Origin of the sequence: Microcoleus sp. C2D2, from assembly GCF_036702495.1 — a bacterium.
Taxonomy (GTDB): domain Bacteria; phylum Cyanobacteriota; class Cyanobacteriia; order Cyanobacteriales; family Microcoleaceae; genus Microcoleus.
Genome location: NZ_JAUBTO010000036.1, coordinates 5,664 through 59,360 on the forward strand (window position 1 = coordinate 5,664; position 53,697 = coordinate 59,360).

Below are 53,697 nucleotides of genomic sequence, written 5' to 3' on the forward strand. Positions count from 1 at the left end.
ATTTTAGATTTTAGATTTTAGATTTTAGATTTTAGATTAAAGAATTGAAGAATTGGCTCCACCGATGAATCGGGAAGCTTGAACTAGGGTCTCAAATTTTTAGTCGTGATTCTGGTGAGTTAGAAGAGTGTTATTTTATATAAAAAAAACAATCTGCTGACGCACCCTACAAGTTAGTTATTAATTTTCAATGGTTCTGACAGTGCTTCAGCCACAGCTTTTAAACTGCTGGAATGCCTCGCCATCATGGCATGGGCGAATACGGACAATTTTACTTCTTTGGCAGCCGATATTTGGGAACTAGAAGCCGGTACGATGATGAAATCCCAATCTGTCCAAATCGAAGTAAAATTGAGCTTTTCCAACAATGCAGCATCTCGATTTAAATCTTCCAGAAAAGCACTGCCCGGACGCATTTGGATGCAGCCTTTTCCCCAGAGAGTGTAAGCCATCCAAGTACCGCTGTGAGGAGAAGATATGGCAATAAAGCGCTGCACTCGGTTAATGCCGCCTAACCTTTGCACGTAGTAGCGAGTTACTAAACCGCCCATGCTCAATCCTACTATATCTAGATGCTGTTCGGGCGCAAAGGTTTTGTCTATATAATCTGCTATTTGTTGGGCTAATTCGTCTATGCTGGCGTTGCCCCAATGGGGCGAGAGATTGAGGGTGTAGACTGACCATCCCAGTTGGGTGAGGTAGGCAGACATTTTGTAAAAAATTCCCGATTTTCTGAATATTCCGTGAATGAGCAAAACTGGGTTGCGGCTGAAATGGCTATTCATTTTTAAGTGGGAATTTTATTTTGAATAGGTGCTTTTAGTTCTTCAACTAATGCGTTAATACTTTGGGACTCGGTCACCATTTGGCGGTGCAGCAAAACGTTGACTTTAACTTCTTTGCCTACTGGTAGTTGGGAGCTGTTCGACGGTACAATCATTATGTCAAATGGCGTCCACATTGATGTGAAGTTTATGCGTTTGAGCATTGTCACATCTTGATTCAAATCGCGCAGCAAGCCACTATCGGGGCGCATATCCAGGTATCCTGGTAGGCGTAGGGAATAGGCGGTGAGGGTGCCGTTGTGAGGGGAAGAGATGGTGATGAAACGCTGTACGCGGTTCATTCCTCCGAGCCGCTGGACGTAGTAGCGGCTGACGATGCCGCCCATGCTGTAGCCTACTATGTCTAAAGATTGTTCTGGATCGAAGGTTTCACTGATGTAGTCTGCGAGTTGCTTGGCCAGTAAGTCGAGCCCGAGGCTGCCGTCGTTGGGGGTGAGGTTGAGGCTGTGGACTGACCATCCGAGTTGGGTGAGGCGGGCGGACATTTTGCTGAAAATAATCTTTGTGTCCCAGATGCCGTGTATCAGGATGACGGGATTTCGATCGAGCGAACTGTTCATTTTGCTGGAAAATTGCTTGCTGATTACAGCATAAATCACTCCCCTAGGGAGTTTTACCGCTACTAGGACAGCTAGCGAATCGGATCGGCAATTAGTAGGAATCGCTAACAAATTCTGAGATTATTGTAAATAAGTACAAAGCAGTGCTGGTATTTATACCTAAAATTTGCTTTGATGAGGTAGCTTAAATACAGCACAATGTAAATTTTGATTAAGAAATATAGACAAAAGTTGCCTTACCTCGTAGTCTAACTTTGTTGACAAGCTTGTACAAATTTCTCTAAAAGAACAAAAGGAGTAAGTGTAATGTTTGGTTTTATCAAAAATTTCTTCGGCGGTATTTTCGGCTTTCTCGGCAGACTGTTGGGCTTTAAAAAGTCTGAATATTTCCTAGATTTGGGCGAATCTGGAGCGAAGGAACCAGCAAAAGTTGAGCCTGCCAAGGCTGAGCCTGTTGTTGCCAAGAAGGCTGAGCCTGTTGCGAGCGCACCGGCAAAAGTTGAGCCTGTTAAGTCTCAGAAGTCAGAACCGACTAAGAAGGCTAAGGTAGAGAAAAAGTCTAAGAAAGAAAAGGAACCAGTCGCTAGCGTTCCTGCTAATAATGCGGAACCCGCTAAGATACCTGCTGCTGCTGCAACTAACGGGAAAGCGCCGAGTCAAGCTGAACCTATTCGGACTTTTGCTCCTAATAATTTAATGCCGACACCAACTGGAAGTCGTCGGAGCCCGGGCCCCAGCATGAACAATTTCCGGGAAATGGCTCGTCAGGTGAAAACGAAGTAGGAAAGTGGGAATTGATAATAGGGAATTGGGCATTGGATAATTCCAAATGCTGGCGTTAAAATTAAAAAAAAGGCATTACTCATTTTTAATTTTAACTCTTTGTTCTATTCCCTATTTTCTTGGTTTCTGAGGAAGGCTAATCCGCTGTATAGCTGAAAAGCTGGGTCCCAAGGAGTTTCGGATTTGCGATCGACCTCTACATGAGATTCGATCTTGCTCAACATCTGGGTGTAATCGATCGCTGTCTCGGCAAATGAAGTAAATTCTGACCAAACTGTAACGTCAAGCTGTTGGTCAAGTATTTCAAGTAAGCGATTCCAGTTAATTCTGGTGGTACTTTGAGGGATTTGTTGAGATTTTTGGGAACGGGATTTTTGGTTTTTGGGATGGGCTAAACCAGGGATATCTGCTGAAATTTGGGTGAAGTCAACGCCTTGTTGAAATTCGTAACTTTGGTCGGAAATTCGCAGAATGCAGTTTCTGCTGGGAATGTGCAAGTCGCAGATTTGAGCGTAATCTTGCCTGATTTCTCTGTGGCGAAATTGATCCTTTCGCCGGTGGGGCGAGTAGTCCATGATTTCGATGAACATCGGCAACAAGCCTTCTACTCTTTGGGTAACTTCTGACCAGTTAAACTCGATCGCACCGAGTCGTGAGAGTTTATCTTTGCAAACAACGGCTGGGGAAGTGAGAGACTGGAAGTGTTGCACTCGGAAGATTTGGATTTTTTGAATATCGCTTAGGGTTGCCCAAAATACGGGAATGCCGGCGTTGAGGAGTTCTTGACCGTAAATTCGGAGTTCGCCAATGGGACCTGTTTTGTAGAGTCTCCAGCCGCGGCTTTGGATTTGCATCCGGGTTGTGTAGGCGTCGATTTTAAAGATTCTGCTGATATTTTGTACGGCTGCGGGTTTCTTTTCGGGGCTAACTGGTTCGAGGATGAGGAGTCCGGGTTCGAGGTTGCTGGGGTCGTTTTTGGCGGTTTGTATGGCAAGTTGGCGGAGGTTTTGTTGTGCGGTTTCAATCCGTTGAATACCTTGGCGGGTCTGGGAGACTATTTTGGGGTTGGTGATGTCGCGGAGTATTTGTTTGTAGGTTGTTTGGGCTTTTTCGAGGTTGTTGGTGAGTTCGTAGTAGCGGCCGATGTAGTATTGTACCCACGGATTTTCGGGGGATTCTTTTTGCAGTTGTTTGATGAGTTGGGCAGCTTGTTTGTAGTCTTTACTCTCTAGGGCGGCTGCTATTTGGTTGATGTCTGTCATGGCGGTTGCGGGAATGGCGTTGTTTCTATCTTGGCTGATTTTTGGTTGGTTCCGCTACTGGTTAACAACTTTGGCTTTTTTTTTGTTTGGGATTTTGGGCTGTTGGGAAAATTTAAGATTTGGATTTTTTAACCGCAGATGTATGCGGATGAACGCGGATGAACGCGGATTTGTAGAGAGGGATGTTGAGTGGAGGTGAAAATAAATATAAGTTGAAGTTGAGTTGTGGTCGAATGCTCTGCTTTTGAGGTCGATCGTAATAGATTGACCTGTCGGTCCTTGAAATGTGTGTTGTCGGGATTGGCCGTCTTTGAGGGTTCCCCGCTGCTTGAGGATGGAAAGGGAGGTGAGTTTTGGGCGATCGACATTGCTCAATTTTAAGCCGTAATTTGTGACGGGGGCCGGGCGGGCCATTTCTTTCTCTGACTAGGATTATAAAGGCTGTTTTGTTGTTGGGGTCTCGGGCTATTTTTTCAATAAATTGGGTTTGTATTTGTTTTTCTGTTAGAGGTTTAGGTTGGTTGAAGTTTGGTTTTGAGATACAGAAAAGCACTGCTGCGTCTTGATAGCGGGCTGGGTAGAACCAGTAGTTTTGACCGTTAGCTGTAAAATCAGAGTTGTTAAATAGAGTAAATCTTTTTTTTTGGGAGACTTTTTGCAGCGACCGTATTTTATGATTTTTTTACCGCAGATGAACGCTGATTAACGCGGATGAAGCCAAAGGTAGAGGCGATTTGTGGATATTACTACTTCTCAAAGGCTGCTCCAACTAAAGACAAAGCCACAATGGGTGCTGTCACCGCTCTCAGAATTCTACTACCCAAAGAAACAGCTTCAAAACCTAATTCGATCGCCCTTTCCACCTCACCCTCAGTCCATCCACCCTCCGGCCCAACAGCAATCACAATCGATAATTCTCCCCCCTCTTGCTCCCCCCTTATTAAGGGGGGCTGGGGGGGATCGAATTCTTGCTCCCCCCTTATTAAGGGGGGCTGGGGGGGATCGAAACTAGCAATCAAACAATCCCACAAATGCCGATTTTCCCCGCGAGCCACACAAATAAATCGATGTTTTTGACCGCAATCTTTGACAGCAATATCAAAGGAAACAGGCTCTAAAATTGTCGGCACAATTTGACGTTCCGACTGTTCCGCCGCCTCCGCAGCAATTCTTTTCCACCGATCGACCTTCTGAGAACTCGGTTTGAGCAACGTTCGATCGCTCGTCACCGGCACTATACTTGCCACCCCCAATTCCGCCGCCTGTCTGACAACCTCATCAAAGCCGTTTCCTTTGGGCAAGGCTGCCATCAAAGCTACTTCAACGGGTAGCTCCCTGTTCTCCGCAATCTCCTCTGCTATTGAGGCAAATAACCCGGTTTCCCGCACTTCGAGGACGGCTGACCACCAATGTCCTCGGCCGTCCATCGCAATAAATCGATCGCCGGCTTGCAAACGTAGCACTCGATTTAAATAATGCTGCTGTTCTCTAGTTAAGTCGATTTTGCGATCGCAAATTTGAGTGGCAGTAACTGCTAATCTTTGTAATTGAGCCATTGGATTTTGGATTGCTTTTTATTTAATATATTTTTTTATTTAACCGCAGAGAACGCAGAGAACGCAGAGGAAGAGAGGAAGAGAGGAGATAGGTTTTTGGTTTGTAACTTCATACCTCTTTTATTCTTTCAGTCCTTCTCTGCTAGGATTTCGTTTATATAGGATCGGTTTCTACCGCAGATTTTTATCTCTGAATAAATAAAGCGGTTATGAATTAATAAAGGCAAAGCATCTACAACTGGAATTATCTTACAAATTCAAGTTTTTTTCTGCAAATGCTCTGCCTTTATATTACTTTTGCCAGAAGTCTATTGAATCCAATCGAAAATCACAAATCGATAATCGAAAATCGGCTTATTTTTCCTCCTTAATCTTCTTTAAATAAGTGGAAATCGCCTCTGTAGCTAGCTGTGTAATCGGCTTGCCCTGACGGGCTGCTTCTTCCTTGAGCTCGTTGTAGATTTCATCGCGGACGCTAATTCGACGGCGGACTTTGCCACCGCTAGCAGTGGCAGTCTCGTTGCCGTCATCGTTACTAGACGTAACTTCTAATTCATTAATCTCAGTTGTCATCGAGTCAGCAGATTGGTAGTTGGTTACAAATTGACGGATAGATTCTAACCCGACGCGATCGCAAAAATTGCCAAAACTCTCGCTCAGTTGCCGTTTTTGCTTGAAATAAACAAAAATCGGCTCCAGAAAAGCTTCAAAATCCTTGACGTGCAGCTTTTCCTCAATTGCTTTTGCCAGCCGCGTTTGCGAGGGTGAACCGCCCAGCCAAATCTGGTAGGATTCCGGCGAACTCCCGACAAACCCCAATTCTGCCATATAAGGGCGGGCGCATCCATTTGGGCAACCAGTCATCCGCACCACCAAATGCTCGTCTTCCAAGCCGACTTTGGTCAAAAGTGCGCGAATCCGCTCTAAAATACTCGGCATCACGCGCTCAGATTCGGTAATCGCCAGCCCGCAAGTCGGCATTGCCGGACACGCCATCCCATAGCGCTCTAAGGGGTCGAGGGCAGTTTCCGACTGAATGCCACATCGATCGAGTATTCCCTGAATTTCCTGTTTGATATCCGGCGAAATATCGTAAATCAGCACGTTTTGGTGTGGCGTCGCCCGTACCGGCAAGTTGTACTTCTGCACAATTTCCCGCAAAGCCGTTTTTAGCTGAAATGAACCTTCATCCTTGATCCGGCCATTATCCACAGAAATGCCGACAAACAACTTGCCGTCTCCTTGTTCGTGCCAGCCCAAGAAATCCACATACTTCCACTCAGGCAGCGGTTTAAAGGCTTCTAGCGGCTTGCCAAAATATTCGGCTACTTTTTCGCGGAACCACTCTACACCTTTGTCGTTAATCAGGTACTTTAGCCGCGCGTGCCGTCTGTCTGTGCGATCGCCAAAATCTCTTTGGGTTGCTACAATTGCCTTGACCAAATCGTAAACATCATCCTTGGCAACATAGCAAATCTCATCAGCAACCCGCGCAAAAGTTTCTTCTTTATTGTGAGTACGGCCCAAACCGCCGCCAGCAAACACGTCAAAACCTTGCAACTCGCCAGCTTCATTGGTAATTACCACCAAGCTCAAATCCTGAGAGTACAAGTCAATTGAATTGTCTCCGGGCACGGTAACGGAGCACTTGAACTTCCGCGGCATATAATGGCTGCCGTAAATCGGTTCTTCTTTGTCGCTAAAGATTGTGCCGTTGCCGTTTTTCTGTCTCGCGGCCTTGACTGCTGGGTCTTCCTCGGCCGAAACAGCTTTTTCGCCGTCCAACCAAATTTCATAATAAGCGCCGGTTTGCGGTGTCAGCAAATCGGCGACATTGTTAGCGTATTGCAGCGCATACTTGTATTCTGGGCGATTTTTGTACGGTGCTGGCGGTGCCATGACGTTGCGGTTCAAGTCGCCGCAAGCTCCCAAGGTTGACCCCATATTTTTAATAATTGAGGAAAACACTGCTTTAAGATTTTTTTTCAACACCCCGTGCAGTTGGAAACCTTGGCGCGTTGTGACGCGGATCGTGTGGTTGCCGTATTCTTCAGATAGCTTGTCTAAGGCTAAGTATAATTGCGGCGGAGTGAACCCGCCGGGATTGCGGGTGCGGAGCATGAACTGATAGTCTTTTTCTTGTCCTTTAACTCGATTGTCGCGGTTGTCTTGCTGGTACGAACCGTGAAATTTGAGAATCTGAATCCCGTCTTCGGTGAAGTGGGTAGTTTCTTGTAACACTTCAGTAGCAACGGGTTCTCGTAAGTAGTTGCTCCGTTCTTTCAGACCTTCTGATTTAGAGGGCTTGCGCGCAACTGGGGTTGAAATGGAAGATGTGATCATGGGAATGTGTAGTGCCAGTTATAATTAGTTGACACTCCCCGGCCTGCGAGGCGTGGGGATTCTTAATTCATCGACTGACCTTTAAGCGCTATGTCCTTTCGGCACTTCTTAAACCTTTCAACCGTACAAAATACCAATTGACGAGTTCAACTCACAGCCACCCCAGAGGGTCTATCTCCAAAAGCGTACTAGGATATGAACCTAGAGTTCGGGTATGCCCTACCCTACTTAACAAATGAACCAAATTATTTTTTTCTGGTAAAAAGAATGCGTTGATTCTCTAGCTGTTTTAAGAGTATTCGCTGCTCTGTGTCCAACAATTTATGCCTAAAAGTGTGTCTTAACTGTTTCACTTGAGGCAAAGGAGTTTAACCTTGACTGTTGTAGTATACTACAAATACCAGGAATTCCCTGATTTTTAGGAATGGATTTAAGAAATTAAAGCCGGCCACTGAAGAAGGGGTTTTAAACCCAATTTCCAGATAAAGCCGATCGAATATTTCTTGACAATTTGACACTTGACAAATTTGCACTTGACAAATGTCCTCAGAAATGCTGTGTCGGATCAGTTGAGAACTCGGTTAACAACTAAGTTAATAACGGTAATCCGCTCGGAATTCTGATGGTGCTTAATTGTAACACGATCGAACCCGGGCTGAAAAGTTGTAATCCAAAGTTTATACTTTCGATCGCTTAACTTCACGAAACTTTAGAAATAATTCACCTCAACCTTTGAAACTATGTCACTGTATGACGAAGACACCTTTGTGGTCTTAGAAACAAACCAGTCAGAGCAGTTTTTGACTGCGGCGGAACTGTTAGAAAAGCTGAAAGCCGTGTTAACCCAGGAACACGAAGATTTGCCGCAGGACGTGCAGAAAATATCTGGCGTGGAAGCTCAAGCCAAGTATTTAATTGATACTTATTGTGAATTAGATGTCGGACCGGGAAAATTTTTGCAGTGGTACGCTGTGCGTCTAGAAAAGTAATTTTGAGAATGCCAAACTGCGAATTGGGCACTTATACTGAGTGTAGTCGAAGTATCGGGCATCGGAAACTCGGAATTGGTAACAGTTAGTAGTTAACAGTCAACAATTCTTCAATTCTTCAATCGAAAATCCAAAATCTAAAATCTAAAATCGGTTAATCTTCTAACTGTTGAACCGATGATACTTCAACTGCGGTAACATCGATCGTACCGGGCGGTGTCAAGCGGCTAAAATGACCTTGCTCTATTTTCAGAGGTTCGCCGCAGTTGGCACACTGAAACTGAGTTTGATTTAAAGCTGTAAATTCGTATTGACAAACTGGACAATTGTCCTGAATTAAATTGCGTTTCAGCCACCACTGAAGCGCGAAAAATGCGACTACAGGTGTCAGCAGCAAAAAAGCTACTACAATCAACAATGATTTAACTACCCAACCCAAACCAATTGACACCAACAAACACGCGATGCCCAGCAGTATCAGCCAATTGCTAATACGGGGTAGTTTTAAAGAGATTTTGGGGGTGCCTTGGTTCACGGTGGTCTCCTTGGGTGTCTTTGCAGGTAGGCCTAACTCTATCCTACTCAGAAATTCAGGCGGTCGATCGAGTTAATTTTCCCATTGTACACCCAGAAACCGCTCTCTACGGCATAAGTTTATCTGAGTCAGAGGGTTGAAAAATTCCTTGTAAGGATTGACAAAGGGATTCAAAACTAAATCTTGCCAGAGTTTGTTCCCTCAACCAGCGCCGATCGCACCTTTTATCCTCCCCTCGCAGCATTTCCACACAAGCAACCGCTACTGCTGCTGAATCTCGGTGGGGAACTCGCCATCCCAGTTTACCATCTTGCAGCGGATCGGCTGACCCGTCCGCGTCCCCCGCCAGCACGGGTACTCCGCAAGCCAGCGCTTCCAAATAAACTATACCGAACCCTTCCTGGGAGGGCATTACATAAGCATCGGCCAACTGGTAATGTTCTGCTAAATTTTCTGTCGGTACAAAACCCGCAAATATTACTCTTTCGGTAACTCCCAAATCATCAGCCAGTTTGGCTAATCTAGAGCGATCGTCTCCTCTGCCAATAACTAAGTATTTCACATTCGGAAAAGTTTTGGCTATTTGCGGCAAAGCTTGAATGGTGACATCAACGCCTTTGTAAATATCGCTCGATCGCAATCTGGATACAGTCATCAATATTTTAGCACCAACCAAATTATACTGCTCTAATAAATCCTGTGGCTTGGGCACAGTCGTAAATATATTTACATCTACCGTACAAGGCACTATTTGGAACTTTTCGGGATTTAAGTTGTTAATTTCGCAAGTGCGATCGCGCGTGTACCTGCTAATAGTCCAAATACTTTCAGCTTTGCTCATTGCTGTTTGATATTTGGGCCCCAGCGGTTCCCACACTTCCTTGCCGTAAGTTAAAATTGTGTAGGGAATTCCCAAGGGTTGGCACAGAATTTGAATTAGCGGTGCGAGTTTGATGTGACCGCAAAAAACCCGCAGCGGTCGTTTTTGCAGCAAGCGACTTAGTAATACTGTAGCAAACTTAAGACGGCCAAACCCGGCATTCTCGGTTTTGAAGTAATAAAATTTAAGATTTTTTGACTCGTAAGGATTGTTGCAGTCTTCGGAATCTCGCAACAGCAAAACTTCAGCTTGTGGCGGCGAGTTTGTCCCTGCGGTTATGGACAGGTAAGCTTTGAGAATGTCTTTAACGTAGGATTGAATGCCGCCTTCGCTGGCAAATATTTCTAGGAAACAGAACACGTAATTTGCCGATCGCATCTCATATTTACCCATTCACAGCGCAGACAATTATTGCAGTATAGTAGACCTCTTGCAAAAGTCCTTTTCATAAATTTATTGGACGGGTTCTTCGGCCCATCCCACAAGAAAAAATAACTCTTGTGGGATGGGCATCTTGCCCGTCCTAGTTATTTTTGCAAGAGGTATAGTGATTTTGCGGGTCCGGGCGATCGCCATTATCCAGAGCTTTTAAACCATGTCACGATCGCTGTAATTGCAGGTTTTACAGGCAAATATTTGACTCCCCTACTCTCACCGTTGGTTTTGAGCGACTATCTGCTTTTTTACTAGGGCTTTTTAACGGGCTGCATCGGTGAGTGCGAGACTTTTTTTGCAGTTTACTATAATCTACCGTAATTGACTGTAAACTTAATGATATTTTACAATATCCTACCCCAAGCAAAATTTAAGATTTATTAAGTTGGCGCGGCGCGTCCGACCCGACTGCGGATTAGCATATCGGTGCCGATCGAGGATATCGCATTTTTAGTCTTTGGTAAAAGTATTGTCTATCCAAAGATAGATATAGAGCCTGTTTTTAACTGTTATCATCAGCGAATATAGAGAGTTAAATTCAATATGACTCTGCCAGCTTTTAAAAGCAAATTCTGAAAGATTTTGTCGAAAATATTCTCCTAAAAATTTGTCACGCATTGCAAAAAAATAATGCTCATAAAGCATTAAAAAAATCAATATCGTTGATTATTTGGGCATCGAGGAGATAGTTTGAATATTCATATCTTTTCGGTTAACAAAAGTAGTCTGGCGAGCCTAGTGAAAATTTTTACGAGCATAAAATAAACACGATCTCGTACAATCATGTACAAAGAAAAGCCGCTCACCTAAAACATTAGGTATTCGAGCTTAAACCTAACAAAGCTAATGTTAGGTTGGCAACGTCATATTTACGAGCGACTCTCTCCAAACCAGCCTTCATTGGAGTTTGAGGTGAAACGAGTAACGATCGCACTAAGTCTTTTTAGTCTACTCAGCAGCACTCTGGCAAGTTGCACCGCAGCTTCCCAGAACGCTCAAAACAGCACACAACCAAGCAACTCCGAACTTTCATCAGTTGCTGTAGCAGTCCGCGACCTCGGCAATCCATTTTTCGTACAAGTTGGCAAAGGCGCTGAGGCCGAAGCCAAGAAAATCGGCGGTGCAAACGTGAGGACAACTCTCGTTTCCAGCGGCGACGATTTAAATCAGCAATTCAATCAAATCGAAAACTTTATTGCCTCTAATGTCGGCATGATTGTACTCAATGCTGCGGACACCAAAGGCATTGCACCCGCTGTCGAAAAAGCCAAGCAAGCCGGAATTCCGATAATTGCAGTTGATACCGCCGCCGAGGGAGGCGTTGATGCCACAGTTACTTCAAATAACGTGCAAGCTGGCGAAGTAAGCTGTCAATATATAGCCGATCGCTTGAAAGGAAAAGGCAGCGTTGTGATTATCAACGGGCCTCCCGTCGCTTCAGTCGTCGAGCGAGTTCAGGGTTGCCAGAGTGTCTTCTCCAAATATCCCGATCTCAAAGTTCTTTCCAAAGATCAGAACGCAGAAGGCAGCCGCGATGGCGGGTTGAGAGTTATGAGCGATTTGCTTACTTCCTTCCCAAAAATTGATGCTGTTTTTGCAATTAATGACCCCTGTGCCATTGGTGCAGAATTAGCCGCCAAACAGGCACAAAGAAGCGAGTTCTTTATTGTGGGAGTCGATGGTGCACCTGAAGCTTTAGATGCCCTCAAGCAGAACAACAGTCTCTTTGTGGCTACAGCAGCTCAAGATCCATTTCGCATGGCAGCCAAGGCAGTTGAAGTCGGGAACGACATTCGGAAAGGAAACAAGCCAGCCAATCCAAACATTCTGATTCCAGTCGCGCTGATTACTCGCGAAAACGTCCATCAACATAAAGGCTGGACAAGTGAGTGACCTTCTTCGTATCAAGTTAAGACTAAAACCCTTGAGGAATCCCGTTTTTCCCCGAGTCTAGATCCCCCTAAATCCCCCTTAAGAAGGGGGACTTTGAGAAGAATCTTCTCCCCCCCTTAAGAAGCTAGGGGGGATCTAAGTTTAATAGTCAAGCAGATTTTCTTACGGTATTTGCGATGGTAAATAGCACTCAAGATTCAATTAAAACTAAGCCCGTCCTCGAAATGCAAGGTATTAAAAAAACCTTTAACAGTTTTGTAGCCTTGCACGATGTAAATATCACCGTTTACCCGGGCGAAGTCCACGCCCTCATGGGGGAAAACGGCGCGGGTAAAAGTACGCTGATGAAAATTCTGGCGGGAGCCTACATAGCCGATGCAGGCGAAATCAGAATTGACGGCAAAGCTGTTAAGATGACAGACCCCGGTCAAGCCAGAGATTTAGGGATAGCGATTATTTATCAAGAACTCAATCTCGCCCCCAATCTGACAGTTGCTGAAAACATTTTTATGGGCAGCGAGATCAAGAAAGGAGGTACATTTATAGACCAAGATGAAATGCGGCGTAGGGCCGCTGAGGTATTACAAAACCTCGATGCAAATTTTGAGGCTGGAGACCTAGTTTCGACACTTTCAATTGCCGAACAGCAGCAAGTGGAAATAGCTAGGGCGCTCAAAGACAACAGCCGAATTTTAGTGATGGACGAGCCGACCGCCGCGCTTTCAGACCGCGAAACAGATAAGCTTTTTGAAGTGGTTCGCCGCTTGCGGAGTGAGGGCATTGCTATTATTTATATCAGCCACAGAATGGCAGAAATTTATGCCCTGGCCGATCGCGTGAGCGTCATCCGAGATGGCGGGTATATTGGCTCTCTTGAAAAGCACGAAATTTCGGCCGAACGCCTGGTGGAAATGATGGTGGGTCGTTCTTTACAGGATTTGTACGAAAACAAGCATCAAATAACACCTGGTGCAGTTGTTCTTGAGGTAACAAATTTAAGCGACGGCCACAAAGTAAAGCCTGCCACTTTTCAACTTCATGCGGGCGAAATTCTAGGTTTAGCGGGTTTAGTTGGCGCTGGCAGAACAGAACTTGCCCGCCTGATTTTTGGTGCAGATCGAAAGATAAGCGGTGAAGTTAAACTCGAAAATCGTCCTCTCAATGTCTCGACACCCAATGAAGCAATGGCCGCCGGAATTGCTTACGTGCCAGAAGATCGCAAGGCTCTCGGACTATTTTTGGAGGCAAGTTCGGGTGAGAATATCACCATGAATGTCCTCGATCGAGAAGCAAAAGCTGGCATTATTAACTCAAATTTTTTGTTGAAAGTTGTCAATGATGCTATTGATAATTTGCAGATTCGCCTTGCAAGTCCGAGCATCAGGGCAATGGATCTTTCTGGGGGAAATCAGCAGAAGTTGCTGCTAGCGCGTTGGTTGGCTATCAACCCAAAGGTACTTTTGCTAGATGAACCGACGCGGGGTGTGGACATTGGCGCAAAAAGCGAAATTTATCGAATTATTAGCGATTTGGCAGCCAAAGGTGTAGCTATTTTGATGATTTCCAGCGAACTGCCGGAAATTGTGGGAATGAGCGATCGCGTCTTAGTGATGCGATCGGGAAGCCTCGTCGGTGAAGTAGGCGGCTCGACTGGGGAAAAGATTACGCAAGAAAACATTATGGCTTATGCCACTGGTGCAAAAGAGGTAGTAAAATCATGAGTCAAACGCAAACAAAAACCAGCAGAAGTTCAGGGAGCGATCGGCAGAAAACAAGTAAAGCTCAAGCTTGGAAAAATTTCATCCAAGTTGCCGGTATCCTGCCGATTTTGGTGGCTATCTGTGTAATTTTTTCTCTGGTAACGCCCAACTTTCTTTCCGTAGGAAATTTGATAAATGTCATTCGGCAAGCATCGATCAATATTGTCCTAGCTACTGGCATGACTTTTGTGATTTTGACTGGCGGAATTGACCTTTCAGTCGGGTCAATTTTGGGCGTGACGGCAGTTGTCGGGGTGCTGGTTTCCTTAGTTCCTGGTCTGGGTTGGTTTGCCGTACCGGCTGCGTTAATAGCCGGAGTCTTTTTGGGATTGCTTAACGGTTCGCTAGTTGCCTATTTAGGTTTGCCTCCGTTCATCGTCACCCTCGGTTCTTACACAGCTTTGCGGGGAGTTGCTTATTTAGTCGCTAACGGCACTACCGTTATCAATAGAGATCTGAATTTTGCTTGGATAGGTAACAATTATGTCGGCCCAATTCCCTGGTTGGTTATTATCGCTTTCCTCGCAGTTTTAGCCAGTTGGTTTGTTTTGCGGCGGACTGTTCTCGGGAGGCATATTTACGCCGTGGGAGGCAACATTCGGGCAGCACGATTGACGGGTATTAAGGTGAGTCGGGTGCTGTTATTTGTCTATGGCGTCAGTGGGTTGCTTTCTGGTTTAGGTGGAATTATGAGCGCGTCGCGCCTCTACAGTGCGACGGGGATGTTGGGGCAAGGCTACGAATTAGATGCGATCGCTGCTGTAATTTTGGGAGGAACGAGTTTCACAGGTGGAATTGGCACTATTTGGGGTACTTTGCTCGGAGCTTTAATTATTGCCCTGCTCAACAATGGACTAACTCTCATGAATGTGTCTTTCTTCTGGCAGTTAGTTGTCAAAGGTCTGGTGATAATTATCGCAGTGACGATTGACAAAGTTCGCACCGGTTCAAGCGCAGCGTAGGGGAAGCCAACCCCCTCCAGCCCCCCCAAGGGGGAAAAGGAAGAAGGAAGTTCGGCAAAGGATTCTGTAACGAATTTAACGGATGTAACAGAGATATTGCACCTTTCTCAATTACTTGTTTAGGAACGGGCAAGATGCCCGTTCCACAAAGAGTGAATTTTCTTGTGGAACGGGCATCTTGCCCGTTCTTGAAAATGATGCAAGATCGGTTTTTATGCGGAGCTTTGTCCTATGCAGATCCAGCATTTTCCTCACCTGATTACTGCTTTTATACTGGGAACGCCTGGTGTATTTCTACTAACATCATCCCCAAGTTTTGCGGTTCCAATTGATAGATTAGTTGCTCCTGAACCGTTAAATACCTTGGCAGAAAAACCCTTCGCGCAGGTGAATTCTGTCTCTCAACTCTCGGATGTAAAACCCACTGACTGGGCGTTTCAGGCGCTGCAATCTCTAGTAGAACGCTACGGCTGCATTGTCGGTTATCCCGACGGCACCTACAGAGGAAACCGGGCGATAACGCGGTACGAATTTGCAGCAGGATTGAATAGCTGTCTCGATCGAGTCAGCGAACTAATTGCCGCAGGAACAACCAACCTGATTACTGGGGAAGATTTAGCGATCGTCCAAAAACTGCAAGCAGAATTTGCAACTGAATTATCGGTGTTGCGGGGTCGAGTCGATACTCTAGATGCACGCACGGCACAACTAGAAGCGAATCAGTTCTCCACGACTACTAAGCTGAATGCGGAAATTATCGTGGTGGTAACAGATACCTCGGGCAACCGTGTTGGAGATTCGGACGATCGCACCAACACTATTGTTGCCAACCGGGGCCGATTAAATTTTGAAACCAGCTTCACCGGTCGCGATATGCTGAGAACCCGTTTGGAATTCGGCAACTTGGGCAGGAGGATTTCCGATCAGACGGGTACAAATATGACGGCATTGAACTTTGATGGCAATACCGACAACACAATCACCGTCCCTCACGTATTATATGTAACGCCGCTGACCTCTAATCTGGCGCTGACCGTCGGCCCCACAGGTGTTGGGTATCCCGATATTACGGATTTGCTGACTCCTCCAACCATCGCTACCGATAGTGAGGGAATTCCCTCGAAGTTCGGACAATACAATCCCCTCTACCGCCGGGGAGGTGGCGGTGCTGCTGTCAACTGGACGATCGTCAACAACCTCACCCTGACTGTAGGCTATATAGCAGGAAATCCCAATCTCCCGCAGTCAAGTAACGGTTTATTCAACGGTTCGTACAACGCTTTGGTTCAGCTTGCCTACCGGCGCGATCGCGGAGCCATTGGCGTAGCCTATTCTCGTACCTTTGCACCAAGCGGTAAAGCCGATATCACAGGCGGTACGGGCAGTTTTCTGGCTGCGCAACCGTTTGGGAACAATATTGCTACATCCAGCGATTCTGTAGGCGTACAAGGATTCTACCGCCTTGCTCCCCGCTTCCAAGTTCACGGTTGGGTCGTTTATACTCGCGCCAATGCAGAAAATTCCGGTGTTAGCAGCCTTTCTGATGGTAGAGGTGGCTTGGTTTTGCTAAATGTTGACGGCGGCGATCGCGCCGATATTGTGTATGGGGCGATCGGTATAAGTTTCCCAGATGTGGGAGGTCAAGGCAACCTACCCGGAATTTTGGTCGGTTTGCCGGGTCGGGTGACGAGCAGTAATGTGCGCCGCGAGCGAGATACTTCCTATCACATTGAAGCCTTCTATCGCTTTCAGGTAAACGACAACATTTCCATCACCCCTGCTGCTTGGGTCGTTGTTAATCCTGAGAATGACAGCCGCAACGACACTCAATGGGTTTGGTTGCTCCGCACAGGCTTTAACTTTTAACGGGAAAGATATTTTAGTAAGCTGTCGCGCATTTAAATTGTATATTCAGGGCGGGCGGGACGCCCACCCCACAAGACTTTGATTTTTTTTTGACATACAGTTTAAATGCCGCAACAGCTTAACCTAGTCCTGGACGCAAAAACCCAGTTTCTTAACGTAATTGCCTCATTTGAGACGACTATCGCGAGAAACCGGGTTTTTTAGACTGATAATGCGTCCAGGACTTCATATCGTTTCCGGTTGCATGGGAACGATCGAGTCCTGGTCCATAATTCCACATTCCCCGACTCCCGACTCCCCACTCCCGACTCCCCATCCCGAACGGTGTAACCGGAATTGATATCAATTCCATGCCACAACAAAAAACCCCTGCCATCGCTGGCTGGGGTAAAAAATTATCAGGGTGCATCTACTAATATTTGCCAGTATAGCATACCTTTGGGGGGTGTTACCCTTCATGGGTAACACCCAACGCCAAGTTTAAATCAGAATAAGTTATGATTGAATGCGCCAATGATTGACAAAGCTTTTATATCATCTGGTTTTGTCCCAGCCGATCTAAAATTTAAGATTTAGAATAAATCTGTGCTAGACCTCAAATTAATCCGAGAAAACCCGCAAGCCGTGCAAGAAAGCCTCAACCTGCGCGGAGGTAACTATGAAATCGAGCCGATTTTGCAACTAGACAGACAGCAGCGGGAGTTGGAAGGCAAGCGATCGCAACTGCAAGCCCGCAGCAACGAAATCGCCAAACTCATCGGCCAAAAAAGAAAATCGGGTTTACCCCTCGAATCTCCCGAAATTCAAACTTTGCAAGCAGAAGGCAACGAAGTCGGCACGGAGTCAAACGAACTGCAAGCAAAGGAAAAAGACCTAAAAGCTCAAATAGAAGCTTTATTGCTGCCTCTGCCAAACTTGCCGGGCCAGTCAACGCCGATCGGCAAAAATGAAGATGAAAACGTCGAAATCCGGCGCTGGGGAGACGAATACATACCCCAAAATACGGGGATTTTGCCACACTGGGAAATCGGCGAAAAGTTAGGAATTCTCAACTTTGAACGGGCGGTAAAAATCGCTGGACCCCGCTTTGTCACCTTAATGGGATCTGGTGCAGCCCTGGAAAGAGCGATAATTCAATTCATGCTCGACCGCCACACAAAAGCCGGTTATGTAGAAGTCATTCCCCCATTTTTAGTTAATACCGAATCCCTCACTGCTACTGGTCAATTGCCAAAATTTGCTGAAGAAAGTTTCAAGTGCGACCAAGACGATTTGTGGCTGATTCCTACTTCCGAAGTTCCGGTTGTCAATTTGTACAGAGGTGAAATTTTGACAGCAGAACAGTTGCCAATTTATCACTGTTCTTATACTCCTTGTTTTCGGCGCGAAGCTGGCAGTTACGGCAAAGATACGAGGGGATTAATTCGCCTGCACCAATTTAATAAAGTTGAATTGGTAAAACTGGTGCATCCGAGTACCTCCGAGGCAGAGCACGAAAAGTTAGTGCAGGATGCTGAGGGAGTTTTGCAGGCGCTGAAATTGCCTTATCGGGCGATCGCACTATGTACAGGCGACTTGGGTTTCGCGGCAGCCAAAACCTACGATTTAGAGGTGTGGCTGCCATCTGCTGGCAAATACCGCGAGATTTCCAGTTGTTCCAACGTCGCAGATTTTCAGGCGCGGCGGGCAAATATTCGCTTTAAAGAAACGGGGAAAAAAGGCACTCAATTCGTTCACGCCCTTAACGGTTCCGGTTTAGCTATAGGTCGGACAATGGCGGCAATTTTGGAGAATTACCAGCAGCCGGACGGGACTGTAAAAGTGCCGGAAGCCTTACAACCCTATTTAGGTCGCGAGGTTTTGTAAACAATTTCGTAGTGAAGACTTCAGTCCTAATCGCAGAAGAAATTAGGACTAAAGTTATTACTACGAACCATTTAATTAGGACTAAAGTCCTTACTACGAAATGAGATTTGATATTAGATAAAATCCGGTGGCATCGGAATTGATATTACCAACAGTCAGGACACGGCGCGGTGCCGTTTCCCGAAAATTAATCGAGCGATAGTTACATCTTTTATCCAGGAAGATTGATTATTTTGGGGTAGGGAAAATGCACGGTGCCGTGTCCAGAGTTGGTGGCAGTCAACACTCAACAGTCAACAGTCATCAGTCATCAGTCATCAGTCATCAGTCATCAGTCAACAGTCAACAGTCAACAGTCAACAGTCAACAATCACCGACGGTGCAACCGGAATTGATATTACTTACAGTTTACCTAATGTTTCCTTGATATCCAGCGCCAAATATCTATCCAATGCTAGATAGACCCAATAAAGAGATAACTGACTATCGCTGCTAGTCTTATGAAATCCCAAAGCCTGGGCCTGTTTTTCGTACAGGGGGTGCATTATCAGCGTGTGCAAGTCGCAAAGATTGGGAAAATCTGTTTGCATTTCAATTAAAACTTTCTGTGTGTCTTCGAGGAAAGCAATTCGGTATTCTAAGAAATACTGCGGATCTATCATCCAACTGCGGATAAATACTGACTGGCAATTTTTATCTCCTGGTAGCGCCATATTGAAAGGATCGATATCGGAAAGTGAACTTAAATGAAGGCTTTTGCTAGGAGCGTTAAAAAAATTTAATTCTGATTCGCTAGCGGTGGGATAAAGTAAGTAAAACCCGACTGGATTGAGATTATCGCAGCGGCGCAAAACTCGCATTCCTTTTGAGTATTGACTAGCCAAAAGCCGGAGGATTTTAGCAATTTTGTAGGGAACGGCGTTAGTGTTGCGGTTCATCCAGTTGTAATTGGTGGCTAATAAATTTGCAACGGGAATCGCGTCGCACCGAGGGTTGAAATCATCTAATTTGAGTTTTACCGGATTTTCCGGCTGCGCGGCATCTAAAATTTCAGAAACAGGTTTAATTTCAATTGCCGTAGCGTTACCATCAAAGTGTTTTGCGATCAATCCTAGTGCTGCTAATTTATCTAACATCATTCCGGCGGCGCGATAGCTCCCGCGATCTGAATCGCAGTAAAATAGTTGGGCGGCTTCCCGGTGAGTGCACTGCACTTCTGTTGCTGGCAATTCCAGTTTCGCCAGGGGTGGTTGGAGACGGGGCTGGCTTTCCTGAAGCTGTTTCACCAATAAGTAAATCCACAGCCTGATAAAGCATTCAGCCCTAGTGCGGGTTACGCCTACTCGTTTCATCAACAGCGAAACAGCCGTGCGGCGTTGAGATGGAGAATACCAAGCATCTAGTTTTGCAATATCCATTTCAGTCGAGAAGCAGCGAAGGAACTCTAGTTACATATTGGCTCAATTACAAAAAACTTCACCCCGTTTTAGGTTACTTGTTGCCGCTGTTGCTCAACTTTCGTGATTTGGGCCGACTCTACAAGATAGCTGGTTCCTCCTTGCAAGTTCACTGCTTCCCAAAGCACAATCCATTTTAGATATTTTCTGGCTTGATTTAACAAAACAACCAACCCGACTAAATTAGCAACTTTAGAGGTTTACGCTATGTAAAGTGCTTATATGAATCGGATTGGAAAATTTTTGCCGGGAGAAGCGATTAATAATTATGAGAGGGAAGAGTATCTCGGCAAAATGGCCTCGCGCCCTTTGAGAGTCAGTCAGGGAATTCTCAACAGCAACGGCATTCAAAAGGGCTACTACGCGATCGATAAACAGCAACCACTATATTCTAACAGCCCAATGGCAGCGTTTGCCGTCCGAGCCGCGATGTCTCAGTCAAATCTGGAACTAGGGGCGATCGACTTACTGGCCTGCGCCACTACTTTACCAGATTTATTAGTATGGGGATTTGTCAGCACAGTACAGGGGGAACTTTCCGAATAATCTCCCCTAGAAATAGTGTCAACTCCTTGAGTTGGCTGTGGCGGAGTTAGTGCTTTAAATTACGCCCCATCTCAACTCGAACTCTGCAAAAACAAACAGCTATTGCGGTAGCTTCAGAATTTCCCTCGCGGCTGTTCAAAAACACCTAATTTGAAGCATAAACTTCAGTTTAAGCGAGAATAGCCCTGCCTTTCGATACATAATTTTGGCGCTGGATGCTCTCCGACGGCGCCGGAGCATGGTTGCGACCAAACCCTCCCAACGCGACAGGGATCAGCTTAAAGATAGAGGGAATTGAGCTAATTTACCACGCCAATGCTTATCCTATTTGTATGTATTCAGGATTAGCCCACGAAACATCAACTAAAAGCTGGTTGAATTATTCCTCCTACCTCTATCCAGCCACAGCGGGAGCTTTTGACTTGCTGCGGAATATTCGCTTGCTGGACAATGTAATGAAATTAGGCGTTGAAGGTTGACTGCGGTTGATTAAAGCAGGGAGAGTTTGTCCGCAGGAAATCGACTGGCTGCTGTGCCGCTATTCGTCTCACTTTTTCCGGGAATAAATTGTATAACTTCTGGAACAAGCAGGCTGCATGATTCCTGAAAAAAAATGGTTTACCAACTTGTACATTCGGGTAAATACAGGCGGCGCATCGATTTATTTAATGTTAAAGGAATTATGCAATTCTGACAAGTTGCAGCCTGGACAGAAAATCTTTTGTTTCCTGCGGAAAAGCTGCCGCTTTACAACGGCATACATGAGGTTAACTTACGGCTATTTAATGACTGCCAACAATCTAAATAAACCCGCCCTCACCGAAGGAATAATCTAAATCAACCCTGTCTGCGCTCGAATAGAAAAAATGTACATTGGGATTGGGCGCCTTGTGGGGGCGGGTTTGTCAGATTATTCGTTTCCGACATTGATGGTTTGTAAAATCCGCTCCGGAGCAATCTAAAATTATAGTGGATTTTTCAGGCAAAATTAATAGTACAACTCAAGCTGCTGCTAGCTGTGGTTGTTCTGCTGCTTTGGACCAATTCGGATTTACCACAATCCACTTGCCTGTAATCGGATCGCGGTAAGTAATAAACGGATTAGATTTTAAAGGTTGACTGCAAGGTTTAGCTGCCATCTCTACACACTCCCAATAACTGGTATTGAATAACTGCTACAACACCATAACTTTAATTATCGGCTGTTTTGCCTAAAATCCGCGTGATTTATACCTCAACAATATGTAATATTTTAGCTATGTTTGGGTGACATATAGCACTGCCTAATGTGATTTAAAACTGCGTTTGCTGTGAGCAGTATCACCAAAAAGCCTCCGTAAAAACACTCTGCCTTCTACCTTTTACCTTCTACCTTCCAGAGGGCCACTATTTTCAGTGTACATCTGATATTATTAAGTAAGGTAAAGACGTTTCTCAGAGATCCCCCTCACAAACTTATGGTGCTATTTGGATTTGGCAAAAAGTCGAGCCTGCCCTCTCCCCAAGAGGCATTGCCGGGACGGGCAGAGTCTATGTCGGTACCGACAACTCACTTTGTTAACGGCAATCCGCTCAAACCTCCCTTTCCAAACGGCATGGAGACTGCCTTGTTTGGCTTGGGCTGTTTTTGGGGAGCAGAACGCAAATTTTGGCAGCAAAATGGAGTTTTTTCGACTGCTGTTGGCTACGCGGCCGGGATTACTCCGAATCCTACTTACAACGAAGTTTGCAGCGGGATGACGGGACACAATGAAGTAGTTCTGGTTGTGTTCGATCCGAAAGTAATTAGTTACGAAACGCTGCTAAAAGTTTTTTGGGAAAGTCACAATCCTACTCAAGGAATGCGTCAGGGCAATGATTCGGGTACTCAGTACCGATCGGGAATTTACACGTATTCAGCCAGCCAAATGCAGCTAGCTGAAGCTTCGCGCGATGCTTACCAGCAGGCTCTGACGGCGGCCGGTTACGGCAAGATTACTACTGAAATTATTGAGGCTCCTGAGTTTTATTACGCAGAAAGCTATCACCAGCAGTATCTTGCTAAAAACCCGAACGGTTATTGCGGTTTGGGCGGTACTAAGGTTTGTTTGCCTGCTATGTCTCAGGCTTAAAACTTGACGCGCTTTAGGGATAGGGACACATATAGCCTTTCGAGCGTAACATGAGGTACTCTCGTGGCCTCCGTGGCCTCCGTGGCCTCCGTGGCCTCCGTGGGCATCAGTTGCGAGCGGTATGTACCTCATTTTATTGAGAACCGCTATAGTTTAGGACACAAGAATGTTTTGTCCCTACACAAGAAATCGGGACAAAACATTCTTGTGTCCCTACAAAATATCGGGTAAATCGGGCTTATAGCCCGCAATAAAAAGCCGAATATGTTAGTAGTTTAAAAACAGGTAATAAATGCTGAAGGCTGTTGTAATTATCAATCTACTAATATCTGTGGCCTGCTTTTATATAGCTGCGAAGGTGGGGAAAATCCGGCGGGCGATCGCAGGTTTTGAAATGCGGATCGCAGCAATGGAACGCCGCAGCAGCAATGTCCTCAGCAACTCGCCGGATTTTCTTGCTAAAAGGCAGCAAGGTACCCGCCAACTGCGACGGCGCTATCAACAACTGGAATTGCAAGTGCAACAGGTTCAGCAACTTTTGGGATTGCTGGGTTTGGGCCGGACGCTTTGGCTCCGGCGCGATCGACCTTTGAGGTAAGCTATCCTAAAACTGCTGCCCCTGCTAACTCCGTAGGATTTTCAACAAGATTTCTACCTTTGCAAAGGGCTGCAATCGGGCAAACGTGCCTAAAATTGGTCTATGGAGAGAAGTTATAAAAATGTCAACTAAACGTTCAGGATTATTTATTGGCGGTTTGCTTGTGGGTTCTGCGATCGGGGCCGTGACTGGGTTGCTGATGGCACCGCGAACGGGCAAGGAGACGCGGCAGATATTGAAAAAATCGGCGGATGCAATGCCTGCGTTGGCGGAGGATTTATCGACTAGCGTGCAGTTGCAGGCCGATCGACTTTCTGAAAGTGCAATGCGAAATTGGGACGAAACTTTGATTAGACTCAAAGAGGCGATCGCGGCCGGTTTGGAAGCGACTCAGCGGGAACGCCAAACACTGGCGGAAACTGAAGCTGAAGTGAGTCCCCCCTCCCGCCCTCCCATCCGCTAAATGACATGAAATCCTCAACCCCAAATCTTAGATTCAAGTGAGCGATCCCATATTTTGGCTAGGACTTTCGATTTTGCTAGTAGCAGTTAGCCTGACTGCTGTTTTAGTGACTTTAATACCTGCGGTGCAAGCGCTGGCCCGGGCGGCCCGCAGCGTGGAAAAGCTCGCTGATACGCTTTCTCGCGAGTTTCCGCCGACTTTGGAGGCGATTCGGTTGACGGGGCTGGAAATTAGCGAGTTGACGGATGATGTTAGCGATGGGGTGCAAAGTGCGGGGGAGGTTGTGAAACAGGTCGATCGAAGTATTGGTAGCGCGAAAAAGCAGGCGCAAAACGTGCAGGCTACAACTCGCAGCGTGGTTACCGGGGTTAAGGCTGCTTGGAAAACTTTAACTCGGAAGCCGCCGATTTCTGGGACAAATCGCCGATCGACAGATAGATTGTCGCCCAGTCAAAGAAATGCGCTTTCGCTGAGGGATTCGGGTTTGGAGGACAGGTATTCTGGGGGTTACGGTGCCGATACGAATAATGGGGAATCGCCCAGGTTGAGGACTAGCGAGGGTTCTGGTTTGCCGGGGGATGCTGAAGATTTTGAGGAAGCGTCGAAGGATTCTTGATAGTCGATCGCTTTTTACCTGGCTTGTTTCAACTTTTGAATTTCCTCAATACTCAATCCTGTTGTTTGAGCGATCGTTGCTTCATCTAACACATCCAGAAGTCCTTTGGCAATTTCAAGCGCTTTTTCCTTCATTGCCTGTGAAACAGCCTGTGAAACAGCCTGCTTAACAGCTTTAGTAATAGCATTCCGCTGGTCTTGTATGTAAATTTCCTGATGTTCTAAATCTTCCAACTCTTCGCGGGTTAAATCGGCGCGATTCGCAACTTCAAAAGCTTTCTTAATTGCCTCGACTTCTCCCATTGGTTCCGGTACAACTTCTAAACTTTTGGCATTTTTCAGAAAATATATCCACTTATCGGTTAGAGTTTCTAATTCTTCTAATTTTTTTCCAAATTTCGGTAATTCAACAAACACTAACTCGATATCGTAAATTAGATAGTCAACCAGATAATCTCTTTCTTTGAGGACAAAGCGGGAAATTACTTTGTCGAGATTGGGAAACATTTCAAAGTCAGTAATAGTTAAGGCAATTACCGGATTTAGTAGCGTGTAATCTACTCCCGTGTCTAGTTGAATCGAATAAGCTTTAGCAGCATTGTACAAGATCCGCTTTTCAAAGCCTTCTACATTTAATACCTGCATTTCGATAATGACTGTTTGCTCGTTATTCAGCTTGGCTCGGATATCTAAGTAAGTATCTTTAATTCCTCTAATTTTGGGGGGTTGATAGGGATTGAGGATTTCTAAAGATTCGATCGCAGAATTGCCTTGGTAGAGGATGGCGTTGAGAAAACTGATGAGGATTTCTTTGTTTTGTTCGTCGCCGAATATTTTTTTAAAGGCAAAATCTGTTTTGGGGTTGATAAATCTCATTTTTGAAACCTCGACTGTGAAGGAATCGCTCTCGATTAAGATTATACCATTTATGCTGTTTGATTGAGGGTCTTCTCAGAGGGCAAAGCTTTTGAGTAAAATTGGTGGTTGGGAGGGCGATCGCCCTTCAGTTAGATTAGTTACTATAGGGGCGATCGCACATCTAATCTTTTTTATCCAAGTCTTCTGTTTTTGCAGTTTCTGAAGTTGAGGGGAATGTTAATTGGATGTTAATATCCATTGATATTGTACTTTGCTCCAGCCAACCTATATTAACTATCTTTATTAATGCTTCTGTAGGTACAGAATTATTTATTTTAAATTCAGGAGAGGACTGAGTTTTATATCCGGCTTCCTCTAGCCGATCGCAAATATTGCGCCAATTTCCTACAGGTTCGTTAGGTACATCTGCGATTTTTTTAACATATTGGTATAAAGTTTTACATAAATAAACCTCTGCACTTTTGGAACTCTGAAACAGTTGGCGGGCGATTTCGGCGGGACTGCAACCGGAAAGCAATCCTCGGAGGTAGAGTTTTTCTGTTTCTGTTAGTCCCCTGCGCGATCGAGGAGAGATTTGCCGTTTAGCTTCTGCAAAAGCTTGGTACAGCCTTTCTAAGTCCCAGTGTTTGGCGGCTTCGGCAAATAAGTCTTCCTTTGAGGCCATTTTCTGGTGTGGTGAGATGTGGCTAACGATAGCATAACTGAAATTGCTAGCGTTTGTTAGTTGTTTGCTAGCTTTGCTTAGTGTATTGTTATATACATCAGATATAGTTGAGTTTGTTAGGGCGTGTGACGCTGAGTAGGAATACTAGGAGTCAGTAATGGGCGCGATCGCTTCAACTCACCTCAAAGCTACTATCTGCGAACGTCTGACAACGTTAGGTAAAGTTTTGTAATAAAAACCCCATATTTTGCATAAAACTTGTGGACTCAGCCTGATAGATAAATAGAGCTTTAGAAGTACCGCTACTGTTGCGGTTCATCGGAGCTCAGGGTGGATTAGGGCGATCGGCCGATCGGCTTTTACAACAAACAGTTTATTTAATCCAAGCAAACACAGGGCAAGTCTATGTACTTGTCTCTAATCAACACGAGGAAATAACGTGTCTAATTTTTTCACGCCTGAATTTAATAACGAAAGTGCGATCGCTCCTTGGAATGCCAGCCTAGAACCGACTAAGGCTATTATCCCGCAGCTAGATGCTAACCGTGTGCTAACGGGGGGTGTTGGTCAGGAGGTTAATCTCCCGACTTTAACGCCAGAAGCCTATGACAATATCATCTTGCCTGACGATTTGCTAACCCGGATGGCTAGTGCGGCGAGCACGGACTCCAACAGCAGTTTACCCGATAGCTCTGTCGATTTGCTAACAGGTCAGGCGATGTCAGAGGTTTATGGGGATTTGAGTAAGTTTGCGGCCGGGCCAGATTTCGTGGCTAAGATGAATTTGGCTTTTGGGGAAAACTGGGATGCTGCAGGTGCCAAAGCCTTAGCTGAAGGATGGTTTCAGGGAGATTTTAGTGATATCCCGCCGGTGAAGGTTGTCTCGTCTGCTGAGATAGGTGGGGCGAATGGGGCTTTTGCGGCGGCGACGGATACGATTTATTTATCCAAGGAATTTTTGGCTCGGAATGGGGCTAATCCGGCGGCGGTTGCGGATGTGTTGCTGGAAGAAATCGGGCACTCTGTTGATGCGCGGTTGAATGTTACGGATTCACCGGGAGATGAGGGGGCGATTTTTTCGAGGGTTGTTCAGGGTAAGCAGTTGAGTCAGGGTGAGCTTCAGGGGTTGAAGGGTAAAGATGATATATTCACTATCACACTAAATAGTCAAAAGATTGATTTAGAACTCTCTGTAAATTATAGCAAAACTTACGATAGCACATCTTCTGATGCAGCTAAATCAGTTTTATCTATCTTTGGTATAGAAGCAGCTAAGTGGCAAACAAATGCTGAACTCTATATGTCTGATTCAGATCCAGTTGAGGGGGAAGTCATTAATTTTGAATTAATTATTAATTATAATAATATCCAGGGAGGTTATTTGGGAGCACCTAATCCTTATACAGTCTTTGGTTATACTAAAAATTTAAATATAGGAAATAAGACAACAGATGCTTTCCCCCCATTAACATCATGGCTAGCTGTAAGAAACGGAGATTTTATAAATCCCGATCAGTGGACATTAGAAGTCGTTGACAAAATTGGCTCTACCTCTATTGTAATTGAGGGTGGAAAAATCAATGTTAGTAATACTATCGGTAATACCCAGTTTGGAGGAGAAATAAATTTTAAAGCTAATAATCCAGAAAAAACTTTTTTTGTCATTAAAAACTATGGACTGTATCAGGATAATTGGAATTTCCTACAAGTTAGCAATCTTTTGAACAGCAAAAATGATAATGGCAAATTTTTTGAAAGTGGATATTTTAAAATAAAAGGTCAAGTTAAGGCAGACATTAAAAGTTTCAGTCCTAATAATTACAACTGGTTGCAAATTTATTTTACTACATCTGCAAATTATAGTTATACTCAGTTTGCATCATTCACAGAAAATCAACTGTACGACAAGAAAAGATTAGATGCACATACTTATGCTCTTTTCCCTACGATGACTATAGGCGGTGCAGATTTAAGTAATTAGTGTCGATTGATTGTGCAAATAAATGCAGTATTATTAGTAGGCTTTCAATATTAACTGCATCCAATAGAAAAACCCTCAATCTCTAGTGACTTCATATTTAGCATAGAATAAAAATGGCATTAAAATTTACCAATGATAATGGTCTTATTCGCTTACTGGGCGATAACACCGCAGAATTCATCACCCTCTCACCAGGACAACTAACAAATATACCTGCTGGTGCATGGGTTCTCGCCGGAAATGATACAGTTATAGGATCTGCCGACAGCGAAATAATTTTGGGAAACGAAGGTCAAGATAGCATTTCAGGTGGTGCTGGTAACGATACCCTGCTTGGTGGCAAAGATAGCGATTTTGTTGATGGAGGCATTGACAACGATTTAGTTCGAGGTGATCTAGATGCAGATATCGTCAGAGGCGGAGACGGCAACGACAGTTTATTTGGTGGGAGAGGTACTGATCAACTCTTTGGTGATGCTGGAGATGATTTTCTATCAGGTGATAGGGACAGGGATACACTTACTGGCGGAGAAGGAAGCGATATATTTGCCTTGGCAATAGGTGGCGGTTTAGATATCATCACCGACTTTGGAAATGGAAGCGATTTCATCCAATTACCAGCAGGTGTAAATATCAGTGACATTTTAATTGAATCGAGCAGTGCTTTTACCTTACTTAGTCTTAGAAGTACAGGTGAACCATTAGCGCAACTGAATAATGTTCCGGCTTCCAGTATCACAACTGGAAGGCTTTTGTTGCCTAATCAGCAACGTCTTGAGAGTCCGCCTCCGCGTATAAATATACCAGGTACACCTCCAGAACCTCCTGCTCCTCTGTTACCTGATGTGCCACCATCACCTATTGGATTTTGAAATGTAGTGGTATCGCCCCTTTTCTTCTTAGGGGGCGATGGTCTTTTTCCTAAAGTGCGCTGCTACTTTCAGTGTCGGCATCTATGAGGACTGGTCAAAGTGCGATCGCCCTTTTCCCCCAAATAACCAAAAGGGCGATCGCTCTCTGCATTTAATTCACCGGAGATGACTCAGCTAAACCTAATTCTGCCATCAGTTGTTCGTGAGAAATGTTGTCGCTTCGCTCTTGCTTTGACTCTGATTTCCGAAGCGGTTCGGGAATGTCAGCGAGTGTCAAAACGGGTAGCGTCAATGCTTCTTTAAACCACTCAATGTTTTTTGCTAATTCTTCTAAGCTTTTTCCCCAAGGTTCCACAGCATTTTCAGTACATCCCGCGATCGCTCCATCTGCTTCATAAAACACTTCCCGAATGATATAATCGCCGTTATCTTCCAGAAACACTCGATAATTCCATTTAATTGTCATACATCCTCCTGCTGTCCGCGAAATAAAAAAGTATTGCCCTCTTTCTCGCCAATACGCTTAATTTCTACAATCTGTACCTGTTCTTCAACATTGTAAAAGACTCGAAACTCCGCAATCGGCAATTCCCAACCTGCAATACTATTAGGTCGAGTGCGCTTGCGGTTGCGAGTCTCAACACTAGGTTCATATCGCAATTGCACTGGAATTTCGCTCAAGATTTGTTGTTGCTCGTGCTTCTTAAAGTATTTTAAGTCTTCTATTGCTTGCGGAGTGTATTCAATCTGGTACATTTAAGTTAATAAATTAACTATAGTCCTTTCTTAATTATCATAGCCAAATTTGTAAAATTTTCTGCTCAGAAACTCATGAAAATTCGAGAATCAGTTGGTCAAAGTGTCTGGAACCATTCTGAGGGTTGGTGCTGCGAGCCTCTTGACCCCATACCGCCGGGTCATATTGCCCTAGCCGTTGAAGCGATAGATATTAATCTTGTAGACTGGGATATCGAAGAAATTGGCGAAAAAGCAGGTTTTGATATTCAGTACAGATACACCGGAGTGAATGACCCGAAAGATTCATCTTTAGCTTGCGTAACTCAGGCAAGTCGGCATTTATGAGGACTTGTCAAAGCTCGATCGCGATTTGGAAGTTTTGATTGCAGCCGGCATCCCGCGTCATTTATTTAAAATACTGACTGACAACGATGACATCGATTTGAAGCCTGTAACGCAATACCTCAAAGCAGTCTAATAATGTCTTGGGCATGGCGCAATTGTCGGCCCCTTTTTTCCCTGCATTGCGATCGCCCTTTTCCCCCAAATAACCAAAAGAGCGATCGCATTCCCTCTCTATCATCCTTTGATACCTAAGCGATTGCTACAGTCCTAATGTGTGTCTGAGTGCAGCATCTACAGATACCATATCTGACCAAATACCGATCGCTCTATCAATTTCTGAATCGAGAACAGTGACAATATTATCAGTCACAATCACCGAATTTGTTATTAATCCCGTTTGCTGTCCTTCAGACGTTGTGATATCTACCAACACTCGACTGCGATGCCCAGCACGAGCCATATTACTCGTAATCATTGCCACAGTAGTCTGCGACAAATTAGTTGCTATACTATTAGCCTGAATGACCAAAGTCGGTCGCCGCTTAGCGGTTCGCAGGCTGGAATTGGGAAACAAAACTAACACCACTTCGCCACGATTATAACGCATCGTACACATCCATTTCTGGACAGTTCCAATCTTCAGCAAAACTTTGCAGCCTCGCACGCAGATTTGCTGCTTGTTCTCGATTTATACCGCGAGATTGTAAATCTATAGCTCCCTTTTTTTGTCCCTCGTCAATAAAGTCGCCAAGTTTTGATTCTTCCTGATTTGTTGTAATTTCTGCAAGTAGCCTTTGATTCATTTCCAGATACGTCGAGATTGCTTCATTCACTACGTCGCTTAAATCTCGATTCATCAAGGTAGCGAGCGCAGAAAGTGCTGCTTTTTTCTCGCTGTCCAGTGTCAGCATCATGTTTTCTTTGCTCATTGTTTGTGCGGTCGCCATCAATAGTATTATTATGCCATTATAGCAAAGAGTCAATTCAAGGGTCATAGCTACCTTGGTAAGTGCTGTAGATGCGGTAGCCAGGGAGTACAAAAGCCATGCCAATTGGACTATGAATTTTCCCCGGATAGCTTTCTTCTGTCAAGCTACCCCCAATCCGAATTTTTAGCGCACCCAGCCAAATGTAGAGCCCTGGAATTAAAGTATCTAAACTGTAAACGATCGATCGCATTTGAAGATCCGGCGGATTAATCGGTTTTAAATACTGTGGCTTTTCAGGTTTAGAAATAGATATAGCACTGATTCCTGTGCGGTATGGTGGAAAAGCCGTCTTGTTGAGAACATTTTAACATAACCTAACTTTCACTTTTTTAGTGTTAAGCTTGCTGTAGTATTTTGTCACCATAGCCCTAGATCTTGTAGACTGGGATCTCGAAGAGATTGGCGAAAAAGCAGGTTTTGATATTCAGTACAAATACACCGGAGTGAATGACCCGAAAGATTCATCTTTAGCTTGCGTAAGTCAGGCAAGTGGGTATCTATGAAGACTTCTCAAAGCTCGATCGCCCTCTCGAAGCTTTGATTGTACCCATGAGGCCCAGAAACCGGGTTTTTTATCAAAATACTTCGTTATAGCCGGCAGATTCGGTAAAAAACCCGGTTTCTTTAGTCGGAGTGCATCAGTCCTGTCTGATAATGTTTTGGGCGTAGCGCAATTGTTCTTTGTCCTAAAGTACGCGCGTGCGTAGCTATCCCGTAGGGAATCGCCCTTTTTTTCCGAAAGTGCGATCGCTCTTATTTAAATAATGTTAATATCGAAGCATGGATAGTGTGTACAGACTGCAAGGCGTTGAGTTTGAATGGGACACAAACAAATTCCAGATTAACCTAGAAAAGCATGGCGTTAGCTTTGAAGAAGCCGCAGAAGTTTTCTTCGATCCCTTCTATCAGGAGGGAGATGCAACGGCTAATGACGAACAGCGTAACTTTATCCTGGGTTACTCCCGCACTCAACGCCTATTACTGGTTGTTTATGTAGAACGCAGCTTGCGAATACGCATCATTTCTTCCCGTCCTGCAACCCGCACAGAAAGGAAACTATATGAACAATTCTGAAGAAGAAATAAAATTGCAATTGCGACCTCGTACAGCGGAAATAGTCTCGCTAAACATTCCAATAGATACTTTAGCATCACTTGAGAAAATAGCGGCAAATCGAGATATGTCTGTAGAAGCATTGCTTAAGTTTTATATAGGGCAAGGCTTACGGGAAGACTTAGCTAAAGTCTTTTCAGAACGCTTGCTGGACAAAACTGCTCAAGTTTTGGCTAGACACCTGGAGTCAGCCGAAGAAATATCAACTATTATTCGAGAAATTCAAGCTGAAACTGCACGTTAAATGATGGCGCGATTTAATTACCAAACTAAAAGGCGATCGCCCTTTCCTTCCCAAAGTGCGATCGCCCTTATCTAACTTCTCTTCCCCTCACATTTCTCAGCCACAGCGACTTGCTACTGCAGAACTAAAATTTCTTCTACTTTCAAAGGAACCATAGCATATTCAAACCCTTGACTATCAGCAAACTTCACTAAATACTGACATTCCTTTCCCCTATCAGACACTTTAAAAATAGTTCCCACAAGTCCGGCTAGTAAACTAGAAATAGAAGCGTGTTCCGATTCCAAGAGCGTTAATCGCGTATTTGAAACAGGCTTCAGAATAGCAACAAAATCCCCAAGTTTCAGATATTTATGAGAGCTTAAGAAAAGCTAAAATCAAAGCAGGGTTAGAATTAGTTGAAGTAATTTCCCAGAAGTACCTTCTAAAAGTGGGTAGGGGCAGGTTTAGTTAGGATATACGCGATCGCAGCGAGTTTACCCCTTTCACGCACCCGCCCTTCCCCACCCTAGGATTTACGCCTTACTTAGGCCTTAAGTTCGCGCTGCTAAACTCAGAAGCAACAATCATCGACCCAATCCCCGCATCCGTAAATATTTCTTGCAGCAAAGCGTGAGGAATTCGACCGTCAATAATGTGAGCACCCTTAACACCCTGAGCCAAACTCCGCACACAACAATTAACCTTCGGAATCATCCCCCCAGACACAACTCCCGACTCAACCAACTGTCTCGCTTCCTGAATATCCAACTTAGCAATCAGACTCTCGGGCTTGTGATAATCCTCCAAAATTCCCGCCGTATCCGTCATCAAAATCAACTTTTCTGCTCCCAAACCAGCCGCAATTTCCCCAGCCACCGTGTCAGCATTAATGTTGTAAGATTGACCTTTTTCATCCGCCGCCACGCTGGAAACCACCGGAATATAACCGCTGTTCACCAAAGACTCCAAAATCTGGATTTTCACGCCGCTGACTTCACCAACAAACCCAATTCCCTCCCGGCCGTCCGGACGAGCTTGAATAAGATTGGCATCCTTGCCGCACAATCCCACTGCTTTGCCGCCAGCTTGGTTGATTAACGAAACAATTTCCTTATTTACCTTCCCCACCAAAACCATTTCTACAACTTCCATCGTCGCCGCATCAGTCACTCTCAAACCATCCTTGAATTGCGGCTCAATTCCCAATTTTTCCAGCCAAAGATTAATTTCCGGGCCGCCGCCGTGAACCACAACCGGACGCATCCCCACGCAAGCTAGCAGCACAATATCCCGAACCACCTTGTCTTTGAGACTGCTATCTTTCATCGCCGCACCGCCATATTTGACCACAATGGTGCGACCAGTAAAGTGTTGAATGTAAGGCAGTGCTTCGGACAGCACCTCTACTCGATTAGTGTCCGAATTCCTAACAAAATCGCTTTGTTTGAGCATGGGTAAATTACAAAAGACTAAAAACTTAATTCTAAACTTTAATGGTTAAGGCACATATCAACAGCCACAAAAATCACTTTTTCCCTGGAAGTTATCGACGCGCAGGCTGGATCGATCGCCCTTATTGAGCCCAATCCTCAAAATTTTAATAGGTTTTTTTAATAATTTCATTTAAAATTTTGTATTATAACTTATACATTTCTTGCTAAAGTCAAGAAATGTATAACTCCCTTGATTTACTTAACGTTTTATGTTAACTGCTGTCGCCCAAGACTCCGAAAACCTTCAGTACAAGCTACCATTAGAGGCTGACTCCTCCCCCCGGATGACAGTATTTTGCGATTTAGACGGGCCCATAGTCGATGTGTCCGATCGCTACTACGCCACATATCAACAGGGATTAGCCGACACTCAAGCAGCTTATGTTGCTAGGGGAATCAACCTCAACCTCCAAATCCTCAGCAAACAGCAGTTTTGGCAAATGAAACAAAACCGAGTGCCCGATGCTGAAATAGCCAAAATTTCAGGCTTGTCGGGAGAAGAAATTCACGTTTTTCTCGGATGCGTGAGTCGGATTGTCAATCAGCCAGACTTGTTGCACTTAGATCGCATCCAGCCGGGAGTGCAATGGGCGATCGCACTTCTGCACTCCCGCGGCGTGCGCCTGATTTTAGTCACCCTGCGGCCGAGAAATCAAGCCGTTCAACTGTTGCAAAATTACGGTTTAGCCAGACTGTTTACCTGCATTAGCGGCACTCAGATGCCCGATGCAGCCTATCACAACTATACAGCCTTAAAAACAGAATTGTTGGCTGAAGTTGCAGAAGAATTTGAGTCATCGCTGGGTTCGGCTTGGATGATCGGAGATACAGAAGCAGACATCCTCGCAGGAAAAGCATTGGGAATACCTACAATTGCCGTTACCTGCGGAATTCGCAGCCGCTATCAACTGCAACAGCATCAGCCTAATTTAATTCTCAGCGACTTGATTATTGCCGTTCATCACTTATTAGGTTCGGGCCAACAAGTAATAGTAGAATGACTACAGTTAAGAGTAATTAGTCAACAGTTAACAGTCAACAGTTAACTGTTGACTGACTAAGGCTTTTCTAAATTCCTGGTCATTTCCCACAAGCGATTGAGGGGAAAATAAATTACCGGAGCCCAAAGACTGCTAAGAATAGCAGAACACAAAGCCACTCGCTGGTGATAGGTCCAAACTTCCAGTAATGCCCGATCGCCCATAGCAAAAAATTGCAGCCCCATCACCGTTTCCGCTACCACCGCCATCCCAAACACAATTAACGCGATCGGAATCGGATCTCTCTCAACAATATCTGCCGGAATCGACCAGGTTTTCTGCAAAACAACTGTTAAGAATCCTACAACAACTAGACTCACAGCGTGGGTAGGATGAGGAGCCGTCATCGCATCTTGAAGAAACCCCAAAACCAAGCCCATGCTAGCAGCTCCCCAAACTGTACGTTTCCGCTTAATACTCCAAGCTACCAACCAAATTAACAGCCAGTTGGGCCCAATTCCCAGCAATTCCATTCCCGGCATCCGAGTAGGCAATATCAGTATGCACAGCATTACAGAAACAAATGTAACGCCGAAGTTGAGAAATTGGCGCGATCGCGAAGACATCCGAGATAAAGCTTTCATTGCTGCTGTACTCCCCCAGATGGTGCAGAAGATTGACTCTGCGAATCCTTTGATTCGGGTTGCTTAGAGTGGGGGTAAACCACCGCCCACTCCAGAGAATTCATCGGTGCAGAGAACTCAACAACAGCTTCTGGAGCCGGAGCTTTATTCATATCCACCGAAACCACTTTTCCCACCGGCAAACCAGGAGGGAACAACTGACTGAAAGAAGAAGTTGAAACCACATCCCCAGGCTTGACATTGGGAACATTATCAAAAAACTCCATCACAGCCTGATTTCCGCCTTTCCCGCGCATAAAACCCATGTGGCGAGTGCGGGTAATTCCCACACCCAATTGACTCGTAGCGTCGCTGACTAACAGCACCAAGCTAGTATTAGGAGTAACGCTGACAACCCGACCTACCAAACCGCCGGGACCCATCACAGTAAAATCTGTTTTGATACCATCGTTACTGCCGCGCCCCAAAGTTACTTGCTGCCACCAGTGGCCGGCACTGCGGCCGACAATAGGAGCTACAATCCCTGGAGGTTTCTTAGCCGAAACGTAACCTAAAAGCTCTTTTAGCTTCTGATTTTGAGTTTCTAATTCTAATAGTTGCGCTTGCAATTCTTGAGTGCGCGCCGAGATGAGCTGCTCTTGCCCCGAGCCGTTGGATTGAAACGGACGAGTCACCAAATTGTAAACTTCAAACAGCGCAGCACCTTGTGTTTGTCGAACTCCCCAAGCGGCAGTTACAGCTAAACCTAAAAGAGCAATTTGCAGTCGCAGATCCCACCACTTGCGGAATGTATTTTTTAGCATAATTTCAGTATTCTAAAATTGTTATGTCAGGATTTTAGATTTGAGATGGCAGCCCTATTTCTAAATCCAAAATCCCAAATTAGTTAACTACATATTGCGCGACGACTGCCCGCTGAAAACCCGTTCCAACTGTTTGTTTTCCAATACCCTACCAGTTCCCAAAACCACACAGCACAGCGGATCGGCCGCCACGTGAGTGACAATTCCTGTTTCGTGACTGATCAGAGTATCTAAACCTTTCATCAGCGCGCCACCACCAGCCAGCATAATTCCCCTGTCAATAATATCTGCTGCTAATTCCGGGGGGGTGCGTTCCAAAGTACGCTTGACAGCTTCCACAATTACTGAAAGCGGTTCCGACATACTTTCGCGAATTTCAGGGCCTTTGATCGTAACAGTTCGCGGCAGACCAGACAGTAAGTGCAAGCCTCGCACTTCCATCATTACGTCGTCATCCTCTGGAGTTGGATATGCAGAACCAACCTGAATCTTAATTTCTTCAGCAGTGCGTTCGCCGATGACCAAATTGTGAACTTTTTTCATGTATTGGACGATCGCCTCATTGAGTTCGTCGCCGGCTACCCGCACAGACTCACTGATCACCGTACCTTGCAAACTCAAAACCGCAACTTCCGTCGTACCTCCGCCGATATCTATAATCATATTGCCAGTCGCCTCAGCCACAGGCAGTCCAGCTCCGATCGCCGCAGCGATGGGTTCATCAATTAACCGCACTTCTCTAGCACCGGCCTGAGTCGCCGCCTCAATGACAGCACGCCTCTCGACTCCGGTGACACCGCTGGGGATGCCAATAATTATCCGCGGCGAAACTAAGCTTCGGCCTTCGTGAACCCTGCGGATAAAAGTCTTGAGCATCAGTTCGGCCGTATCGAAGTCTGCGATTACCCCGTCGCGAAGCGGGCGCAGTGCTATGACGTTCCCTGGCGTGCGCCCGAGCATTTTTTTAGCTTCTTCTCCAACAGCCAGCGGTATTTTTAAATCTTGGTCGATCGCCACTACAGAAGGTTCCTGCAGAACAATACCTTTGCCGGATACATAAACGAGCGTGTTAGCAGTACCGAGGTCGATACCCATATCTCTAGATAACGAAAATCGATTGAGAAGACCCACTGATTCGTACCCCCCCCAAAACTAAAATACTATTGTGTGCAATAATGTTGTTACAAAAGTGTAACCGAGGTGGATTCTATTACGTTTTTCATCCTGAGTCTAGTCAGAAATGTACATTGTCGAGCGAGCTGTTGAGCGCAGACTCGCCAATCATCCACCATCAATATGTTCTGGTAACTGGGTGTAAAATCAGGATGAAGCCCTCACAAGCGCTGTTCCAATTTCAGTTTGGAGGCTAGTGCGCGTGTTGACTGTTTAACTACATCACCGATCGACCACATTCCCCAAAAAGTTTATGAGTCTTAATGTTGTGACTTTAGTAGGCCGCGTCGGCGGCGACCCGGACGTAAAGTATTTTGAGTCGGGTACAGTTAAGTGCAAGTTGACGCTGGCAGTGAGAAGACGATCCCGCAATAACGACGAACCAGACTGGTTTACTCTAGAAATCTGGGGCAAAACAGCGCAAATCGCTGCTGATTACGTTCGCAAAGGCGCTCAAATTGGGGTGACAGGCTCTTTGAAGTTCGATCGCTGGCAAGACCGCAGTACAGGAGCTAATCGCTCAATGCCAGTAATTAGAGTAGACCAGTTAGACTTGCTGGGTTCCAAACGCGACAACGAGTCGGGTATGTCGCAAAACCACAGCGAATTTTAATGTTTGGGGAATTGGGGAAGTAATATTTGTGAATTGGGTGGGTGCTCGTGACTTCAGAAAAGTTAGAAATTGTTCAAACTGAGTACCAAGCTGGGCAAGTAGCTTTTGAGAGTGGCCGGTATGCTCAAGCTGTGCAGAGTTTAGAAACAGCTACCGGTTTAGTCGATCGAAATTCCCGGTTGGGCGGTGAGGTGCAGATGTGGCTAGTGACAGCCTACGAAGCCTCTGGCAATACAGAAAGGGCGATCGAGCTTTGCCGCAAGCTCACCCGCCATCCCCGCCAAGAAACCCGCCAACAAGCAAAGCGCTTGCTGTTCATTCTCGAAGCTCCCAAACTCACTATCCCTCCTGAATGGATGGTGAAAATCCCTGATTTGGCAGCTTTAGATGAAAATCAATCAATCAGTTTTCAAGCCAATCCAAACGCTGATATCAAATACGCTAAACCCAAGCCAGCCGTACCAGAGCCTGTAGATTTGAGTCAGGTTAATACGAAAGACAATCGATTTATCTGGGTGGCGTTAATTGCGATCGGGCTAATTTTAGGCTGCTTATTTATTAGTTATTAATCATTTTTTCCTTCGCACAAACTCTATCTCTAGGGTGCGCCGGGCCGCGCACCTTACCGCTACTGAGAGAAGTTAAGCAATGCTTTTTAGCAATTATAAAAGTATCAGCGCGGTCGCCAAAGAATTCCAAATTAATTACCTGCGGGATAATTTCATTGTCGAAACAGAATTTGCAGTCAGCGAAGTTTTTCGGAATGAATTAGAATTGATTTTCAATGACGGAGTATTTGACAACTCGGAAATCGCCATTTGTGAAAATATCATTTATCCTGTATTAAAAGAAGTTTGGAAAAATTATCGAAGTAATTTTCTCCTCTGGAGTCACCAAACCTTAGTCTATAATGAGAATCTGTCCGGAATTCCAGATTATATATTGGCGAAGCGCTCACCCCTCGGCACAGTAGTTTTTGACAAGCCCTATTTCATATTAGTTGAAGCCAAGAAAGAAAGCGTCTTTGATGAAAGATGGGGGCAGTGTTTGGCAGAAATGCTCGCCGTGCAGCCACTTAACAATGAACCGGAACAAACTATCTTGGGTAGTGTTTCTAATGGGGCAATGTGGCAGTTTGGCAAGCTCAAATTAGAAATGTTTACTCAAAATAAATTTTTCTATACAATTCAGGACTTAGAGCGACTGTTTGCAGCCGTTAATTATGTTTTTCAACAGTGTGAATTACAATTATAGAACTTGCGCCTCTTTATACAGCACTTACGTAGAAACTATACTTGTAGGGTGCGCCGGGCCGCGCACCTTACTACTACAGATAGTGTCAAAATAGAAGGAATTCCGCGTAAGTCGTGTAGTTGCTAAAATAAAAAAAAGACCAAACCACAAAGGCGATTATTGTGAGCGATTCCACCATAGAACAGATATTGAAATTGGCATCTGGGCGCGCCGATGCCGCTGAAGTATACTACCTGTCGAGTCAAGACACCCCCATCGAATTTGAAAACAATCGCCTCAAATCCCTGCAAACCAAAGCACTGCAAGGCGTAGCACTCCGGCTGATTTACAATGGCAAAATCGGTTTTGCTAGTTCCACAGATTTAACGCGGATAGACGATTTAGTCGATGCAGCGATTCAAACAGCCGAAATCGGCGACCCAGCCGAATTTGAACTCGCCTCCAACTTCCACCTAAAAGGTCCGGAAACCACCTACACTCCACCCACAACTCAAGAATTAGTCGAAAACGGCAAAAACCTCATCGAACAAGTTCACGCCTACAATCCCGATATTATGGTAGATGTCGGCTTTCACGTCCGCAGCGGCAGAGTGAAAATTGCCACCACGCAAGACCTGTATGCCGAAAGAAGCAGCCAAATAGTCAGCGGCTCGATCGCGGGAAATTTGGTACAGGGAGAAGACTTTATGCAAGCATACAGTTACGACGTAGCGCGCGATCGCCCCCTAGACACCAACAGCATCCTCCAATCACTCCTCGAAAAATACCGCCTCGCCGAACAATCAGCCACCATCACCAGCGGTTCCTACCCAGTATTATTTACCCCCAGAGCCGCCGCTAGCACCCTAGGCAGCTTGTTTGATACCATCCTTTCAGGTCAAACAGTAGTTCAAAAAGCCTCTCCCCTAGCCGACAAAATCGGCGAAACCTTATTTGACAAACGCTTTACCTTTTTTGAAGACCCCACTTTAGGCCCTTCGGCTTGTCCCTTTGACGACGAAGGTACCCCCACCACCCGCAAAATCTTGATAGACAAAGGTACTGTCACCGGATTTTATTGGGATCGCAGGTGGGCCGCTCGCGCCGGTGTACAATCAACCGGCAACGGTTTTCGTGGCGGATTGTCTCGCCCAGGCCCTGATTTGACTAACTTTTGCATTTCCCCAGGAAATACCGCCACTCAAGACTTGATTGCTAGCATGGACGAAGGTCTAATAGTAGAGCAGGTTTTAGGAGCAGGTCAGTCCAATCAGTTAGCTGGCGAATTTTCTGTCAATTTGGACTTAGGCTATAAAGTAGAAAAAGGCAAAATTGTCGGCCGCGTCAAGAATACAATGGTGGCAGGCAGCATTTTTGAAGCCTTTAAAAATTTGGCAGATTTGAGCAGCGAAGCCGAATGGGTAGGCGGTGCCGCATATTTGCCGAGTATGCTGTTTCAACATTTGGGTGTAGCTTCCAGGCAATAAGTTCAGTGCGGTTTTACTCCTTACCAGGCTCTGCCTGGTAATACATATCGTGAGGCTCTGCCTCGAATTTGGATGAAAGCTTGCGAGGCAAAGCCTCTGGACATGGGTTCCCAGGCAGAGCCTAGGAACCAGTTAACGTGCAAAACAAACATAGAAACAGTGTCGGCAATTCAACGCTTTGCTAATTCATGCAAATAGGTAAAAATAGGGAAAAATGTATAATGAAAGAGCAAAATGTCAAGGATGGAACTGGGAAGAAGAAAAAGAATTTTTTCTTTCTTTTACCTTTGGTTTTTTGCCTTTTAACTCTAGTGACTGGATGCGTTCAGTACGATGTCGGGGTCAACTTTGAGAGTCAAACTCGCGGCGAAATCGTGCAGCACATTAAACTAGGGGAAAGGTTGACGAGCTTCAGCAGCGACACAGTTGCAGAATGGTTGAAAAGCGTAGAACGCAGGGTGAGGTTGCTGGACGGAAAAACTAAACGGCTTTCCCAGACAGAAGTTCTCGTGAGGATTCCTTTCAATAATGGAGCCGAGTTGCAAGACAAGTTCAACCAATTTTACAATCCGATCGCACAAACTGCACAATCTCGGGTTGCAAGTCCCCTAGAAACCGATTTGCCGAAGTTTGAATCTCACCTGAATGTCAAGCAGAATAATTTGTTATTGGTGCTGCGAAATCGGTTGAGTTTGGAATTGGATTTGCGCTCTCTTTCTCTGCTGTCTTCTAACGGCAGTTTGCTGCTGAGTCCGGGGGGACTTTTGGAGCTAGACTTTAGCTTGAACACGCCTTGGGGCGCAAAAAGTATTGAAACTGTCGCCGGTGCGCTGGTTCCCGAAAGCTATCAGCAGGGAAAACAGTTAGTTTGGAAGCTCAAACCCGGGGAAATTAACTATTTGGAGGCGATATTCTGGATTCCCAGTCCCGTAGGAATTGGGGCGCTGATTATTGCCTTATTTGTGGCGGCGGGCATTGCTTTGAAATATCAAATATTGCCAGCGCTGGGAATCGGGAAGAAACCCCAAAACATCGGTCAAACCTAAAGAGGATATGTCCGGCAGGGGCGGGTTAACCAATCTCTTCAATCAACTCTCAGAGTTCCAATAAACCCGCCCATCCCCGGATATTATGGTTAATTGACCAGATTTGATCTTATCAAAAAAAATGGCAGGATATGCCAAAAAACAGTTGACAAATGGCTAAGAATTTACTTAACCTGAATTGAGAATTAGGAACAGAGAAAATGCGAGCGCTAAATTTCTTCTTCATCTTTCTGATTTGCTTGGCTCTAGTATTTTTCAGCATCGAAAATACACAGCCAACCGCAATTCAAGTTATCAAAGGCGTCCAAGTTAAAGCTCCGCTGTGCGTAGAACTAATTGTAGCGACCGGATTGGGAGCAATTCTAGCGTGGCTGTTCAGTCTGTGGTCGAGAATGCAGCGAACCCTCGCGTCGCGCCAACAGATCCGCCAAGTTCGCGAAAAAGAGCAGCGGATTCAGGAATTAGAACAAGATATCGAACGCTATAAAGCAGAAGTAGAAGCCAAACAACCTTTGTTAGAAAGTGCAGAAACTACAAGTTTAGAAACAGCAGCGACTGAGGTCAAAGCGGCTTCAATGACCGCAAATTAACTTGATATACTCTCTCATTTTCGGAGAGGGAAAATCTAAAATCTAAGCTCTAAAATCAAAAATCAAAAATCGAATGGCCGTTTCCCGAGACCAAAATGGCTTAGAAACGATTTCCGAGGGGATCGCAATTTTAATTGACCTAGCAGAACGGGGAGAAATCGATCCTTGGGACGTTAAGGTAATTGAAGTGTTCGATCGATGTCTGAGCAAGCTTACTAACGCCTGCGATGCAGATCAGAGTAAGGATTTCTCCGATTTGTCCCACTCCGGCCAAGCGTTTTTGTACGCTTCAATGCTGGTGTTGCTCAAAGCAGAAAGTATCGTCCTCTCAGAACCCCCCGCCAATCCCGACTCGGCCGACGAGGCGACGCTAGAAGACGCAGAGCACTCAGGAGGGCGACACTTGCCTCAGCATTTGGAGCGGCAATTGCGCCGTCGCGGTGTAGCTCAACTACCGCAAAAACGCCCGGTGACTCTCCCAGAACTGATTGAGCAGTTGCAGCTCATGAAAGCAGCAATGGAGCAGACAGTTACCCCCCGGCGTCGCCCAACCTCAAAAATGCGATCGCAAGCGGCCCAGGCTATCTTTGAGCTAGCTCACCAAGAAAATCTCGTAGAAACTGCTAGCGAACTCGAACGGTTTCTGGCTCAGCGGGATCCGGAAATAGACGAGGGTTGGCTCGACTTGGACAAATTGCTAGAACTCTGGCATCATAACGATTTGCACTCTCCTATCAACCCAGAACTCCCGGTATCGACTGGGGAAGTTCACTTGTCAAATTATGACCGCGTAGGCATTTTTTGGGCGCTGTTGCTGCTGTCGGCTCAGTCTAAAGTAGAGTTGCTTCAAGAGGAGTTTTACCAAGACCTCAAAATCCGGGCGCTTTGAGCTTGGAGCGGCATCAAATCGGGTTTCGGGGCGGGTTTACCAGTCTCTCGAACTCTTGAGAGCTATCCGGGCGAACCCGCTCCTACGGCAATTGTACGTGCATTCACCCGGACTTGATATTATTTCTGATTTCTGGTTCGTTAAATCTAGGTAAATTAGGAATAAATGATTGATAGCCTGGTACGATGTCGCCTATAAACAGGTCAGGATTTTGCCGCGATGGATCGATTCGATCGCAACCGCTAGCATCTAATTGTTGAGTTGATATCAATTAACACAGGGTTGAGGAAGTTAATAATGAAAGCGATGATTCTGGCGGCCGGTAAAGGCACTCGCGTCCGTCCCATTACTCAGACAATACCCAAACCGATGATTCCCATCCTGCAAAAGCCAGTGATGGAGTTTTTGGTTGAATTGCTCCGCCAGCACGGATTTGACCAGATTATGGTTAATGTTTCCCACCTGGCCGACGTGATTGAAAACTACTTCCGCGACGGTCAAAAGTTTGGGGTACAAATTGCCTATTCTTTTGAAGGGCGAATTGAGGAGGGAGAAATGATTGGAGAGGCTCTCGGTTCTGCTGGTGGCATGAAACGGATTCAGGACTTCTCGCCGTTTTTTGACGATACTTTCGTTGTGCTGTGCGGCGACGCTTTGATTGACTTGGACTTGACTGCTGCTGTGAAGTGGCATCGGGAAAAAGGGGCGATTGCTACTATTGTTATGAAATCGGTTCCCCGCGAGGAGGTTCCCAGTTACGGAGTGGTGGTAACAGACGATTCTGGCAAAATTCAAGCTTTCCAAGAAAAACCTTCTGTAGAGGAAGCTTTGAGTACCGACATTAACACTGGTATTTATATTTTTGAACCCGAAATATTCAAGTACATCCCTTCGGGCCAGGAGTACGATATCGGTTCCCAGTTATTCCCCGCGCTAGTAGCAGAAGGCGCGCCTTTTTACGGGATTAGCATGGACTTTGAGTGGGTGGATATCGGCAAAGTTCCTGACTATTGGCGGGCAATTCAGAGCGTACTGCTCGGACAAGTTAAAAATGTTTCGATTCCGGGAATAGAAGTGCGCCCCGGCATTTACACTGGTTTGAATGTAGCTGTCAACTGGGATAAGGTTGATATTACTGGGCCTGTTTACATTGGCGGGATGACGATCATTGAGGATGGAGCAAAAATTGTCGGCCCGACAATGATCGGCCCAAATTGTTGGCTTTGCAGTGGCGCGACTGTGGAAAACAGCGTGATTTTTGAGTATTCCCGTTTGGGTTCCGATGTGCGGTTAGTTGACAAACTGGTGTTCGGGCGCTACTGCGTTGATAAAACCGGGGCTGCGATCGATTTGCAAGCGGCGGCTCTCGATTGGCTGATTACTGACGCTCGCCAAGTTTTACCGACTCAACACGGAGAAGAGCGGCGGGCGATATCTGAAATTCTCGCTAATGGTGCATAATTGCTAATTGCTAATTGCTAATTGCTAATTACTCAAGGTAAGGTGCGCAGTGCGCACCCTACTTTTACGGTTATTATCTCACCTTTCAATTCTGGTAAGGTGCTTAGGTTGCACCCTACATTTTAAGACTGAAGATAAGTATATTGGCTGAGACTCCGCTCATAATTTTGCAGCAAAAGTTGGGACTCCGAAAGAGTAATTTTATTTTGCTGCAAAGCTGCTTCTGTCTGACGGCGGATGCTTTCAACCAAACTTTCTGCATCGTACTGTACGTAGCTGAGGACTTCTTTCATAGTGTCTCCTTTCACAACGTGTTCGATATGATAGCCAGAAGGTGTTAGCTGAATGTGAACTGCATTTGCATCGCCGAATAAGTTGTGAAGGTTGCCCATAATTTCTTGATAAGCACCTCCCAAAAATAGCGCCAAATAGTAAGGTTCTCCTGGTTTGAGAGTATGCAGTTCCAAAACCGACTTCACATCTCGCAAATCAATAAATTGGTCGATTTTGCCGTCGCTGTCGCAGGTGAGATCGGCTAAAATACCGCGCTGAGTTGGTTCTTCGTCGAGTCTGTTAATTGGCATAATTGGGAACAATTGGTTAATTGCCCAACTATCCGGTACGGACTGGAAAACAGATAAGTTGATGTAATAAATGGACGCCATCACCTTTTCTAAATCTTCCAAATCCTCCGATACATATTCTTTTTGCCGCGCGATCCCCTGTATTTTATTGCAGCAAGCCCAGTACAACTGTTCGGTTTTCGCCCGTTCCGCAATTCCCAAATAGCCTAAGTTAAATAAACTGACTGCTTCTTCCTTGAATTGGATAGCATCGTGATAAACTTCTTGGTAATTTTCGGGACTGATAGATTGGTAAATTTCGTAGAGATTGCGCGGAATTTGGTGTGCGTTTTCGTCTATTGGTTCTGGTACTTCTCTGGGGACATCGCTAGTACCGAGTACGTCAAAAACTAACACTGATTGGTGAGAAGCGATCGCCCGCCCGCTTTCGCTAATGATAATTGGTACCTGGATTTTCCGCTCGTCGCAGGCATCTTTCACTCCCGCTACTACGTCGTTAGCGTAGTTTTGCATATTGTAGTTTTTGGAAGCGTGGAAGTTTGTTTTAGAGCCGTCGTAGTCAACGCCGAGTCCGCCGCCTACGTCCAAGTATTTCATATTAGCTCCCAATTTAGCTAATTCTACATAAATGTGGCTGGCTTCTCGAATGGCGTCTTTGATGACGCTAATTGAGGAAATTTGAGAGCCGATGTGGAAGTGCAGTAATTGCAAACAATGGAGCATTCCAGCTTTTTCTAGTTCGCCGACTGCGCGGATAATTTCAGGAATTGTCAAGCCAAATTTTGCCCGATCGCCCGTGGAGCCTCCCCAGCGGCCAACGCCTTTGGTAGTGAGTTTTGCTCGCACTCCCAAAATCGGTTTAATTCCTAATGCAATGCTCGCGGCGATTGCGAGTTCTACTTCCTCAATTTGCTCCAGCACAATTACGGAAGTTTGTCCTAGCCGCTGCGCCAAAATAGCAGTTTCGATGTATTCCCGGTCTTTGTAACCGTTACAAATTAACAAAGCGCCTGGGGTTTTTAAGGTCGCCAAAGCTATCATTAATTCCGGTTTTGAGCCTGCTTCCAATCCGAAGTGATGCGGTTGACCGAATCGCACCAAATCTTGAATTAATTGTCGGTGCTGGTTGCATTTGACTGGAAAGACACCGCGATAGACATTTTTGTAATTGTAGCGAGCGATCGCTCTGGCAAAACACGAATTTAAGCGCTCGATCCTGTCTTCCAAAATATCAGAAAATCGAATCAGCAGGGGCAAAGCCAAATTTCGTTGTTTGAGGGATTCTACCAGTTCGCATAAGTCGAGGGAACCGCCGCGATCGCCCTTGGGAGAGACAGTAACGTGACCGGCTGCATTGATCGAAAAATACGGTTCGCCCCAACCTTGAATTCGGTAGAGTTTCTCACTCTCTTCTATTGTCCAAGATTTTTGTGGCAGTGGAGCCGCCGTTACCAAAGCACTGTCTGGTGCCGCCAAACTCGTGACTGTTGGGGACTGAGTAGATAGCGGATCGACATCGGAGAAAGCAGCGGTGGCTGGGGAACTCATCTTATCGGAAACCTATATTAGCAGTGGTCAAATAGATAGTTTATCGCACATATCGAGTTTCCTGATGCAGTTTAAAATTCACTTTGGGTGCAAGGCTGGACGATTTGAGATTTGAGATGTGAGATTTGACTCCACAGATCGATGAAAGTGGGAGATTGAACTAAAATTTAAATCGCGATCGCTCTCCACCACTCATCAAAAAAATGGGCGGAGCGAAGCGGAGGGCTGAAACTCCGTCTTTCTAAGACGGCTTTTTAATGCACTGTACAATAGTTGTGGTCGGGGGCCCACCTGGACAATGGAGACATAAAGCCTAACACCAAAGCCTGCGAGACTCGCAGCGGCGAAGAAAAATTGGCACACCAGGATAAGCGTGAGGGGCAATGGCAAACATCCCTGAATCACGTTAACTGAATAAGCATTGCTTTGTTTCCTTTTTTTTGCGGTGGGACACACCGTGGAGCGTCTGTGGAGCGAACATAAGACCAAATCTCTTTCTTTCTTCAGCTGCAGTTGCTTTGAAGCACAAACCCAAATAGTGATGTTTGGGAATTCCCGTACCTTTGAGGTGCGCGAGGATGTCAAGTCTTCAAGCAAGTATCCATATGCAGGTAAGCCAGGAAACCGCGTTTTTGAGACCGGACCTAGGCCAGGAGTATTGTCGGGCGATCGATCGCCCGACACATACTAACCAAAAATCACCTCCGGCGGCGCCATGTCAGCCCCCACAATCATTTCCCCGTGCCTGCTAGACTTCTTCAAACCCGGTTGAGGTGCTTTTTCTTGGCTTTTCTGAGCCGGTGCAACTGAGGCTGGCGGTGTCACCTGCGTTTGAGGTACTGCCTGTGCTCCTGGCATCAGGGGTTGCTGCGACAGCCAACCCAAACCCCCTACAGCCCCAGCCATCAAAGCGGTGTAGCCGACGTACAAATGCACCGGACGCATTTGAAAGCCTTCGGCTGACTCGGAATCGGCAACAGACACATACATACTCGGAATTGGGCTCTCAGCAGGTTTGGGCAAAGCATTCGCCATCGCGCTACCGTCTAGTCCCAAGGCGTCGCCGAGCCTGCGGATAAAACCTCTCACGTAAATATCTTGGGGCAGTTTCTCGATTTCCCCATTTTCGATCGCTTCGATGTGGTGCAGCGGCACGAGAGTTTGACTGTGGAGTTGTTGGAGGGATAGGGAGCGAACTTGCCGTCCCTTGCGCAATTCTCTACCCAACTCCCGCAGGCACTCTTCTCGCTGTTGAACTGCTTTTGCTGCTTCTTCTTCCTTGGTGAGTTTTTTCGGCTTCTTGGGAAAACCGAACCCTGGGAAGGATTTTCCGGGGACGGTGACAGTTTCCGGTGCAGCCGACTCGATTTTATTTTCGTCTTGGGGCGCTTCCTTGCTGTCTTCAGAAGTGTTACTGTCTTGAGCAGAATTTTCAGTGTCGGATTCGGTTTTGGCTGGCGCTTCCACACTAGCGCTGCGCCAATAGAACACAGGAACAGGTACTGGTGGCTCCAATTCTTTAAATTCTGTCTCCGTCCCAAAGGCGGGACTTACAGTAGCCCAACTCTCTCCGGCTAGTTGCAGTTCCATTTTGTTTTCTTTGGGAAACAGGTCAAATGCGAGCTTGACGGCTTCTCTGCTAACTGCTCTAATTAAAATTTCGGCAGCGGAGGCTGCTGAGCCCAACATTGTTTGCAAGCTAGCTAGAGCCTGGCTATAGGTGTCGCTACAGAGGAGTTCAGCTTCTATTTGGCTGAGGACAGAACGAAAATTTTCTTGAGGAATTTCAATAGTTGCGTGATCTGTCACCCCAAAATAAGCCTCGGGTTTCAGTGCCATGATATTTATCTTGTCTTACTAGAAGGTATCTGAGTACGTTCTTCGACAGGTTGGCAGTGATTCCGGATGTCGGTTGGGGGAGAGTGTCCGAGTGGGGGAGAGTGTCCGATGCCCGATGCCCGATGCCCGATGCCCGATGCCCGATGCCCGATGCCCGATGCCCGATGCCCGATGCCCGATGCCAATTTTCTATTGCTTGTGAATGCGATCGAGCAACCAAAGAGCCCCGAAAATCCCGACAAAGTGGGCAACAGTGGCGTGAGTATTGGCGAGTACCACAAATATGTCTAGGGGCTGAATAAATCGGCCCACATCGACTGCGGCACCGAACAAGGCTTGCGGCTGAGCTAGAGATTTGGCTAAAAGCGTGCCGCTGATGGCTTCTGCGCCGATCAGCGTCAGCACCATTCCTGACAAGTTGCTCATCAGTGACAGCCGCACCTCTTTGATGGTGTCTGCTTTTTTGGGGCGGACAGCGTTAGCGGGCGATCGCAGTTGTCTCGACAAGCGGGTGAAGCGGAAAGAGCGATATACGCTGTAAGCGAGTACGGCCAGCCCGCAAAGGGCAAAAAATACGCCGCCGCCGGTGCCGGCACTGTTTGAACGCCCAGGGACGGTAGCACTGGGGATGGCGAAGGGGATGGCAAAGAGCAAAATGATCGCCGCTACCACCGCTAGCACTAACTGTACCCAGAAGCAAACCCAGCCTGTTGTACGAAGGGCAAAGGCTACTCGCTGTACGGCAACAGGAAGCTTATCGTTATCTAACTGATTAGTCATATTTTGAGCGGGTATAATTAAGTGGCTTTAGTGGGCAGCAATTTTTTCTCTTCGGGGATGGTTGACTGCGGTTAACCCTCTTTATAATATAAGTAGCAATGTTTAAGAATTGTAACTAACATTGGATTTCACATTTGAATAGCGTCGATCGCAAGGTACCCAAAGCAATGACACAACTACAACCCACCGTCACTCCCAAACTGGGACAGCCAAAGTTTGGCTTCAACAGCTACGCGGAACGCCTTAACGGTCGAGCCGCGATGATCGGTTTTTCTTTAACTTTAATTATCGAGTATCTCACAGGGCAGGGGTTGCTGTCCTGGTTAGGTCTCAACTAATTTTAGCAATGGCGCGGTCAGCCTCACACTTTGTTTTGACTGGAACCGCAGCGGGTGTCACTTCTGCTGACCGCGACAAATTCGGGAATTGATTAAAATATTAATTACAGACAAGCCGAGCGACTACTCTGTCGAGAGAGCTCGGTTCCCCGAATCTAAGAGCTGGCTTTTGGAGGTGTTGTATATCGGGTGGAATTTTGATTTGACAAGCTTGGCAATTTGGCCTCGCTCCCGTACAATTCCCCACAGGCGAGAAGATGAATTTAGGTGAAGCTAGTCTCCCTTGCTAGAAATCCCGATCGTTCCGCCAACTCTAAGTTTTAGAGATTGTAAATAAATATAGAACAGAGTAAAACCAAATGAATGCTTCGTGGACGCGACTTTTGAGGTCAGCTTACCGTAAAGAGCCAATTACCAGCTTTGTTGTGACAGTGGGCGTTGTCGATGCAGCCATCGGCAGCATCGGTGCGAGTGGCTCTTTATTGGCTTTTGGGCTGGGTACCGCTGGGGTGGCGATGGCTCTCCGCTGGTGGCAAATTTACCGCTCAGGAGCCGAACAACCCGCACCTGCTGCCGAATACTATCTTCCTCCTCAGTCTTCTCGACCCCAGTTGCCCGTGCTTAACGTGTCTAAAAAAAATCCTCCTTATTAAGATTACCGGGCAATGGGGGCCCGGCGAGGTGGCGATCGACTCTCTGCATCTGATGCAGTAAAACATAGGGCCAGAAAAGTCTTTCGATCTGGGATGCTTGGTTTATGAATATTTCTGTTGCCGAGAAACTCTACAAAATTGGCTCCGTAGCTGCCTGTAGCGGTTTGTCGGTGAAAACTGTTCGCTACTATGAGGAGATGGGCTTGCTGTCTCCTGCGGTGGAGCGCTCGCCCGCTGGTTATCGCTTGTTTGGCGAAACGGTATTCAACAGGTTAGCGTTTATTAAACGATCTCAGACTCTGGGTTTGAGCCTTCAGGAGATGGACTAAATTGCCAAAAAGTTTACAAAAGTTGGTCATACTTAACTTGACTGATTAACATTCTGGGCCGTATGATTACACCAATGCCTAAAAAAGGCTTAATTATCTGGTTTGTAAACCACAGTTTTGTCAAAACTGACCAGCCTGTTACAAGGTCGAACGGGAGTCCGCGTTTCGTTAAATTGGTTGAAAATAGTGGATGACTAATGGCTAAAAGCTTCAACTAAGATTAATTAAATTAGGGTGGGCTACACCCGAATTAACGCCTGTGGACAAGAATGAGCCGACTCCCTTGGATGAAACAGGAAGCAGACCCTTCAGAAGTAATTCTGATTGAAGGGTGAGACTTAAATAAGTTTAGCCAAGTTTTGTGTAGCAGATTAAGGATATTTTACAAGTTCGCGATCGGGGAGAGTTGCCTTGCTCTGAAGCGAAGCAGCATCTAACGGCGAAGGTAGAGGAAATTTCCGTGCAAATTGCAGCCTTAGAAACTTTGAAGGGGGAGTTGCAAGGCATTCTCAACTGTTGGCAAGAGCAACCCTCGCCGGAGTCCATCACTCGCACGATTTGTCCGAACATTCAGCGGGATTGAGCAGCAGAAAGATACAAAATAAGGGAAGGAATTATCGGTTTCCTTCCCTTGATGGTTTTGTTGGTGCTTTTGTTGGTGGTTTGGTCGATCGTGTTGAACTTTTAACTGTTTTCGCAGAGTTTGCTGTTGCTTTTTGAGTTGCCGAGCCCTGGCTGAGCCGCCTTTGCCTTTGGAGTTTCTGCCCTCGCTGCGGGGAGACTCCCAACTTTTTAGTCTCATGTTTTTAATTATTTGCACTACTTCTATATTACACTGACGCAATTTCAATGTCAAGTATTTTTTAGACCGATGTTCGCTAATATCAACTATTGACTGATTCAGATTGAGTATGAGGACTTACCCACGGGTGGCCAGAAACCGGATTTTTCAACCAAATACGTGGTTAAAGCCCTCTATATCGGTTAAAAAACCCGCTTTTTTTGTGGGCGGGTACCTCAGTCATCTATTTATCAGTCCAAATATCCTGGGGGTATTTCAGCATCTGTAAAAATTGGCAGCGTTTCCCAATTTTTTACCCATTCCGGCAATTCGGCTACTTTTTTTAGCTCAAGCGACATTTCTATTAAGGAAAATTCTAAATTGTGGAAATCTTGAATAAGTTCGGCTTTCAAGAAAATTTCATTTTTAGCTAAATCGGGAGTATTAGTCGCAATGACAACGCTGTTGCCGGTTTCTAAATTGCATATATAAACTTGTGCGAACACAGTTTGAATCGTTTTCACCGCTGCCGCATTAAACTCTTGTTTGTGGAACAGGTGGACAACTAGAACACCTGCGCTTGACAAGCGAGTTTTGCACAGTTGGTAAAATTCTTGTGTCACCAACCTATAGGGCATATAGCCGCTGCCAAAACCAGCATCCACGATAATTATATCGTTTTTTACTGTGGAATTTTGTTGGGCTAGATATTCGCGCCCGTCTTGAATGGCTACTTTGAGTCTGTCGTCGAGTTGAATGCAAAAAAATTTTTGAGCTACTTGGACTACTTTTTGGTCAATATCTGCACATTCGACGATCGCGTTAGCGAAATAGTGGTGAAAAAAACTGGGGAGGGTGCCGCCACCAAATCCAATTACATAGATGTTTTTTGGTAAATTTTTCCAGACTAATGCTAGCAGCACGGCTCGGGAATAGGGAAAGATTAAATTTAGTGGATTGTTGAGGTCTAGGATTGATTGAGCTACATTTGTGATTAAGGTTTCTCTGTCTGCTAAAAGCAGTAGTAGCCATGAGTTTATTTTTTTTACTGCTATGCAGTTGTCGCCGGAGTTTTGTTGAAATAGGATGCCGTCTGGCTGTTGCTGAAGCCAATTTATTTGTTGATTAATAAGTGCTAACTTGCTAGGAGGCAGATCGCCTTTATAATCAGTCATACGATTTTAGATTTTAGATTTTAGATTTTAGATTGGAGATTGGGGAATCACCGATCGCTATCATGGTTGGGAGCAGACCTACAGTTTCATTCTTTTTGGGAACTGGTATCACATCTAAAAGCTTAAATCTCAAGTCTCAGATCGAATCACTTCAAACCCAATAATAGCGAGATTCCGCCGATCGCAGCCACTACGCCCACAACAGCCCGAAGGCTCACTCTTTCTCCCGCCAGCACCGCTAAAGGCAGTATAAATAGGGGACTGGTAGAAATGAGTGCTTGAGCTATTCCTGCGGGTGCATATTTCAGCGCAGTCTGTTGCAGGAAAATTCCGAGATAGGTTCCTAAAAAAGCTGCTAAAATTATTGCACCTAATATTTTTGGCGCTTTTAATTGTTGGAAAGTGTCAAGGTTTGTTGGGTTCAAGAAGCATAGCATGACTGCGAGGCCGCCGCTCAAACGCAAGGCTGCTGTCCACAGGGGATCAATATCTATTTGAGTGAAGGCGGCGCGGGATAAAACTGCTCCGGCGGCGTGGCTTGTTTGTCCTAATAAACTAATGGCTAATCCCTGCCAAAGATGTTTTGATGGTAAGGTTGTTTCGGCTGTTCGTTCGGCAATTACCCAAGCTACGCCACAGATTGTTAAAAGAATGCCTGTACAAGCAATGGGCGATAAGTTTTCTTGCAAAAATATTAAGCTAAATAAAGCTGTTAAAGGGGGAGATAGGGTTTCTAAAAGCAGCGTTCGCCTCGCTCCTAAATATTTTAATACGAGAAAGAAAGCTGTGTCTCCGATGCCAATTCCTAGGGCGCCGCTGATGAGCAGCATTGCTAAAATATGGGGATTGATTGCTGGTAAAGATCTGCCTAAAATTAGTACGGTGGCAAGGAGCATGAAAAGGGCGATCGCCCCTTTGAGCAAGTTTAGCACCACTGCGGGGATTTGCTGTCCCACTCGCTGCCAGATGGTGGAAGCTAGAGCCCAGACAAATGCAGCGCTTAAAGCGGCGATTTCACCCATAAAATCTGTTGACGGTTGAGGGTTGACTGACTAATGACTAATGACTAATGACTAATGACTAATGACTAATGACTAATGACTAATGACTAATGACTAATGACTAA

At 45.7% G+C, this 53,697-nt stretch carries 60 protein-coding genes; 32 read left to right on the plus strand and 28 right to left on the minus strand.

Going from position 1 to position 53,697, the window contains the following annotated elements; translation table 11 throughout:
• Nucleotides 1-173: 173 nt before the first annotated feature.
• On the minus strand, nt 174-785 hold the full coding sequence (locus tag QUB61_RS14120; protein WP_333122844.1) for an alpha/beta fold hydrolase: 612 nt from the start codon (nt 783-785) through the stop codon (nt 174-176).
• A 2-nt stretch (nt 786-787) separates the two neighbouring features.
• Nucleotides 788-1,405, minus strand: coding sequence for an alpha/beta fold hydrolase (locus QUB61_RS14125; RefSeq protein ID WP_333122848.1), 618 nt, complete (start codon nt 1,403-1,405; stop codon nt 788-790).
• A 306-nt stretch (nt 1,406-1,711) separates the two neighbouring features.
• Between QUB61_RS14125 and QUB61_RS14130 the strand changes: the two genes are divergently transcribed.
• Nucleotides 1,712-2,188 (plus strand): hypothetical protein, encoded by a 477-nt coding sequence (locus QUB61_RS14130; RefSeq protein ID WP_333122851.1) that lies wholly within the window; start codon nt 1,712-1,714, stop codon nt 2,186-2,188.
• Between the two features lie 104 nt (nt 2,189-2,292).
• Here the strand turns inward: QUB61_RS14130 and QUB61_RS14135 are convergent, their stop codons facing one another.
• The 4 genes from QUB61_RS14135 to sir all read right to left on the minus strand — a co-directional run bounded on the left by QUB61_RS14135 (nt 2,293) and on the right by sir (nt 7,349).
• Nucleotides 2,293-3,450: a tetratricopeptide repeat protein gene (locus QUB61_RS14135; RefSeq protein WP_333122853.1), complete on the minus strand. Its 1,158-nt coding sequence runs from the start codon at nt 3,448-3,450 to the stop codon at nt 2,293-2,295.
• A gap of 54 nt (nt 3,451-3,504) precedes the next feature.
• A complete protein-coding gene (locus QUB61_RS14140; protein ID WP_333122857.1) occupies nt 3,505-3,864 on the minus strand; it encodes a hypothetical protein in 360 nt (119 codons plus the stop codon).
• Between the two features lie 332 nt (nt 3,865-4,196).
• Complete coding sequence (locus QUB61_RS14145) at nt 4,197-5,006, minus strand: 16S rRNA (uracil(1498)-N(3))-methyltransferase (RefSeq protein WP_333122859.1); 810 nt, start codon at nt 5,004-5,006, stop codon at nt 4,197-4,199.
• 354 nt (nt 5,007-5,360) lie between these two features.
• Complete coding sequence (gene sir, locus QUB61_RS14150; protein ID WP_333122861.1) at nt 5,361-7,349, minus strand: sulfite reductase, ferredoxin dependent; 1,989 nt, start codon at nt 7,347-7,349, stop codon at nt 5,361-5,363.
• A 740-nt stretch (nt 7,350-8,089) separates the two neighbouring features.
• Between sir and QUB61_RS14155 the strand changes: the two genes are divergently transcribed.
• Nucleotides 8,090-8,338, plus strand: a complete 249-nt coding sequence (locus QUB61_RS14155) for a chlororespiratory reduction protein 7 (RefSeq protein WP_333122863.1) — start codon at nt 8,090-8,092, stop codon at nt 8,336-8,338.
• Nucleotides 8,339-8,492: 154 nt separating this feature from the next.
• Here QUB61_RS14155 and QUB61_RS14160 read toward each other — a convergent pair whose 3' ends face one another.
• Nucleotides 8,493-8,873 carry a hypothetical protein gene (locus QUB61_RS14160; protein ID WP_333122865.1) on the minus strand — a complete coding sequence of 127 codons (381 nt, stop codon included), beginning with the start codon at nt 8,871-8,873 and terminating at the stop codon, nt 8,493-8,495.
• 106 nt (nt 8,874-8,979) lie between these two features.
• Nucleotides 8,980-10,146 (minus strand): glycosyltransferase family 4 protein, encoded by a 1,167-nt coding sequence (locus QUB61_RS14165; protein ID WP_333122868.1) that lies wholly within the window; start codon nt 10,144-10,146, stop codon nt 8,980-8,982.
• Between the two features lie 888 nt (nt 10,147-11,034).
• Here QUB61_RS14165 and QUB61_RS14170 point away from each other — a divergent pair.
• From QUB61_RS14170 to serS, 5 genes are all read left to right on the plus strand, one after another.
• Entirely contained in the window at nt 11,035-12,081 is a 1,047-nt protein-coding gene (locus QUB61_RS14170; protein WP_333122870.1) for an ABC transporter substrate-binding protein, read from the plus strand.
• Between the two features lie 176 nt (nt 12,082-12,257).
• Nucleotides 12,258-13,802: a sugar ABC transporter ATP-binding protein gene (locus QUB61_RS14175; RefSeq protein ID WP_333122873.1), complete on the plus strand. Its 1,545-nt coding sequence runs from the start codon at nt 12,258-12,260 to the stop codon at nt 13,800-13,802.
• Nucleotides 13,799-14,803 (plus strand): ABC transporter permease subunit, encoded by a 1,005-nt coding sequence (locus QUB61_RS14180; protein WP_333122876.1) that lies wholly within the window; start codon nt 13,799-13,801, stop codon nt 14,801-14,803. The genes QUB61_RS14175 and QUB61_RS14180 overlap by 4 nt, the downstream gene beginning before the upstream one ends.
• Before the next feature lie 231 nt (nt 14,804-15,034).
• The gene (locus QUB61_RS14185; RefSeq protein WP_333122879.1) at nt 15,035-16,669 is read left to right on the plus strand and encodes an iron uptake porin; all 1,635 of its coding nucleotides are present in this window, start codon (nt 15,035-15,037) and stop codon (nt 16,667-16,669) included.
• A 585-nt stretch (nt 16,670-17,254) separates the two neighbouring features.
• Nucleotides 17,255-18,535: a serine--tRNA ligase gene (serS, locus tag QUB61_RS14190; protein ID WP_333122882.1), complete on the plus strand. Its 1,281-nt coding sequence runs from the start codon at nt 17,255-17,257 to the stop codon at nt 18,533-18,535.
• Nucleotides 18,536-18,936: 401 nt separating this feature from the next.
• Here the strand turns inward: serS and QUB61_RS14195 are convergent, their stop codons facing one another.
• The gene (locus tag QUB61_RS14195; protein ID WP_333122885.1) at nt 18,937-19,953 is read right to left on the minus strand and encodes a hypothetical protein; all 1,017 of its coding nucleotides are present in this window, start codon (nt 19,951-19,953) and stop codon (nt 18,937-18,939) included.
• Between the two features lie 261 nt (nt 19,954-20,214).
• On the opposite strand from QUB61_RS14195, the gene QUB61_RS14200 reads away from it, so the two are divergent.
• From QUB61_RS14200 to QUB61_RS14210, 3 genes are all read left to right on the plus strand, one after another.
• On the plus strand, nt 20,215-20,538 hold the full coding sequence (locus tag QUB61_RS14200; RefSeq protein WP_333122888.1) for a hypothetical protein: 324 nt from the start codon (nt 20,215-20,217) through the stop codon (nt 20,536-20,538).
• A 215-nt stretch (nt 20,539-20,753) separates the two neighbouring features.
• Nucleotides 20,754-21,017: a hypothetical protein gene (locus QUB61_RS14205; protein ID WP_333122891.1), complete on the plus strand. Its 264-nt coding sequence runs from the start codon at nt 20,754-20,756 to the stop codon at nt 21,015-21,017.
• Nucleotides 21,018-21,134: 117 nt separating this feature from the next.
• On the plus strand, nt 21,135-21,374 hold the full coding sequence (locus QUB61_RS14210; RefSeq protein WP_333122893.1) for a hypothetical protein: 240 nt from the start codon (nt 21,135-21,137) through the stop codon (nt 21,372-21,374).
• A gap of 165 nt (nt 21,375-21,539) precedes the next feature.
• Here the strand turns inward: QUB61_RS14210 and QUB61_RS14215 are convergent, their stop codons facing one another.
• Nucleotides 21,540-21,677: a hypothetical protein gene (locus QUB61_RS14215; protein WP_333122897.1), complete on the minus strand. Its 138-nt coding sequence runs from the start codon at nt 21,675-21,677 to the stop codon at nt 21,540-21,542.
• 318 nt (nt 21,678-21,995) lie between these two features.
• On the opposite strand from QUB61_RS14215, the gene msrA reads away from it, so the two are divergent.
• The 4 genes from msrA to QUB61_RS14235 all read left to right on the plus strand — a co-directional run bounded on the left by msrA (nt 21,996) and on the right by QUB61_RS14235 (nt 24,326).
• Entirely contained in the window at nt 21,996-22,649 is a 654-nt protein-coding gene (msrA, locus tag QUB61_RS14220) for a peptide-methionine (S)-S-oxide reductase MsrA (protein ID WP_333122899.1), read from the plus strand.
• 292 nt (nt 22,650-22,941) lie between these two features.
• The gene (locus tag QUB61_RS14225; RefSeq protein WP_333122901.1) at nt 22,942-23,247 is read left to right on the plus strand and encodes a hypothetical protein; all 306 of its coding nucleotides are present in this window, start codon (nt 22,942-22,944) and stop codon (nt 23,245-23,247) included.
• 121 nt (nt 23,248-23,368) lie between these two features.
• Nucleotides 23,369-23,710 carry a YtxH domain-containing protein gene (locus QUB61_RS14230; RefSeq protein ID WP_333122903.1) on the plus strand — a complete coding sequence of 114 codons (342 nt, stop codon included), beginning with the start codon at nt 23,369-23,371 and terminating at the stop codon, nt 23,708-23,710.
• Nucleotides 23,711-23,747: 37 nt separating this feature from the next.
• A complete protein-coding gene (locus QUB61_RS14235) occupies nt 23,748-24,326 on the plus strand; it encodes a DUF948 domain-containing protein (protein WP_333122907.1) in 579 nt (192 codons plus the stop codon).
• Between the two features lie 14 nt (nt 24,327-24,340).
• Here the strand turns inward: QUB61_RS14235 and QUB61_RS14240 are convergent, their stop codons facing one another.
• The gene (locus QUB61_RS14240; RefSeq protein WP_333122910.1) at nt 24,341-25,201 is read right to left on the minus strand and encodes an Rpn family recombination-promoting nuclease/putative transposase; all 861 of its coding nucleotides are present in this window, start codon (nt 25,199-25,201) and stop codon (nt 24,341-24,343) included.
• Nucleotides 25,202-25,364: 163 nt separating this feature from the next.
• Complete coding sequence (locus QUB61_RS14245; RefSeq protein WP_333122912.1) at nt 25,365-25,868, minus strand: DNA-binding response regulator; 504 nt, start codon at nt 25,866-25,868, stop codon at nt 25,365-25,367.
• 643 nt (nt 25,869-26,511) lie between these two features.
• Here QUB61_RS14245 and QUB61_RS14250 point away from each other — a divergent pair.
• Both QUB61_RS14250 and QUB61_RS14255 read left to right on the plus strand, forming a co-directional pair.
• A complete protein-coding gene (locus tag QUB61_RS14250; protein WP_333190002.1) occupies nt 26,512-27,849 on the plus strand; it encodes a hypothetical protein in 1,338 nt (445 codons plus the stop codon).
• 113 nt (nt 27,850-27,962) lie between these two features.
• Nucleotides 27,963-28,721, plus strand: a complete 759-nt coding sequence (locus QUB61_RS14255; RefSeq protein ID WP_333122916.1) for a calcium-binding protein — start codon at nt 27,963-27,965, stop codon at nt 28,719-28,721.
• A gap of 151 nt (nt 28,722-28,872) precedes the next feature.
• On the opposite strand, the gene QUB61_RS14260 is transcribed toward QUB61_RS14255, so the two are convergent.
• Entirely contained in the window at nt 28,873-29,187 is a 315-nt protein-coding gene (locus QUB61_RS14260; protein WP_333122919.1) for a hypothetical protein, read from the minus strand.
• The gene (locus QUB61_RS14265) at nt 29,184-29,477 is read right to left on the minus strand and encodes a type II toxin-antitoxin system RelE/ParE family toxin (protein WP_333122924.1); all 294 of its coding nucleotides are present in this window, start codon (nt 29,475-29,477) and stop codon (nt 29,184-29,186) included. Before QUB61_RS14265 ends, QUB61_RS14260 begins: the two co-directional genes overlap by 4 nt.
• Before the next feature lie 75 nt (nt 29,478-29,552).
• Between QUB61_RS14265 and QUB61_RS14270 the strand changes: the two genes are divergently transcribed.
• Nucleotides 29,553-29,804 carry a hypothetical protein gene (locus tag QUB61_RS14270; protein WP_333122928.1) on the plus strand — a complete coding sequence of 84 codons (252 nt, stop codon included), beginning with the start codon at nt 29,553-29,555 and terminating at the stop codon, nt 29,802-29,804.
• Between the two features lie 61 nt (nt 29,805-29,865).
• On the opposite strand, the gene QUB61_RS14275 is transcribed toward QUB61_RS14270, so the two are convergent.
• Genes QUB61_RS14275 through QUB61_RS14290 form a run of 4 tightly spaced genes read right to left on the minus strand, consistent with a single transcriptional unit; the run spans nt 29,866 to nt 30,983 of the window.
• Nucleotides 29,866-30,042, minus strand: coding sequence for a hypothetical protein (locus tag QUB61_RS14275; RefSeq protein WP_333122931.1), 177 nt, complete (start codon nt 30,040-30,042; stop codon nt 29,866-29,868).
• A 21-nt stretch (nt 30,043-30,063) separates the two neighbouring features.
• Nucleotides 30,064-30,411, minus strand: coding sequence for a type II toxin-antitoxin system PemK/MazF family toxin (locus tag QUB61_RS14280; RefSeq protein WP_333122934.1), 348 nt, complete (start codon nt 30,409-30,411; stop codon nt 30,064-30,066).
• Nucleotides 30,401-30,799 (minus strand): hypothetical protein, encoded by a 399-nt coding sequence (locus tag QUB61_RS14285; RefSeq protein ID WP_333122937.1) that lies wholly within the window; start codon nt 30,797-30,799, stop codon nt 30,401-30,403. Before QUB61_RS14285 ends, QUB61_RS14280 begins: the two co-directional genes overlap by 11 nt.
• The gene (locus QUB61_RS14290; protein ID WP_333122941.1) at nt 30,789-30,983 is read right to left on the minus strand and encodes a hypothetical protein; all 195 of its coding nucleotides are present in this window, start codon (nt 30,981-30,983) and stop codon (nt 30,789-30,791) included. Before QUB61_RS14290 ends, QUB61_RS14285 begins: the two co-directional genes overlap by 11 nt.
• Before the next feature lie 590 nt (nt 30,984-31,573).
• Here QUB61_RS14290 and QUB61_RS14295 point away from each other — a divergent pair.
• Together QUB61_RS14295 and QUB61_RS14300 are read left to right on the plus strand one after the other, a co-directional pair.
• Nucleotides 31,574-31,867, plus strand: a complete 294-nt coding sequence (locus tag QUB61_RS14295) for a BrnT family toxin (RefSeq protein WP_333122944.1) — start codon at nt 31,574-31,576, stop codon at nt 31,865-31,867.
• Nucleotides 31,854-32,150, plus strand: coding sequence for a hypothetical protein (locus tag QUB61_RS14300; RefSeq protein WP_333122947.1), 297 nt, complete (start codon nt 31,854-31,856; stop codon nt 32,148-32,150). The genes QUB61_RS14295 and QUB61_RS14300 overlap by 14 nt, the downstream gene beginning before the upstream one ends.
• Before the next feature lie 522 nt (nt 32,151-32,672).
• On the opposite strand, the gene argB is transcribed toward QUB61_RS14300, so the two are convergent.
• Entirely contained in the window at nt 32,673-33,584 is a 912-nt protein-coding gene (argB, locus tag QUB61_RS14305) for an acetylglutamate kinase (RefSeq protein ID WP_333122949.1), read from the minus strand.
• A 250-nt stretch (nt 33,585-33,834) separates the two neighbouring features.
• On the opposite strand from argB, the gene QUB61_RS14310 reads away from it, so the two are divergent.
• Nucleotides 33,835-34,626, plus strand: coding sequence for an HAD family hydrolase (locus tag QUB61_RS14310; RefSeq protein WP_333122953.1), 792 nt, complete (start codon nt 33,835-33,837; stop codon nt 34,624-34,626).
• A 56-nt stretch (nt 34,627-34,682) separates the two neighbouring features.
• Here the strand turns inward: QUB61_RS14310 and mreD are convergent, their stop codons facing one another.
• The 3 genes from mreD to QUB61_RS14325 form a co-directional block, all read right to left on the minus strand.
• Nucleotides 34,683-35,249 (minus strand): rod shape-determining protein MreD, encoded by a 567-nt coding sequence (gene mreD, locus QUB61_RS14315; protein WP_333122956.1) that lies wholly within the window; start codon nt 35,247-35,249, stop codon nt 34,683-34,685.
• Nucleotides 35,246-36,052, minus strand: a complete 807-nt coding sequence (gene mreC, locus QUB61_RS14320) for a rod shape-determining protein MreC (RefSeq protein ID WP_333122958.1) — start codon at nt 36,050-36,052, stop codon at nt 35,246-35,248. Before mreC ends, mreD begins: the two co-directional genes overlap by 4 nt.
• A gap of 87 nt (nt 36,053-36,139) precedes the next feature.
• Entirely contained in the window at nt 36,140-37,147 is a 1,008-nt protein-coding gene (locus QUB61_RS14325) for a rod shape-determining protein (protein ID WP_006632285.1), read from the minus strand.
• Nucleotides 37,148-37,478: 331 nt separating this feature from the next.
• Here QUB61_RS14325 and QUB61_RS14330 point away from each other — a divergent pair, with 331 nt between their 5' ends.
• The 7 genes from QUB61_RS14330 (at nt 37,479) to QUB61_RS14360 (ending at nt 43,083) form a co-directional block, all read left to right on the plus strand.
• On the plus strand, nt 37,479-37,838 hold the full coding sequence (locus tag QUB61_RS14330; RefSeq protein ID WP_333122961.1) for a single-stranded DNA-binding protein: 360 nt from the start codon (nt 37,479-37,481) through the stop codon (nt 37,836-37,838).
• A gap of 47 nt (nt 37,839-37,885) precedes the next feature.
• Complete coding sequence (locus QUB61_RS14335; protein WP_333122964.1) at nt 37,886-38,407, plus strand: tetratricopeptide repeat protein; 522 nt, start codon at nt 37,886-37,888, stop codon at nt 38,405-38,407.
• Between the two features lie 79 nt (nt 38,408-38,486).
• Nucleotides 38,487-39,092, plus strand: a complete 606-nt coding sequence (locus QUB61_RS14340; protein WP_333122966.1) for a hypothetical protein — start codon at nt 38,487-38,489, stop codon at nt 39,090-39,092.
• Nucleotides 39,093-39,253: 161 nt separating this feature from the next.
• Nucleotides 39,254-40,558: a TldD/PmbA family protein gene (locus QUB61_RS14345; protein WP_333122968.1), complete on the plus strand. Its 1,305-nt coding sequence runs from the start codon at nt 39,254-39,256 to the stop codon at nt 40,556-40,558.
• A 221-nt stretch (nt 40,559-40,779) separates the two neighbouring features.
• Nucleotides 40,780-41,604: a DUF3153 domain-containing protein gene (locus tag QUB61_RS14350; protein ID WP_333122970.1), complete on the plus strand. Its 825-nt coding sequence runs from the start codon at nt 40,780-40,782 to the stop codon at nt 41,602-41,604.
• 200 nt (nt 41,605-41,804) lie between these two features.
• On the plus strand, nt 41,805-42,194 hold the full coding sequence (locus QUB61_RS14355) for a lipopolysaccharide assembly protein LapA domain-containing protein (RefSeq protein ID WP_333122972.1): 390 nt from the start codon (nt 41,805-41,807) through the stop codon (nt 42,192-42,194).
• Nucleotides 42,195-42,267: 73 nt separating this feature from the next.
• Entirely contained in the window at nt 42,268-43,083 is an 816-nt protein-coding gene (locus QUB61_RS14360) for a segregation/condensation protein A (protein ID WP_333122974.1), read from the plus strand.
• Nucleotides 43,084-43,186: 103 nt separating this feature from the next.
• Here the strand turns inward: QUB61_RS14360 and QUB61_RS14365 are convergent, their stop codons facing one another.
• Nucleotides 43,187-43,354, minus strand: a complete 168-nt coding sequence (locus QUB61_RS14365) for a hypothetical protein (RefSeq protein WP_333122976.1) — start codon at nt 43,352-43,354, stop codon at nt 43,187-43,189.
• A 26-nt stretch (nt 43,355-43,380) separates the two neighbouring features.
• Here QUB61_RS14365 and QUB61_RS14370 point away from each other — a divergent pair, with 26 nt between their 5' ends.
• Entirely contained in the window at nt 43,381-44,544 is a 1,164-nt protein-coding gene (locus QUB61_RS14370; RefSeq protein WP_333122979.1) for an NDP-sugar synthase, read from the plus strand.
• 122 nt (nt 44,545-44,666) lie between these two features.
• Here QUB61_RS14370 and speA read toward each other — a convergent pair whose 3' ends face one another.
• From speA to QUB61_RS14385, 3 genes are all read right to left on the minus strand, one after another.
• Nucleotides 44,667-46,676, minus strand: a complete 2,010-nt coding sequence (gene speA / locus QUB61_RS14375; RefSeq protein WP_333122981.1) for a biosynthetic arginine decarboxylase — start codon at nt 46,674-46,676, stop codon at nt 44,667-44,669.
• 687 nt (nt 46,677-47,363) lie between these two features.
• Nucleotides 47,364-48,515: a helix-turn-helix domain-containing protein gene (locus tag QUB61_RS14380; protein WP_333122983.1), complete on the minus strand. Its 1,152-nt coding sequence runs from the start codon at nt 48,513-48,515 to the stop codon at nt 47,364-47,366.
• A gap of 189 nt (nt 48,516-48,704) precedes the next feature.
• Nucleotides 48,705-49,295: a DUF3611 family protein gene (locus tag QUB61_RS14385; protein WP_333122986.1), complete on the minus strand. Its 591-nt coding sequence runs from the start codon at nt 49,293-49,295 to the stop codon at nt 48,705-48,707.
• A gap of 167 nt (nt 49,296-49,462) precedes the next feature.
• Here QUB61_RS14385 and QUB61_RS14390 point away from each other — a divergent pair, with 167 nt between their 5' ends.
• From QUB61_RS14390 to QUB61_RS14405, 4 genes are all read left to right on the plus strand, one after another.
• Nucleotides 49,463-49,633: a hypothetical protein gene (locus tag QUB61_RS14390; RefSeq protein ID WP_333122989.1), complete on the plus strand. Its 171-nt coding sequence runs from the start codon at nt 49,463-49,465 to the stop codon at nt 49,631-49,633.
• A 359-nt stretch (nt 49,634-49,992) separates the two neighbouring features.
• Nucleotides 49,993-50,286: a hypothetical protein gene (locus QUB61_RS14395; protein WP_333122991.1), complete on the plus strand. Its 294-nt coding sequence runs from the start codon at nt 49,993-49,995 to the stop codon at nt 50,284-50,286.
• Nucleotides 50,287-50,390: 104 nt separating this feature from the next.
• Complete coding sequence (locus QUB61_RS14400) at nt 50,391-50,615, plus strand: MerR family DNA-binding transcriptional regulator (protein ID WP_445300163.1); 225 nt, start codon at nt 50,391-50,393, stop codon at nt 50,613-50,615.
• A gap of 379 nt (nt 50,616-50,994) precedes the next feature.
• The gene (locus tag QUB61_RS14405; protein ID WP_333123021.1) at nt 50,995-51,198 is read left to right on the plus strand and encodes a MerR family DNA-binding protein; all 204 of its coding nucleotides are present in this window, start codon (nt 50,995-50,997) and stop codon (nt 51,196-51,198) included.
• A gap of 449 nt (nt 51,199-51,647) precedes the next feature.
• Here QUB61_RS14405 and QUB61_RS14410 read toward each other — a convergent pair whose 3' ends face one another.
• The gene (locus tag QUB61_RS14410; protein WP_333122994.1) at nt 51,648-52,571 is read right to left on the minus strand and encodes a fused MFS/spermidine synthase; all 924 of its coding nucleotides are present in this window, start codon (nt 52,569-52,571) and stop codon (nt 51,648-51,650) included.
• Nucleotides 52,572-52,717: 146 nt separating this feature from the next.
• Entirely contained in the window at nt 52,718-53,593 is an 876-nt protein-coding gene (locus QUB61_RS14415) for a DMT family transporter (protein ID WP_333122998.1), read from the minus strand.
• Nucleotides 53,594-53,697 lie beyond the last annotated feature (104 nt).

Bases quoted from the DNA above. Each gene is read 5' to 3' on its own strand.
- QUB61_RS14120 (WP_333122844.1), bottom strand. From the start codon at position 785: ATGAATAGCCATTTCAGCCGCAACCCAGTTTTGCTCATTCACGGAATA.
- QUB61_RS14125 (WP_333122848.1), bottom strand. From the start codon at position 1,405: ATGAACAGTTCGCTCGATCGAAATCCCGTCATCCTGATACACGGCATC.
- QUB61_RS14130 (WP_333122851.1), top strand. From the start codon at position 1,712: ATGTTTGGTTTTATCAAAAATTTCTTCGGCGGTATTTTCGGCTTTCTC.
- QUB61_RS14135 (WP_333122853.1), bottom strand. From the start codon at position 3,450: ATGACAGACATCAACCAAATAGCAGCCGCCCTAGAGAGTAAAGACTAC.
- QUB61_RS14140 (WP_333122857.1), bottom strand. From the start codon at position 3,864: ATGGCCCGCCCGGCCCCCGTCACAAATTACGGCTTAAAATTGAGCAAT.
- QUB61_RS14145 (WP_333122859.1), bottom strand. From the start codon at position 5,006: ATGGCTCAATTACAAAGATTAGCAGTTACTGCCACTCAAATTTGCGAT.
- sir (WP_333122861.1), bottom strand. From the start codon at position 7,349: ATGATCACATCTTCCATTTCAACCCCAGTTGCGCGCAAGCCCTCTAAA.
- QUB61_RS14155 (WP_333122863.1), top strand. From the start codon at position 8,090: ATGTCACTGTATGACGAAGACACCTTTGTGGTCTTAGAAACAAACCAG.
- QUB61_RS14165 (WP_333122868.1), bottom strand. From the start codon at position 10,146: ATGGGTAAATATGAGATGCGATCGGCAAATTACGTGTTCTGTTTCCTA.
- QUB61_RS14170 (WP_333122870.1), top strand. From the start codon at position 11,035: ATGTTAGGTTGGCAACGTCATATTTACGAGCGACTCTCTCCAAACCAG.
- QUB61_RS14175 (WP_333122873.1), top strand. From the start codon at position 12,258: ATGGTAAATAGCACTCAAGATTCAATTAAAACTAAGCCCGTCCTCGAA.
- QUB61_RS14180 (WP_333122876.1), top strand. From the start codon at position 13,799: ATGAGTCAAACGCAAACAAAAACCAGCAGAAGTTCAGGGAGCGATCGG.
- QUB61_RS14185 (WP_333122879.1), top strand. From the start codon at position 15,035: ATGCAGATCCAGCATTTTCCTCACCTGATTACTGCTTTTATACTGGGA.
- QUB61_RS14195 (WP_333122885.1), bottom strand. From the start codon at position 19,953: ATGGATATTGCAAAACTAGATGCTTGGTATTCTCCATCTCAACGCCGC.
- QUB61_RS14200 (WP_333122888.1), top strand. From the start codon at position 20,215: ATGAATCGGATTGGAAAATTTTTGCCGGGAGAAGCGATTAATAATTAT.
- QUB61_RS14205 (WP_333122891.1), top strand. From the start codon at position 20,754: ATGCTCTCCGACGGCGCCGGAGCATGGTTGCGACCAAACCCTCCCAAC.
- QUB61_RS14210 (WP_333122893.1), top strand. From the start codon at position 21,135: ATGATTCCTGAAAAAAAATGGTTTACCAACTTGTACATTCGGGTAAAT.
- QUB61_RS14215 (WP_333122897.1), bottom strand. From the start codon at position 21,677: ATGGCAGCTAAACCTTGCAGTCAACCTTTAAAATCTAATCCGTTTATT.
- msrA (WP_333122899.1), top strand. From the start codon at position 21,996: ATGGTGCTATTTGGATTTGGCAAAAAGTCGAGCCTGCCCTCTCCCCAA.
- QUB61_RS14225 (WP_333122901.1), top strand. From the start codon at position 22,942: ATGCTGAAGGCTGTTGTAATTATCAATCTACTAATATCTGTGGCCTGC.
- QUB61_RS14230 (WP_333122903.1), top strand. From the start codon at position 23,369: ATGTCAACTAAACGTTCAGGATTATTTATTGGCGGTTTGCTTGTGGGT.
- QUB61_RS14240 (WP_333122910.1), bottom strand. From the start codon at position 25,201: ATGAGATTTATCAACCCCAAAACAGATTTTGCCTTTAAAAAAATATTC.
- QUB61_RS14245 (WP_333122912.1), bottom strand. From the start codon at position 25,868: ATGGCCTCAAAGGAAGACTTATTTGCCGAAGCCGCCAAACACTGGGAC.
- QUB61_RS14250 (WP_333190002.1), top strand. From the start codon at position 26,512: ATGGCTAGTGCGGCGAGCACGGACTCCAACAGCAGTTTACCCGATAGC.
- QUB61_RS14255 (WP_333122916.1), top strand. From the start codon at position 27,963: ATGGCATTAAAATTTACCAATGATAATGGTCTTATTCGCTTACTGGGC.
- QUB61_RS14260 (WP_333122919.1), bottom strand. From the start codon at position 29,187: ATGACAATTAAATGGAATTATCGAGTGTTTCTGGAAGATAACGGCGAT.
- QUB61_RS14265 (WP_333122924.1), bottom strand. From the start codon at position 29,477: ATGTACCAGATTGAATACACTCCGCAAGCAATAGAAGACTTAAAATAC.
- QUB61_RS14270 (WP_333122928.1), top strand. From the start codon at position 29,553: ATGAAAATTCGAGAATCAGTTGGTCAAAGTGTCTGGAACCATTCTGAG.
- QUB61_RS14275 (WP_333122931.1), bottom strand. From the start codon at position 30,042: ATGATAGAGAGGGAATGCGATCGCTCTTTTGGTTATTTGGGGGAAAAG.
- QUB61_RS14280 (WP_333122934.1), bottom strand. From the start codon at position 30,411: ATGCGTTATAATCGTGGCGAAGTGGTGTTAGTTTTGTTTCCCAATTCC.
- QUB61_RS14285 (WP_333122937.1), bottom strand. From the start codon at position 30,799: ATGACCCTTGAATTGACTCTTTGCTATAATGGCATAATAATACTATTG.
- QUB61_RS14290 (WP_333122941.1), bottom strand. From the start codon at position 30,983: ATGCGATCGATCGTTTACAGTTTAGATACTTTAATTCCAGGGCTCTAC.
- QUB61_RS14295 (WP_333122944.1), top strand. From the start codon at position 31,574: ATGGATAGTGTGTACAGACTGCAAGGCGTTGAGTTTGAATGGGACACA.
- QUB61_RS14300 (WP_333122947.1), top strand. From the start codon at position 31,854: ATGAACAATTCTGAAGAAGAAATAAAATTGCAATTGCGACCTCGTACA.
- argB (WP_333122949.1), bottom strand. From the start codon at position 33,584: ATGCTCAAACAAAGCGATTTTGTTAGGAATTCGGACACTAATCGAGTA.
- QUB61_RS14310 (WP_333122953.1), top strand. From the start codon at position 33,835: ATGTTAACTGCTGTCGCCCAAGACTCCGAAAACCTTCAGTACAAGCTA.
- mreD (WP_333122956.1), bottom strand. From the start codon at position 35,249: ATGAAAGCTTTATCTCGGATGTCTTCGCGATCGCGCCAATTTCTCAAC.
- mreC (WP_333122958.1), bottom strand. From the start codon at position 36,052: ATGCTAAAAAATACATTCCGCAAGTGGTGGGATCTGCGACTGCAAATT.
- QUB61_RS14325 (WP_006632285.1), bottom strand. From the start codon at position 37,147: ATGGGTATCGACCTCGGTACTGCTAACACGCTCGTTTATGTATCCGGC.
- QUB61_RS14330 (WP_333122961.1), top strand. From the start codon at position 37,479: ATGAGTCTTAATGTTGTGACTTTAGTAGGCCGCGTCGGCGGCGACCCG.
- QUB61_RS14340 (WP_333122966.1), top strand. From the start codon at position 38,487: ATGCTTTTTAGCAATTATAAAAGTATCAGCGCGGTCGCCAAAGAATTC.
- QUB61_RS14350 (WP_333122970.1), top strand. From the start codon at position 40,780: ATGAAAGAGCAAAATGTCAAGGATGGAACTGGGAAGAAGAAAAAGAAT.
- QUB61_RS14355 (WP_333122972.1), top strand. From the start codon at position 41,805: ATGCGAGCGCTAAATTTCTTCTTCATCTTTCTGATTTGCTTGGCTCTA.
- QUB61_RS14360 (WP_333122974.1), top strand. From the start codon at position 42,268: ATGGCCGTTTCCCGAGACCAAAATGGCTTAGAAACGATTTCCGAGGGG.
- QUB61_RS14370 (WP_333122979.1), top strand. From the start codon at position 43,381: ATGAAAGCGATGATTCTGGCGGCCGGTAAAGGCACTCGCGTCCGTCCC.
- speA (WP_333122981.1), bottom strand. From the start codon at position 46,676: ATGAGTTCCCCAGCCACCGCTGCTTTCTCCGATGTCGATCCGCTATCT.
- QUB61_RS14380 (WP_333122983.1), bottom strand. From the start codon at position 48,515: ATGGCACTGAAACCCGAGGCTTATTTTGGGGTGACAGATCACGCAACT.
- QUB61_RS14385 (WP_333122986.1), bottom strand. From the start codon at position 49,295: ATGACTAATCAGTTAGATAACGATAAGCTTCCTGTTGCCGTACAGCGA.
- QUB61_RS14390 (WP_333122989.1), top strand. From the start codon at position 49,463: ATGACACAACTACAACCCACCGTCACTCCCAAACTGGGACAGCCAAAG.
- QUB61_RS14395 (WP_333122991.1), top strand. From the start codon at position 49,993: ATGAATGCTTCGTGGACGCGACTTTTGAGGTCAGCTTACCGTAAAGAG.
- QUB61_RS14400 (WP_445300163.1), top strand. From the start codon at position 50,391: ATGAATATTTCTGTTGCCGAGAAACTCTACAAAATTGGCTCCGTAGCT.
- QUB61_RS14410 (WP_333122994.1), bottom strand. From the start codon at position 52,571: ATGACTGATTATAAAGGCGATCTGCCTCCTAGCAAGTTAGCACTTATT.
- QUB61_RS14415 (WP_333122998.1), bottom strand. From the start codon at position 53,593: ATGGGTGAAATCGCCGCTTTAAGCGCTGCATTTGTCTGGGCTCTAGCT.